Origin of the sequence: Bradyrhizobium sp. SPXBL-04 (genome assembly GCF_051853035.1) — a bacterium.
Lineage (GTDB): Bacteria > Pseudomonadota > Alphaproteobacteria > Rhizobiales > Xanthobacteraceae > Bradyrhizobium > Bradyrhizobium zhanjiangense.
Genome location: NZ_CP182472.1, coordinates 1,358,364 through 1,416,034, shown reverse-complemented (window position 1 = coordinate 1,416,034; position 57,671 = coordinate 1,358,364). Strand labels below are relative to the sequence as shown.

The window sequence follows — 57,671 nt, the reverse complement described above, 5'->3', positions numbered from 1 at the left end:
CGAAACAACCAGCCGCACCCAGCGAGCGCGTAGGAACCGTACCGGTCTCGGTGTCCGCGATCACGATGAAGTTGCTCTCCAAGACGGCGGAGGAGAGGTATCAGACAGCGGCGGGAGTTGAGAGCGATCTTCGGCGCTGCCTGTCCCAATGGGAGTCCCAGGGGTGGATCGATGACTTCACTCCTGGCGCTCACGACACCCCAGATCGCCTTTTGATCCCCGAGAAGCTGTACGGGAGGGACCGCGAGATTGATGCTCTGCTGACCGCCTTCGACCGCATCGTAGGCGGTGGCCGTATAGAACTGGTGCTGGTCTCCGGATATTCCGGCATCGGCAAATCCGCAGTCGTCAATGAGCTACACAAACCACTCGTGCCGCCACGCGGCTTGTTTGCATCAGGCAAGTCCGACCAGTACAAGCGCGACATTCCGCATGCCTCGTTGGCCCAGGCGTTTCAGAGCCTCGTCCGGCGGCTCCTCAGCCAGAACGAGGAAGACCTGCGCAAATGGCAGGACGCACTTCGTGAGGCGCTGGGTCCCAACGGACTGCTTCTCGTCGATCTGGTCCCGGAATTGAGGCATGTCATTGGCGAACAGCCGCCAGTGCCCGAATTGCCGCCGCAGGAAGCGCAGAGACGTTTTCAGATCGTATTTCGACGGTTCATCGGCGTATTTGCGCGACCCGAACACCCGCTCGCGCTCTTCCTCGATGACATGCAATGGCTAGATGTCGCCACACTCGACCTCCTCGAAGACCTGTTGACCCGCAACAATTTGCAGCACTTGCTGCTCATTGGTGCGTACCGGGACAACGAGGTCAATGCCACCCACCCGCTCGTGCGTAAGCTGGAAGCGATCCGTCAGGCCGGAGCGGCAGTGCAGGACATCGTTCTCACACCACTCAGTCGCGACGATCTAGGCAAACTGATTGTGGACTCACTTCACTGCCAACTGGAGCGCGGGGCCCCACTGGCAGACTTGATCCACGAAAAGACCTCGGGCAACCCGTTCTTCGCAATCCAGTTCATTTCTACTCTGGCGGACGATCGCCTACTGAAATTCGATTATCGCGAGCGCCGTTGGGTATGGGACCTGCTTCGCATTCGTGACAAAGGCTTCACGGACAATGTTGTAGAGCTGATGGTCGAGAAGTTGAAGCGCCTTCCGCCAGAAACCCAGAAGGTACTCCAGCAGCTCGCCTGCATGGGCAACAGTGCAGAGTTCGAGATGCTGCGGATTGGGTATCAGGGCTCAATCGAGCACATCCACGACCATCTCTGGGAAGCCGTGCGATCGGGCCTCATCTTCCGTGCGGACAATTCCTACCGTTTCCTGCACGACCGCGTGCAGGAAGCCGCCTACTCGCTAATTCCGGAGGAGCTGCGTGCCGAGGCTCACCTGCGCATCGGAATGCTCCTCGCCGAGCACACGCCCGCTGACAAACGTGAGGAGGCGATATTTGAGATCGTCAATCAACTCAACCGAGGCTCCCATCTCATCGCCTTAGTCGAGGATCGCGAGCGCGTCGCGGAACTTAATCTGATCGCCGGCCGGCGCGCGAAGCTCTCGACAGCATACGACTCGGCGCTCAAGTATCTCAGAGCCGGCAGAGCCATTCTTGAAGAAGAGACTTGGAAACGCAATCACCAGCTCATCTTCTCGATCGAGTATCTGACAGCCGAGTGCGAGTTGCTCACTGTCACGGTTTGCCTCGCCGCCGGGGATCCACTCGCCGAAGTGCAAAAGGAATGCGAGAACGGCCTGGCATCTGCTAGGCGGGCGCGCTTCGGCCTGGCCATCGAGCGCTGCGAAGCACAACTCGGTTTGATCCTCACCTTACGCGGGCTGACCGCAACTTTCGGATGCCTGGATCACGAGGGATACAGTGAAATCGATACCGAACGCCGCTTAGCCAAGAGCCCCGACTTGGTGCTCGCCGAATTCTATTACTGGACGCGAAAGCTGCAGGCGCACTTTTTCGCCGGAGACCTTGCGTCGGCGGTTGACGCCTCGCTACACGCCGAACCGCTGCTTTGGACGTCGGCGGCAATGTTCGAGTCAGCGGAGTATCGACTCTATGGCGCGCTGGCGCATGCGGCGGTCTTTGATCGCGCCACACCGGAGGAGAAGCCGAGGCATTTCGATTCTGTGCTGGACCACTACCGGGAGCTCCAAATGTGGACGGAGGCCAACCCCGAAACCTTCGAAGATCGCGCCACGTTGGTCGGCGCCGAAATCGCCCGCCTTGAGGGCCGGGTGCAGAACGCTCAGGAGCTGTACGACAAGGCCATCCACGAGGCTCACAAACACGGATTTGTGCACAACCAGGCAATTGCCAACGAGATTGCCGGGCGCTTCTACGCAGAGCGCGGTTACGAGAAGATCGCCGCGACCTATTTGCGGGCCGCGCGCACCTGCTATTTGGGCTGGGGAGCCGACGGAAAGGTGCGCCAACTTGAGGAGCTTTATCCGCACCTCAAGGTGGACAAGTCGATCCAGGATTCCGCGGCGACGATAGTGACACCTATCGAGCAGCTCGATTTGACCACCGTACTCAGAGTGTCGGAAGCAGTGTCAGGCGAGATCGTCTTCGAGAAGTTAATCAACACGCTGATGAGTTCGGCAATCGAACACGCGGGCGCCGATCGAGGTCTCTTGATACTTTCGCGAGACGACAAATATCAAATTGAAGCAGAAGCCACGACCAGCGGTGACAACGTGAACGTGGTCCTGAAACAGGCACGCGTCACGGCCGCTGATCTACCGGAGTCTGTGTTTCACTACGTCCTTCGGGCAAAAGAATGCGTCCTCCTGCACGATGCATCCAGTCGGAGCTCGTTTTCAGCGGATGCCTATATTCGCGACCATCGCTCGCGGTCAGTGCTCTGTCTTCCGATACTTAAGCAGACCAGGTTGATTGGAATGCTGTACTTGGAGAACAACTTTGCGACTGACGTGTTTACTCCTGCTCGAATGGTGGTCCTCACACTGCTCGCTTCCCAGGCGGCTATCTCAATAGAGAATGCCAGCCTGTACCGCGAGCTAGCCGAACGGGAGGCCAGGATCCGACGGCTAGTGGATGCCAACATCATCGGCATCTTCGTCTGGGATCGCGACGATCGGATCATCGATGCCAACGAAGCTTTTCTCCGCATCGTCGGATACGACCGCGACGATCTCGTCTCCGGTCGACTGCGCTGGCGGGATCTGACGCCTACCGAATGGCGCGATACCGACGACCGACGCGTGGCCGAGCTGGAGGCGACCGGAACCGTGCAACCCTATGAGAAGGAGTACTTCCTGAAAAACGGCAGCCGCGTGCCGGTGCTGGTCGGGGCAGCGACGTTCGGCGGGCGACACGACCAGGGCGTTGCCTTCGTGGTAGACTTAACGCAGCGCAAGCGGGCAGAGGAGGAAATTCGCGAAAGCGAGCGGCGCTACAGCGAGGTGCAGATGGAGCTCGTGCACGCGAATCGAGTCGCAACAATGGGGCAGCTCTCTGCTTCGATCGCTCATGAAGTCAACCAGCCGATCGGCGCGACGCTCAACAATGCCTCAGCGGCGTTGCACTGGCTAAGCAAAGAACCGGCAGATCTGGAGAAAGCTCGTCAGGCTCTCAACCGGATCTTTGCAAACGGCAATCGCGTCAGCGAGGTCGTCGGCCGGATGCGCGCGCTTTTCAAAAAAGCACCTCTCCGGAAAGAAGAAGTGGACATCAACGGAGCAATCCTCGAGGTCATCGCCCTGACCCGTGGCGAAGTCGAGAAGAATGGCATTGTGGTGCAGTCACACCTCGTGGACGGCTTGCCGCTCATTCAAGGAGATCGGGTCCAGGTGCAACAAGTGATTATGAACCTGATCATCAACGCGATCGAAGCCTTGAGCTCGATCTGTGAGGGGGCGCGAGAATTGGTGATTACCACCGATAAGAGCGAGCCGGATGGCGTTCTTGTCGAGGTGCGGGATTCAGGTCCAGGCCTGAGCTCAGCGGATCTTGAGCGCGTCTTTGACGCCTTCAATACGACAAAGCCCGGAGGCTTGGGGATGGGTCTGTCGATCTGCCGCACCATCATCGAAGCGCACGGGGGACGACTGTGGGCCACGGCCGCCGAACCTCGGGGAGCAACTTTTCGATTCACGTTGCCCGCGCAGTCAAATTGAGCCGCGTGAATCGAATATCCTACAGCCAGCCAACAGCGGAGCGAATGTCTATCGACGGTGCGAATCTTGGTGTCTTTCGGCTTTTGCGATTTCAAGCACGTGCCCGTCGCTCACGTGACAGAGCTGCACTAGTTATTGAATTCGCCCGTTGAGTCGCCTTGATGCAATGACAGATGGCGACCCCTGCATGGCAAGCGCGCTTTAGTTGCTAATCCAAAAAAGGCACCGACCAATCAACTAACCAAGGGCGACCTGTGTAATTATTCTCACTTGTAGGCCGCGGCTGACTTTTAAGCCAACTTACATTGATAGGTGATCGAGACCACGGAGCTGCCGGGCAGGCCAGAGACGAAGCGGAACTACTCACTCGATAAATCCGCAAGAATGAGAACGCTGCAACAAGAACCGAGCTTACCGTCACGCGCAATCTGCTCTATCTCTCGCGAGACATCAGGACAGCAGCGTCACGGATAACCAGGATGCGAACCATATTCCCTGCGCCAACTGCATTGCCCGCCGGGGCCGATGTGACCGTGAGGGGTACTAAACGCTGTGCCCATGACGTCGACATCCAAGGTCGCCGTCAGCACATCGAGATCGGATCGAGGCAATGCAAGGTTCATGATCCAAGGTTTTTGCCGGACCCTCGAATTGAGCTGATGTCATCGTCCGCGGCGTTAGCGGGAAAGAGCGTTGGCGAGAGAACTTTTCGCAAGGCGGATATCGATAACTCCGGGCAGATGCATAATTCCCATTTCGTCAGAAACTCCACGACCAATCCTTTTGCCATCGCCCCTGCTTCCCATGGCAACGAGCTGAAATGGTCCGGACCATGGCAAATCTCTCGGGTGTGAGCATGCATCTGCAGTTTCATCAGGTGCGATACTTCTTGGCCCTCGCAAGGACGCTCAATTTTACGCAAGCGGCAAAGCAATGCAATGTGACTCAGCCGGCACTGACAAAGGCGGTTCACAAGCTGGAGGAAGAGCTCGGCGGACCGTTGATTCACCGTGAACGTCGTTTCACCCAACTCACCGAGTTGGGCAAGATGGTTTTGCCCACGCTCGAGCAAGTATTTGCCGCCGCGGAGGCTGTACGGCTTCAGGCGCGAAGCTATCAAAAAAAGACAATCGCCAGGCTCAAAATAGGACTGTCGCCATCAATCTCGGCCGCACTCATTACGGAATTGCTCTGGGAGCTCACCACGACCATCCCTGACCTACGTTTCGATCTGCGCGAAGCCGATGCCAACGGGCTCGTTACGATGCTCTTGGATGGCGAAATCAATGCGGCACTCGTCGGCGACGCTGTGGAGCTGCCTGAGCGTATCGATCGCTGGCCGCTGTTCGAAGAGCGGTACATGCTCGTTCTCCCTCGGGAACATGTAATGGCGAGGAAATCCGTCATCCCGCTACACGACTTGCACGAGTTGATTTTTCTCGAAAGGGTGGGATGCGATGTCGCAAGTAGATTCGTGCAAGCTTGTCTTGTCGACCATCAAGGTCCAAAACTTGTGCACAGCAGCGATCAGGAAAAGCATCTTCAGCAAATGGCATCCGCCGGTTTTGGAGCCATCTTAGCTCCAGAGCACGCTCCCAGGCTGCCATCGCTCGTCGCTATTCCGATTGAGGGCGATCCCGTCCGGTGCGAGGTGCAGCTCTTGGCAGTGGCGGGGAGGCGGTATTCGCCAGCGCTTGACGCCTTCATCAAAATTGCCCGTGCTCGCGATTGGACGGGTGTGCTGGACACAATCCGCAACGCATCTGCACCTGCCTCAAACAACGACAACATTCGCAGGCCCGACGCACAAGCCGCAAGCTCCCTGTTTGAGTCAGGGCTCCGAGCCGATCGCTCACGAGATCCTCGGATAATTCGGAGCGAAGATCGGGAAGCACGGAAAGTCCCGCAACCTCACTCAGTCGAGCGGCGGTGACTACTCGCGAGAAACGAGCTAGCTGGACTGGTGTGTCCGCTCGGTACCGGAGGATCTTGACCAGCTTGCCGCTCTTACCTCGGAACACATAGAGATCGCCGCCGTGCGGATCTCGCCTGAAGGCTTCCTGCACCAGTAAGGCCAGCGATTTCATGCCGCAGCGCATGTCTGTATGGCGCCGGTGGCGATCTACATCCGTACGCGCGACGCAATGGAGATCACCGCGGCCGTCCATCTGCCAGTGCCCGCAGACCGTTTGCGTCTGAAAGCTGTAGACGCACCACCGCCGGAGAGAATGAAAACGATAACGATACTGCATTTCTAACGGCGCGCGGACAAGAATACTGTCCTCATGCACCTCATCGATACTTGGTGGCAGCACGGGTCGCCCAATCACAACGGCTGGTCTGGGGGCGCCGCCTCTACTCTCGATGTCCCAATAACTCGGTCGAGCCGCCCAGCATGCAGGAGTTTGCCTTATGCCCTTTTGCAACGTCACAAAGTCCACCCACAAATACCTAATCGACTATCCTGTAGCCATCGTCTTGATGGTCGCGCCGTTCCGGTTGAACTTTGGCAAGAACAGTCCTGTCGCGCTCTGGCTTTCCGCGGTGACCCGCGGCACGGCGCTGCTGCCGCCGGCTTTCGTGGACCACGCGACGGGGCTCGTCCGGATCATTCGTTCCTGGCTGCATCTGTGGGTGGATAGCGCATTGGACGCGATTTCCATCACTGCCCCGTCCGCCGTCCATTTTGGTGGGCCTCACGTCTTGTACTGCTGGATTCTCGCGGCTGCGATCTTGCTGACGACTTCAGTTCTCCGCGCGATCGAAGTCGGCACTGTATTGGTGGCCGACCTCGACACGCGGGCTATCAGGTGTCGACCGATTCGGTTCTAACGCGGCATCCCCTTGCAGATTTGCCCAAAATAGGTACGTTACGCCGATCGTTGCTGAATAGATCGCAGCCGTCGAGACTACAATCGATACGGTTTATATGTCCTCAATCAAAGAAGAAGGCGGCGTAGGTCGGCCGAGATGGCTAGCGCCTACATCCTGCGCGGCGGCGCCTTGCCCGACACCGAGCTGTTCGCTTCATCGGAACGTTGCTTACAACGCTTGCGCAGTTGGCGGTTGGCTGGTGATCAAGTAGTTGTCGATAGCGACTTTCTGGACTACCGGACTGATCAAGCGTTGAATTCCGTTCAGAACGGCTGGAGGACCGCCATTTGACTGGGCGGCATCCCATCAAGACTAATGTCGGTGGTTACCGACAGTATGTAAGTCGGAGCATGTTCTTGGATCCCCGATTGGCCGCGGTAGACTCCAGGGAAGTGAAGACGGATTTTCAGCTCTACAATCGCTCCTTCCAGATCGCAGCGCAGCCACTAAGGGCCGCAGCTGCACCCCGGACGGCTTGACGTAACACCATACCACATTTCATTTCTGCGATCGACAATGAGCGCACAGTAATCCGCGAGAGCCTGTCATGGCATTGGCTGGTTGACTTGCTCTGTCTAAGACCGTGCGCATTGATCGGTTCGCGCGGAAACTATTGGTCGCTTTCGACGAGACAATCTTCCGACTCCCACTATCAACATCCCGTTCCGGTTCGCGAATGTCGTTTCTCAATCCGTCGGCGCTATAAGCTCAGGGGCACGCGACCTCGGCCCGATCCGTTCGACCGACGCAAGAAAGCCGATCCGCCCAGCGCGGCCGAACGGCCCACGTGCTTTCACTTCATCGAAGAAGGCAGCCTGATCTGGGCAATGCCGGTCGGCTCGTGCATCGATAGGCGCGTGCCGTTCACGGACGAACGCGAATGATTTTCTTCCCGGTCATCCGCTCGGTCTGATTAAAGGCGGCCACGGCGTCGTGGAGCGGCGAGACGATACCGATGTTCGTCCGCAGCCGTCCGTCTCGCACCCGCTGGACGATCTCACTTAGTTGGGCGCGATCGGACTCGACAACGAAGTCGATTGTCAAGACGTTGGCGGGCCGTGTCTCGCTCGGCCCGACAATGGACACCAGCGTCCCTCCGGCTCTAACCAGCCGCGCGGACCGCTTTCCGATGTCGCCGCCAATAAGATCGAATACCAGATCGACGTCGCCGACGTCTTCCAAGGCGTCGTTCTCGAGGTCGACGAACTCTTGCGCGCCGAAGTCGAGCGCTTTCTGACGATCCGCGGCGCGTCCGGTTCCGATGACGTAGGCACCGGCCTCGCGTGCGAGCTGGGTCACCATCGAACCGACTGCGCCGGCGGCGCCGTGCGCGAGGACGCTCTGGCCCGCCCTGAGGCGACCGTGATCGAACAGCCCCTGCCATGCAGTCAGGCCCGAGATCGGCAAGCTCGCGCCAACCGTGAAGTCCACGTCGCCCGGCAGCGGCGCGAGATTGCGTGCCTCGACCGCGACGTACTCCGCCAAGGTACCATCGCGGTACCAGTCGGCGAGGCCGAACACTCGCTGCCCGAGCGACAGCCCTGTCGTGCCATAGCCGACGGCGGTGACCACTCCGGCCAACTCGTGCCCGGGGACCGACGGCGTCCGGTCGCGGTCGCTGCGATCAGTCCAGGTCGAGGGCCACGCCAGCTCAGTCCCAACGAATCCTGACGCATGAACCTCAACGATAACGTCGTTTATCGCGGCCTGCGGCTCGGACCGCTCTCCCAGCTTCATTCCGGTCGTTCCCGCGGCCTGGTCGGACACTATAATCGCTTTCATCGTCCACCTCTTCGGGTGTGGTATGTCATCATGATCAATATTTTCGCAGAGGATCGAACATACGATGTGAAACTCGGTGGTCCAATGACCTGTAGATATGGAATCGATGCCATCGATGCAGCGTGCGAGAAGTCAAAGGTGTGGTACGAGTAGAAACATCTGCTTCTTACGACGAAGCGAAATTGTGAGTGGTTAGGAAGATGATTTCCAGTCCGCATTGGCGTCTTCAGCCATGGGCCGGCACGCTGTGGAGGCCGGCGGGGCGTGGTGACGTCTGCCATAGATCGTCTGCAAGACGTGCACCGGCGCTGGTGTCGAGGACCGTGTCGGAGCAGCTCTTCCTTCTCGACGAGTAGCCCGAGCGGAACTCTCGATAATCGCCAAAAGTTGACGCGAGTATCGAAACATCGCTTTCCGGTGGACTCTTCATCAATAACGCGATCGCGGTGGGCGCGGTCGTCAGGGTGTGGTCGAGAGCGTACAGCTTAGGACAGCTAGAATTGCGAGTGCGTTCATGGCCGGGGCACTCGACATCGAGATCGATTACGCGGCGGCACTGAAGGAGCGCGATACGACATGTTTTCAGTGATTTTCGAGACGCTGCCCAATAGAGAGAACTGGAATGACTATCTCCACAACGTTAAGATACTGCGTCCCGAGCAGCCGTAAAGCTATGAACGGCTAGGCAGCAGTTGCAGCCGTTCACTTCAGAGACCGCGAGGCCGATGCCGTCCCGCGTCTTCAGGTCGAGCGCCTTGCTCAAGGCCCCGAGCAGGTAGCCCAGGCGTTAAACGCGATCGGGCTATGCGCGAAGGTCGCCATCATGTTTGGGGTGAACCCGATGGTCTTGGCAAACGCCTCGAGGGTCTGTTTGCAATCGGCAGGTACCTGTTCCGGCTTTAGAACTGCAGTTCTTGGCACTAGTCTCCGAAATTCATATCACACGAGTTCCAGCACGTCGCTCACCGGGCGGCGCGGCTTCTGCGGCCAATTTCCCGGGCGCTCCGGCCCGACGGACAACAGCATGACCGGTACTTCGTCCTTACTCAGCCCGAACTCGCGGTGCACTGCCTCAGCGTCGAAACCGATCATCGGCGTCGAACCTAGCCCAAGCGAACGGGCCGCATAGATCATCGCCGCCGCGCCGAAGGTGCCGGTGCGTACTGCTTCGTCGCGCTGGCGCTGCGGGTACTCCATGTACAGATCGCGTGCGGGGATCTCCCATTCTGGCACCATCTCCGCAGGCATGATGCCGGCTTTCACCAGAGGTGCCAGACGATCAGGTATTACGCCGGAGTCGGCCAGTTGGCCGCAGACGATGAACGTAACGGCCGCCTCGGTGATCGCCGGTTGACTCCAAGCGATCGGACTCAGTCGCGCTTTGGCTTCCGGCGTGCGCACAGCGATGAAGCGCCAATTCTGCAAATGGAAGGATGTCGGCGCAGTGGTGCCGATCCGCACCAGCTCACGGATTTCTTCGTCGCTCAAAGTGGCGGCGGGATCGTAATACTTGGCCGCGCTTCGGCTCAAGATACAGTCGATGACGGCGTTAGTCATTGGGATTCCATTGGTCATAGTCATTCCGGCAATGTTGCGGCGATGAGGCTGTTCGACATCTCATTTGGGGGCAATGTGAGTTTGTCAGCTTGCCCCCGGCGGGTCTGATAGGACGCGGTCGGCGGATCTGGTTGTCGCCGGCCCGCCGTTCCCCCGCCTGGTATGTCGGAACGATTGTCTTTATCCTCCACCCACTCATGTGTGCGGTGGGCCGTCATCTTCCGCATTCTTTGCATGCGAACGAAGCTATTGCGACGAAACTCGATGAACCAATGACCTTTTGTTATGGATTTGATGCCATCGACGCGGCGCGCAAGGATCAACTAGTGTCAATAATGTCCACTGCTTATGATGAAGGCGACTCTTAGTGCATAGGAGTGTTGATTTTCTCCGACCGATATCATTCGTCAGATGCGGAGGCAGCCCTCGGCGAGAATACGAACGAGCGCCCCACTTTCCAACTCGGCCTCCGCGCCGATGAGGCTTGAGGCGACGATCCCCAGCCCGGCCTTCGCTTCGACAACCTAGGAGTGACCTAACTCGACGAGGTTCCGATGCGAAACACTCCTCGCAGTTCTCCGGTGCCGCGAGCCTCGTGGTCGGTCTCTTCAAGCTCGGCCAGGATCGCCTCTACGCGCATTAAGTAGATTGCTCCAGCGTCGGCCAGCGTGATCGCCCGGGTGTTCGGCTAAAGAGAGAGTCGCCCCGACTTCGACCTCCAAGGTCGGCAATAAGGCGTGATGCGGAGGGCTGAGAGAAATCGAGTTCACGACCTGCCCCCGAGAAGCTCCCCACGCGAGCTGCGCGAGCGAACAGCTTCAGCGCTGTAAGTTGGTCGTGCATCTGTGAACGCAGTCGGTACCCACCTCTTCTTGATGAGATCGCGGGTCATCGAGTTAGTGAATGCTCCGTTCAGTGCCAAAGCAGTGAGCGGGAGTTTCTCGCTCAAAAGTTTGCTCGTCTCCAAGTGATCTTCGAATACGTCGGCGTCAAGATGACCGATCTGTCTCTAAGACTTCGTTAGATCGTGCGAATGCGGGAAGGTATTCACGCGCATCATGATGCCCAAAGTGTCACGCGCTCCTTGCCGTTCTCGTGCACCATCTGTGAACATCTCTCGGGGCTGACCGCACGAACTCGCAGCTTCAGTCGAGCATGCCGCGACGCCATTCAAGGCGGGTTTGCCAACTGAAGGCGGCTTATAATTCGCTGCAGAATAGAAGCGTCGGTCTTTCGTCCGATAAGGCTCGCATCTTTCCTGGCTACGGCATCATGTATGCGGCGCGCGGCAATAACGATCGTCTATCGACTTCATGGCGAGAGGTGATTTCCCTCGTCCACAATGCAAGGTCACTGTTGGACTCGCAAGGTCCCATCAATCTCAGGATCAGGCACTACGATGGCGCGCCGCCGGCTAGGGGCGTTGAACGATACAGATTGGCGCAGAGAGAGAGAGAGAGAGAGAGAAGACGCTGATGTCTCAAGAAGCCTTCGATATCGTCGTTGTTGGTGCAGGGGCGGCCGGATGCGTGGTCGCGAGTTATCTTGCCGAAGGCACCGATGTTTCGATCGCGCTCATCGAAGCAGGCGACACGGACCGCGATCCGTTCATCCATATTCCTGCCGGATTTGCCAAAATATTGGCCCAAGATCGGCATGTCTGGAAATACGAGACAGTGCCCCAGCACGGCACCAAGCGAGCATATCGCTCAGGCAAGGTCCTCGGCGGTGGTTCCTCGATCAACGCGATGGCCTATGTCCGAGGCCAGAAGCGCGACTTCGCCGCGTGGCAGGCCGCGGTCGACGATACCGGCAAATGGTCGTACGAAGATCTGCTTCCCGTCTTCATGGCGCAGGAACACAACGACACGTTCCACGACGAATATCACGGCATCAATGGTGGTCTGTCGATCCAGCAGCCCAAGGGCATCAACGAGCTGAACCAATACTGCCTCAAAGCCTTCCAGGAATATGGGCTTCCCTATAACCCCGACTATAACGGCGAGAGCCAGATCGGCGTCTCGCCGGTGCAGTCAACGGTCGGGCACCAGCGGCGGTGCAGCGCAGTCGACGCTTATCTCCGTCGGCACCTCGCTTCGGGCCGCGTCACTCTTCTGACCGGCAAGACCGTTGTTCGCGTCCTCGTCGAGATTAATCGAGTCGTCGGCGTCGAGCTCGTGGATGACGAGATGATCATGGCCGGCGAAGTTGTGCTGTCGGCCGGTTCGGTCCATAGCCCGAAGATCCTCATGCACTCGGGCATCGGGCCACCGGAGCAGCTTCGCCAGCACGGCGTCGCCGTTATCGTCGATTCTCCGGAGGTGGGCGAAAATCTCCAGGACCATGCGATCGTGCCGGTCCGCGCCTATGTAAAGGGCGATCTGGGTTACCAAGCGGCCGCACATGGCCTAGGTAGCAAGGCGGGCCTGCGCTATTTCGTCACCAAGGATGGCCCGGCGGCGGGCAATGGCATCGAGACGGTTTCCCACTGGAATCCGTCGGACTTTACTGCCGAACCTACGATCCAATGCTATCACGTGCCCATCGTCGCAACTGGCGGTGTCAGCCCGACGGGAGACCGTTCCGGCATCACTTTCGAACTCGTGGTGCTTCAGCCCAAGAGCCGTGGCTGGGTGCGGTTGGCCGACAGCCACCCGACGTCGATGCCCCTCATCAATCCGAACTTCATGGGCGAGGAGGAAGACCTGAGGGCCGCAGTGGAATCGGTACGCGCGATCCGCGAGGTTATGGCGCAGGAGTCGTTGGCGCCGGTGATCGAGGAGGAGATCGATCCCGGCCCGCACATCCAATCCGATGCAGAGATCGGCGAATGGGTGAAGGGTGCAGTGACGACGATGTTTCACCCGGTTGGCACGTGCCGGATGGGGCAGGATGCGCGAGCAGTGGTTGACGCGAGGCTCAGGGTCCGAGGGGTCGACGGCCTCCGGGTAATCGACGCCTCGATCATGCCGAACATCACTAGCGGCAATACCAACGCCCCAACCCAGGCACTCGCGCGCCATGCCGCGGCGATGCTGGTCGAGGATCTCAAACAGTCTTGAGGAACTCCGGCGCAGGCCGACGTAGGCAGACGTAGATAGTCATTGGGCGGAACCGACCACATCGGGCCAACGTCAAAGCGCCGTCTGCACTGGGCAGTCTCTACTCGCGAAGCTTTCTTATTCAGAGCCATCCCCGACGAACAACAACACAGCAGCACCTTGAAGGAGAGACCACAATGAGTTTAGAGGACACGAGAAAGCGCCGTGAGGCACCACTCCACACTCCGAGCAATCTCGGATCCAATGCCACCACAGATATTTCTGCCGCCCTCTCCGTGCTTCTGGCAGATGTGTTCGCGCTTTACGTCAAGACCAAGAACTTCCACTGGCACATTTCAGGTCCGCACTTCAGGGACTACCACCTTCTTCTTGATGAGCAGGCGGCGCAGATTTTCGCGATGACGGACGACATCGCAGAACGCGCCCGAAAGATCGGGGGCACAACAATTCGCTCGATCGGCCACATCGCCAGAGTGAAACATATCAAGGACAATGACGCCGATTTCGTCACACCTGACGGCATGCTAGCCGAGCTGAAAGAAGACAACCTCGCGCTCAGCCAGCGCCTGCGCCAGACACGTAATATCTGCGACGAACATGGCGATGCAGCTTCAGCTAGCCTGATCGAGAACTGGATCGACGAGGCGGAACGTCGTACATGGTTCCTGTTCGAGGTGACTAGAAGGGCTTGAGAGCAACGTCAGCTCGCGAAATTCGGGCGACCGGATCGACTGGACAAAGCAGAAGCCCTGTGGCCACACACGTTAGCCGTCGGACCGCGCTTGCCGGGCCTCTGTCTGCCCAATCGGGTAACGTAAGATCTGCTCGACGCCGATACTGAATCCAAAACGCGACGCCGCGAGTCCGAAGTAACAGCGCGTGCGGTAGAACTCAGGGCCATTCGGCTCCAGAGTAGCTGCCGTCTAACGGGACATTTGCTAACGCGCGTGCGATCAGCGCACGCATCTCGACCGGCCTCACAGAATGGACTGGATAGCTGGCTTGAATAATACAAATGGATTGCAGGGTCCACGAGACGGGTCGACGCCGGCGACCGACGCTTCAGAGCCTCCCCGCGACCCGGAATTCGACGTCGACCTGTTCGTCATCGGCGGCGGTTCAGGAGGCGTACGGGCCGCGCGCGTTGCAGCCGGGTATGGCGCGAAGGTGATGCTCGCCGAGGAGTACCGGCTGGGAGGGACGTGCGTTATCCGCGGCTGCGTGCCGAAGAAGCTGTTTGTCTACGCGGGCCGCTTCCGCAGCACATTCGACGAGGCTACACAATTCGGTTGGCACTTACCGGTTCCTCGCTTCGACTGGCCGTCGCTCGTGGCGGCGAAGGACCGCGAGATTGCACGTCTGGAAGGGCTGTATGGCGCCGGCCAAGAACGTGCAGGCGTCGGCGTCGTGAGGTCTCGCGCTGCGCTCGACGACGCGCATACGGTGCGCCTCCTCCAGGACGGCCGCCGCGTGCGGGCGCGCACGATTTTGATCGCAACAGGCGCACGCCCCGCACTGCCTCCCTTCGAGGGCATTGAGCTCGGTATCACCTCGGATGACGTCTTCGACATGAAGACATTCCCCAGGAAGCTTGTCGTTGGGGGCGCCGGATACATTGCAATGGAGTTCGCCGGTCTGTTCGCCGCGTTGGGAAGTGACGTCACCGTCGTCTGCCGCGGAAGCAATGTCCTGCGCGGCTTTGACGAGGATGTGCGCCAAGCGATAGCCGGGTCCTACACGAATCGTGGCATTAAGCTGATGTTTTGTGACAGCATCTGCCGCCTCAAGAGACGTGACGGGGACGTTGGCGGTGGCGACGACGCAGGAAGGATAGACGTTACGACCGAAAGGGGCGGGAGGCTGGTCGCCGACCAGGTACTGCTCGCCTTCGGGCGCGCTCCGAACACGAATTCGCTCGGACTCGACCGCGCCGGGGTCAAGACTGCGGCAGACGGCGGAATCATCGTAGACGCTAACTCGCGCACGAACATCGATAATATCTACGCTGTGGGCGATGTGTCGAACCAATTCAACTTAACGCCCGTCGCTATCCGCGAAGGCCAAGCGTTCGCCGACACGGTGTTCGGCAAAAAGGCTTGGCAGGTCGACTACTCCAATATACCAACCGCGGTCTTCTCCAGCCCGGAGATCGGCACTGTTGGTCTGACGGAGTTGGAAGCCAGAGCTCAGTACCTCGCAGTCGACGTCTACAAGGTCCGCTTCCGCCCGCTGAAGGCGGCCGTAACGGGGGATTGCGAGGCCTCTCTTCTGAAGGTCGTGGTGGATAGCGAGTCTGACCGGATCCTCGGGATCCATATCTTCGCTCACGAGGCCAGCGAGTTGATCCAGGTGCTCGCGATCGCCATAGGCAGCGGAGCAACCATGAAAGACTTCATGTCGGTCATGGCGGTGCATCCAACAGTTGGCGAGGAGATCGTCGGAATGTGTACGCCGACCGTGCGTTACGATCGGCGCGACGCCGCATCACTCGTCTCAAGCGCCGCTGTTTGATTCAGCCGCAGCTGGCTCGGAAGGACCCGCTCGGAGCGCCGCGGGACGTTGCGCTTCCTAAATGCTAAAAGCTTAGAGCGACCGCGAAACAATCGATAAGGTCGGGCCGCCTCCATAGCGTCGAGAGCGCTGCGGGCTTGTGCCGCTTGCCCAAACCAGCCACTCGTCGAGCCGGCTCGCTTGCTTACGTCCGAACATCTGAAATCTCCGATCCAGGTCCATAATTCCCTTTTGTTCGACCCGACACTCGATCCTGCCAAGGTAGTCCGCTCCTGAAGGAACGGATAAGCGCATCAGCTGGTACTTTTGACACGAGCAAAGGCGAGCAAGACCAATCGCCATTTCGCTGGCCCATGGCGAGGCGCGAGTGGAATGGAAACGATAACGATCCGTCATTTCTAATGTTTGGCGTTCCGGCATACCTTTCGGTGCGTCTAACCGGACTCGCGACCGTTGTGCACAGTGCCCGCCGCCATGGGGAGGTCCCATCGTCCTCTTGGATGGGGGCAATCTCCTCGTCGCAAGGGCCGGCCCCAGCAATCGCGCAGGAGTCACCGATGTCATTTCGCTTCATCACCAAGTCTTTCCACGCATATCTGATAGACTATCCCGTCGCGTTCGTCCTAGTCGCGGCGCCGTTCGTGCTGAAGCTGGGCCAGAGTGGACCGTTCGCAATGTGGCTTTCGGTTGTTGTCGGTGTCGCCGCGCTGCTCTTGGCCGCCATGACCGACCATCCCACCGGGTTGGTCCGCATCATTCCTTATTGGCTGCACCTTTGGGTCGATCGTGCAGTCGGCGTTGTATTTGCTATCGTGCCGTTTGCCTTTAAATTCGCTCAGCTAGATGCCCAGTACTACTGGCTCCTCGCCGCCGCTATCCTGCTCACGACTTCAGTTTTTAACGCGCCTGAGGAGTCAGTTGTGACGCCTTCGGTATTGTATCGGCGGCACAGCAGTTGAACTCCCCATCAAAGTCGAGGGGGGATCGCGGCATCTCCGTCGCAATGGGTCAGCACCTCGAAAATACAGGACCCGCCCCAGTTCGTTTTGTGGCAACGTTTAAGAGGAGCTATCTCACCGGAGGTCAATGACGCGGCAGGAGCTTGTCGTAGCGCATCTGGAGTTGCTGACGAGCGATGGTGCACTTCTGAAGACCAAAGACTCTCGTGGGGTTCCTAGATGGAGCAGCACGCAACGCTATCCCTCCGCTCATCCGTTTGCGGCGGGTGCCCGGATCTCGGTCAATAAAGCGTCCAACGAGCCTCCATGATTTCACTTGAGTTGCCGCGCGACTGAGGCGCGCGACATGCTGCACAGGTCTGCGAGATTGGGCAGCTACTATGCGCTGGCCGACAGATGTCGGTTAATCCGTTTCAAATTATTGACCCTTCTTCTGAGGCGCAGCTCCGCTGGCAGCCTTCAGTTGTAGACTTTGACAGCATTCCACGACCGGTTCATCGAGATGTTGCTTCGCGGGTGCACTACGCGGATTGGGAGACACGCGCAAGCTACCCTGATTAGACACATTAGATCGACTTCTGCTTTGACTTCGCACCGATTTTGGATCCCATAGCTGCGCTAAGTCCGGCCTGGGTGATCCGAAATCTCCCCCACCCACTCAGAACTATCCATCTGTGATCGCCGGCAAACCCAATTCCGCGCTCGGATTCGTAATCATTGAGACCTGCCTCTGTGAGCCACGACTGTGCCATAGCGTCTGTGATATCGATATCCGGTCCGCACCCATGGTCGATGAGAACCCGCATCACACGCAAAGCTTCTTGTTCTTCCATTCCCGTGCTCCTAATTCCCGTGCGGTCAGGTACCGCCGGGTCGTGCGCCTGCCTTGCCACTTCGGACAGCGTAGTCCTGCAAAAGGGACACAAATGCGCGTCTCGTCTACCAGCCCTAACGAATGTTGGAGAAACTGAAGGATACCTAACTCGTCTCGTCTCCGCATGCGAAGTTAATGACGGGTCCTCGAGGCCAATTGTGACGGATTCGCTTGAACAAGCAGATCGGCGAGTTGGGGGGCCAACTGCAACAAACCTTGGCAACCAGCCATTTCTGGCGTGGCATCGCAGATAACTATCGGTTCCCATGCACCAACGATTTGCTGTTCGGAGTGCCAATATTCAGTAGTTGCCGCTCGTACTCGCGCTCGATCAAGCTCCAGCAATGGCAGGAGATCTGCGCCAGCCGAAAAGCGTCGCGGACGACGAGGCAGCCACGCATCATTTCGATAAGCCCATCCCTCCTGAGTTGAAGAAGGCAGTCCGTAACGCCAGCACGACGCACTCCGAGAAGCTGAGCAAGCACTTGGTGTGTGAGAGGGATCTCGTCAGATCCCAAGGCATTGCGAGCGAGCAGGAGCCATCGCGCAAGGCGCTGCTGTAGTTGATGGGACGTATTACATGCCCCTGATTGGGCGATCTGAATAAGCACGGAAGCGATATAGGCATGCACCACGCTGCGGAAATTCGGCAGCCGAGCAATCGCCTCCTGAAATCGATCCACCGTGAGTCGATTAGCCTCGCCGGCGACCTGCACAATTCGACGGTGCATCGGCTGCGTTTTTGCCGTCAACGCGAGATGTATTCCCGCTAGCCCTTCTGAACCGATCAACCACACCTCAACGAACTCTTGCGGCCCCACCTTGGCACCGACCGACACAAGACCACTCTCAATGAAATAGACGTGTTGCATGCGAACGCCGTAGCGATGAAGAACTTGCCGCTTCGTAAGCGGCACCTCTTCAGAGAGCAACAGAACGTGCTCGAGTTCATCAGGTGGGAGCAGACGTAGTAATCTGTTGCGCACTTCATACATCAGATTCAACGTCCTAATACTTTCTGAGAAACGGAGCTATCCGACTGTACGTTTTCGTACCAAAAAAAATGAGACGGAAGGCGACGTAACGTTCGCGGATCAGCTGCTCGGACTTGGTGACGGACGGGGGACGTGGATTGTGCCGCTACCGGACCTGAGTGTGCGAGGATGGTGCACGACAAGTCGACCGTAGCAGCGGCGTCATGATCAAGATGGTCAAGGTCGATGCATCGGCACGCGCAACATCGAGTGGTCCACGGCGGCAACGGAGTCTCTGCAGTTGGCGTCAGTTGAGTTCTCGGCTATGGCACCTGCGGATCGCGGCGGCAATAACGATCGTTTATCGACTCTATAGCGGGACGTGATTTCCCTCGGCAGCGCTAAACGGTCATTCTCGTCGGTGGTGGACAGTCAGTATCAACACGAATAGGGGCCGCCATGAAGATTTAAGTGGGAAGCGTGGCAATTGCTATTCCTCTCGCACTGCCGCAGACCTCCGCTAAATCGTCTGCTGCACCGATTAACACCGGTTCGATCAAGGTGGCGGCACCGGCCGTGACAACGGACGTGCGCTATTGGGCGCATCGGGGTCATCCCGATGCTTCCTGCTGAGGCTATCTCGCCGATAGTTCGAGTTGGGCCAATCCATTCTATGATTCATATCATGGAGCAGAGCGCTACCGATATTACACTTCAAGCTTCCCGCACCACACCTCGGCGCTTTTGCGACGGCGTCCTGGACCGATACGCCGACGTGTCCGCCATATGGATAAACTTCCCTGCGTTCTCCTGAGGAGAGATGCTGAAATGAACAAAGCTGCAGAACCCCAGCCGGCCAATCGACGGGATATCGCATGGGCAATTTAGCGAACTGGCTTTATCTTATCGGGTCGCTGTGCTTTGTTCTTGGTACAGTGATCAACATGCTTCCGGTTTGAGGAAGGCGAACGCCTGTTTGAACAGTTTCAGCCTTCCGCGGTCATGCGCACTGGTTCTTGGGTCATTCTCGACGGACCCAGGCGGTCCGGCCTGCCAATTGCTGTCCACCGAAGCGACCTGACCCTTGCACGTAGGTGAAACGACGCGAAGGTCAAAACTCGAAATTAGCCCCAGTGCAAAGTCAATGGAGGCGTTGAGTGCCCTCATTGCTCACCTCGCTACCCCCCGCGATCTCGCACTGGCTCTCGATGAAGAGCACCGTCGATAGCAGCCGCCGGACCAATGCGGCTTTCCCATCACTGGGAGCGGCCCGGGTGGTCAATCGTATCCTTTGGTATGGTCGTTTCAGACGAATGCAGTGCGCAGATCGACCTCAGTGTAATGGTCCGGTCCAACTTTCCTGAATAGGGTTGGATAAGAGGGAACAGTCGTCTGGAACTCCCGTACGGGATGGGCCGAAAGGAAAGGAAAGAGTGATGGGCTGGATGTTCGACAACGTCGAACGTTTGATCGCCCGGCTGCAGAAGCCGGCCAATCGATGTGAGCCCCTCACCTCGGACGATGCAACGACTGCCCTACGCCACACTCTTCAACCCGGTGACGTCCTGCTGGTCGAGGGCAAAGGTCGTCTTTCCAGCAGCATCAAATATATCACTCAGTCGACATGGTCGCATTCGGCGTTGTACGTCGGACCGATATCGGGCGCCACAAATGGCGGCGAGCCGCACGTCCTGATTGAAGCCAATATCGACGAAGGTGTCGTTTCGGCCCCTCTGTCGAAGTATTTGCATTGCCAAACCCGCATATGCCGGCCAGTCGGCCTAAGCGATGCGGACCGCGAACAGGTCTGCCGTTACGCATTCGAACGGATAGGTCTCGGCTACGATTTCAAAAACGTCATCGACCTCATGCGCTATCTATTCCCTTGTCCATTCACGCAACGTTGGCGTCAACGAACCATCGCGCTCGGCTCCGGCGATTCGCGTCGGATCATCTGTTCGTCTCTGATTGCGCAGGCATTCGACTCCGTGCGTTACCCGATCCTGCCCAACATCACGCACCTGGAGAACAAGTCCGGGCGGTGCGAGATCGCCGAGATCCGTCATTCGTCTCTATATGCGCCGCGCGACTTCGATCTATCGCCCTACTTCATGGTGGTGAAGCCCACACTACCCGCCGGCTTCAACTACAAAAACATGCGCTGGGCAGATCTCCAAGTTGACGCCGCACAGGCTACACTTGCGCCCGACATAAAATGCGGGATCGCGGCAATGATTCAGCCCGACATTACGTAAGGTGAGGGCCAGACTATTGACTTCGGAATCGGTTGTGCTGTTGTCATTAGTCGCCATCGTGCTCTTTCAATAGGCTTGGACTCCGACTACCAATCATCGGCAAATTCTTCGCTGCTCTCAAAGCTTCAAAGCAAGCACGACCGGTTCGGAATAGCGCGCCATGACCAGTGGCTACTGACGCGTCCGCAGCTCTTAACCCTGCGCCCGGAGAGAACTGGGGTCTTTTCCGCTCCAAGGATTGGGGCGGCTTCAGCCGTTTCGCCACCGTGCGTAGGCCGCACGCCGTACGTTTCGGCCGCCCTAGCCCTGATCGCCTCGTCGGGCTAAACACCGGGAGGCGTGAAGCTCACCGCCTTGTGAGGCTCGCCACTCATTCGGTTTTCGCATAAGTTGGAACCGGGACCAAGCTCGAACACGACCAATCTCTGCGCAAAGACGAGATGACTGATCGCCTCCTTGCTCTAACACTCTTCGTCCGTGTCGCACATACCGGTAGCTTCTCGCGTGCCGGCAAGGATCTCGGACTTTCGCAACCTTCGGCGTCCCGACACATCGCGTCGCTCGAACGCGAGGTAGGCGCGGCCCTCTTCGCGAGATCGACAAGGGCCGTTGTGCTCACCGAAGCCGGGGCGGACTACCTCGCGAAGGTCGAGCCCGCGCTTGCCATTCTGGAAGAAGCAACACAAGCCATTCACGGCAAGGGCGTACTTCGCGGCGTGCTCCGGATAGGGTTGTCGCCTAGCATGGCGATCCGGGAGGTCATACCGCGACTTCCCGCCTTCATTTCGAAGCACCCTGCGCTGCGGATCGATTTGGCGATGGACGACGGTCGCCAAGACCTTATCAGGAGCGCGATCGACGTCGCGATCCGGTCCGGAAAGTTGGAGGATTCCTCCGCGACTCTAAGACGGGTAGGATCAAATCCTCTGCTCATCGCCGCCTCGCCGGCCTACCTGAAACGGGCTGGCTACCCGAAAACGCCGAACGATCTGTCAGGACATCCCGTGTTGATTGGTGTCCCGGGCTCGAATGGCGTCTGTTGCTTCGAGAAGAACGGGAGAACCGTTTCCATAAAGGTAGAAGCTCCTCTGTCGGGGAACATCAACGAAGCGGCAGTGGCTGGCGGCGTCGCCGGAATCGGGATCGTGGCCTGCAGTCTCTGGGGCTGTCGCGCCGAACTCAAGTCGGGTGCGTTAGTGCAGATCCTCAAGGATTGGAACATGGGCGCCGCCGACGTAAACGCCATATTCCCGGCCGGACGCGGAGCGAAACTCGCGGCGCGCGCGTTCGTTGAACATTTTGCGAAGAGCCTAAAGACCAATCCGTGAGTCCCGCCGTGCGTCGGCCTGTCGTCGTTCGCATAGCTCGAAATCGTGGAATGCGTCCAGCATCCGACGAGAGAACCTGGCGCATACGTTCACTGTGACTCCTCAAAAGCCACCTAAGTGCGTTGCGCAGCTCAGCGGCGCCGTTTGCGTCGTGCCAACGGGCGTGCGCGAAGATAATGCGCTCGGGCTCGCATGACAGCATCGTCTGGACCTCCACCTCCAGTTCATGCCGGTGCTGCCACGTGAAATTAGCCGCAGATCACGCGACACGCCGCTGTACGGCGGTGCGATACCGCCGATCGGCGAGCGCGTGCAATCAATCATCTGGCGCGGTCGGGAGCGGCCGGCGTCCGGGCCCGCGCAGGCGCTCGATCGCGAACGCCGCGCGTCCCGGTCCACGCCACTAGGGGAACGCCAGGCCGAAAGCGGCCGGATCCGGCTTCTCGCCGTCCCGGGGGACCAAGAAGCGCTCCAGCCCACCCGGCACGAAGCTGACCAGCAGGATCGCCTGATCGCCGACCACCTCGACCGTATGCGGCACATCGCGGGGAAGAGCCGCGTAGGCGCCCGGCCCCACCTCGACGCGGGCATCGCCGACCCGCGCGATTAGCTTCCCCTGCACCACGTAGAGCAGCTCGTCCTCGCGCGTGTGGGTGTGCAGCGGCGGCTCCTCACCGGCCCGCAGCGTCCACAGGACAGTGCCATATTCGCCTCCGGACTGGCTGCTCTCCACTTTCACCTCGATGCTCGAACCCGCACTGAACTTCACCGTCTTGCCGCCCCCGGGCGGCGTGAGAACCGGCTGCTTTACTGGCATTTATGGCCTCCTGATTGTGGACCTTCTTCGAGTCGGAGTGGCGGCGTGAGCAATGGCGCGCCTCTGCGAACAAGTTTGAGGGTGTCGCCGCCGCTGGATAAAGGGAAATGCCCTGTGATTATCTATCCGATAACCATTTATCATCGATCTCAATTCAGATGTGATCGCATCGCGGCGGTTTTGCCTGCTGCGGCTGCTGTTGCCACCTCGCGCATCTTCAATCAGAGTTCTGTCCATCACGCCCAGATTCTCCCGCGACCTGTCCATGCACTTGACGAAAGGCGCGGAGAGAAAGCTGCTGCAGCTCCCATAATCGACGGCGCGATCTACTTAACTGAAAATATTCTCACAGCGAGCATGTCGGCCGCACGCTTCATCCATTTGACGGAGCGCGGACTGCCAATCATCCGCCCCCATCACTCCCCGAAACCATACAGATAGCGCTGGTGAGTTCGCTGTTTACCCTGTGGTTCAACTCACATCACCGCCGCAGCGGTAATTCCGGCCTGGGTGATCCGAAACCTCTCCCACCTACTCAATGTATTCTGGCGAGCCCTTCCGAGCCGATCAACCACACCTCGACGAACTCTTGCGGCCCCACCTTCGCACCGACCGACACTGGGCTAGTCTCTATCAAATAGACGTGCTGCATGCGAACGCCGTAGCGATGAAGAACTTGGCGTTTTGCCAGCGGCACCTCCTTAGCTAGCAAAAGAACGCTCTTGAGTACATCAGGTGGAAGCAGACGCAGTACTCTGTTGCGGACCTCATACATCAGATTGGACGTCCCGATACCTTCCGAATAATCGGACATCCAAGTGTACGTTTTCGTACTAAAAAAGATGAGAGAGGTTTTCGCATTTGATTCACCGCCTGACGACAACTTTCTCCTGATGATGTTAGATCAACTGGCTCGGTGTTTCGTCCCATCAACCGCGGGCACCTTCCAGGCTCACATGAATGAACGCAGATCACATCTTAATGGCTTCCAGCTCCAGCAAGATCGCGGTGTTCATTGACGGTTCCAATCTTCACTCAACCGCAAAAGCGCTTGACTTCGATATCGACTACAAGTGCCTGCTTAAGGAATTCGAAAGCTGGGGGACGCTTGAGCGCGTGTGCTATTACACCGCGATCATTGAGAGCCAGGAATACTCGTCGGTGCGCCCGCTGCTCGACTGGCTGAACTACAACGGATTTACCGTGGTGACGAAGGCCACGAAGGAATTCGTAGACGCGAGCGGCCGTCGCAAGGTCAAAAGCAACATCGACCTTGAAATTGCGGTTGACGCGATGGAGCTCGCAGATCGCATCGACGAAATGGTGTTATGCTCGGGAAACGGTGACTTTCGTCCGCTGGTAGAGGCGGTGCAGCGTCACGGCGTCCGTGTTACCGTCGTATCCAGTCTCGCTACTCAACCGTCAATGATCGCCGATGAGTTGCGACGGCAGGCCGACGTCTTTTGCGATATAAGGGAACTGCAGTCAAGGATCGGTCGCGATCGTTCCGAACGAGCGCCATCTCGTATTACGCGGGATCAAGCGCCACGGTTGATGCAGCGCGCGATCGCGCGGTCGAGTGATGATGACGAGGAATAGCGAACGCGCGGAATCGGGTGAAGTACAGAGAAGATCTGTTTCGGACCATCCATGGCTGGAGAAAAAGGAACAACAAGGCCGACGGGTCATTTTCGAGTACCCGCTACCGGTAAACATGATGGCTATCGACGGCACCTGGCGTCGCAGGTAGCCTTAAAGATCTTTCACAGCGCGATGCGAGACTCCAAATTCAACGTCGTTGAAGGCCTCACACTGAGTGAATTCTTTCTTCCGCTTTCGTCTACCGGGTTCGCCTATCGGCGATGTCAACTCGTCCGTGTGAACGGCGAAGAGCTGGAGGTCAGCTTCATACGGAACAAGAACAAGACGAAGGGGAGAAGGGACCTTCCGACCTGAAAAGACAATGTCGCGAGCACCCGCAGGGAACGGCGCGCGCAACACGCACGCGAAGAGCGGAGCATCCCTCGCGGGCGAGCACGACATACCAAGGGAGAGCCAAAAAGGGCGAGCGGCGCTCGGCAACAGACGGTCGCAATCCCGGTGAGCTCGAGCACCTCGCTAGATCCACCCGATCATCGACAGTGGGAGCGCCCCGCGCGATCCCACATTGCGCTGGGCAGCAAAGCCGATCATCTCGCGCAGCAGCTCCGCATCAGGGATCTTCTCCACGAGCGTGCGGGGGTTCATCATCTCATCGGTCATCGGTTCCTCGAATCAGGTTTGTGTCAGCAACCTGACCCTACCGGCGAACTGCCGGTGACCACCGGAAAGCCACCCCCCGCTAGGCTCCATGGGAGGGCGCGCGTGCGGACGGCTTTGCTCTACCGAGCTACACCATCACCGGGGACACGCCCTTCTTCGTGGGTATGGAAGCTTCAAAAGTTACGCCTCGTCGCGCATTAGGGAATGCGCGCAACATTCCCCCGTGCGCTTCCACGATTGAACGGCAAATTGACAGACCCATTCCCATGCCCGATGTTTTTGTCGTGTAGAACGGCTCAAAGATCCGCTCAATGTCCGCTTGGGTGACACCGGGGCCCGTATCGCTCACAGAAACGGTAACACTTTCATCGTCGCGCCGACTGGTACTAATGACCAAATCCCTCGGACCGTCATAATTTTCGCTCATCGCCTCGATTGCATTGAATACGAGGTTTAGCACGACCTGTTGCAGTTGAACCTGATCTCCTTCAACGAGGGGTAGCGTCTCGCAGAGTTGCGTCTGCATAATAACGCCCTTGCGACTCGCTTCCGCCCGAGAAAGGGCGACGACATCGTGAATTGCCGTATTAATATCAAGTGTCTCCTTTTGCTGCGGTGCTTTTTTGACCAGACTGCGAATGCGATCAAGGACATCGTTCGCCCGAATTCCGCCCTGTCGGATACGGGAGAATACCTGACGTGCCTCGTCGACTTTCGGATCGGCGCCACCCAAAAAGCGCTGCCCCGCGTCCGCAAGTGTGATAGTCGCGGCGAGAGGCTGCTTCACCTCGTGACTGATCATCGCCAGGAGTTGCCCCATGGTCGTCAGCCGGTTTGCATGGGCAAGCGCCGATTGCACTTCCCGGTATCGCGACTCGCTTTCGCTGGCTTCAGCTTCAGCGCGCTTTTGCTCAGTCAGGTCCAGCACGAAGGCAACACCTTCGTCCATACTCCCTTCGAAGTTGGCGATGCCCAGCAATACCGGGACACGGCGGCCGTCTTTGCGAAAAAGCTCCTTCTCGAATGGAGGTAACGTTCCGTCGCGTTTCAGCTTGGAATCCCAAATCTGCTCGTCACGTTCGGCCCAATCCGGAGGAGTCAGATCTGTCCACCGCACTTCGCCGAACTGAAAGTCATCGCGGTCGCATCCGACGATCTGAAGAAATGCGTCATTGGCTTCAGTGATGGTGCCTTGGCTTCCGTAAATGAAAATTCCGATGATATTGGCGTCCACGAGACGCCGGATCCTGCTTTCGCGTTCGAACAAATCGCGGTACAACCGGGCGTTCTCCAGCGTGATCGCCGCCTGCGATGCAAGCAGCTTAAGCACGGGAATCCGGCTAAATGCGAAGATTCCCGGGCCCAGGTGATTTTCGAGGTATATGGCTCCGATCAGATTGGCTTGGTTGACCAGCGGAAGGCACAACACCGAGAGTGCTTGGTGCGCGTTAATATAAGGGTCGGCGGAAAACGAAACGTCCGACACAGCATCGTCGAGTAAAACATTGCGCCTTGTGCGCGCAACGTAGTTGAGAACCGATTCGGGCAAGGTCGTATCGTTTATGGGCTCATCACAGAGCCTCACCGTGACCGAGTCGCTCGAGGTGACGGCTTCGGCCTGGACATTTAAACCCGTCTTTCGCCAAAGCATCAGCAGACCACGTGCAGCACCGGTATGCTCCATCGCCATTCGCATGATCGTGTCGATCAATTTCTCAAAGTCCATTTCGACTGATAGCGCTTTTGACATCTTAAGCACAGTGCCGAGATCCAGACTTTCGACAGTCGCGCCGAAAGTAGTGTCGAGTGAGGTGATGGTTTCGTGTGCAACTAGATGCGGATGCGACTCCTCGAGCTGCCGGACCTTGATGTTGGCACCCCAACGAAGGTAGCAGCAGCGGGCGTTGCGCAGATAGGCGTGTGAGACAATCTCCACGCCGCGGTCAGTGTAAAAGCGCGCAGCGAGTTCGCTGGCAAGGCCCTCGTTGTGCGGAAAGCCGTTCAACTGCGCGGCGCGAATCGCCTTTTCGAAAAGGCGTTCCGCGTCGAGGTCTCGTCCCTCGAGGCGCGCTATCTCCGCACCGACGAGCGCGGCCCGATCCTCGAAGTTTTCCGATCCATTCCGCGCCCAGATCTCGAGCTGATGATGATGAGCAGCAATTGTTTCGCACAGCTGCTGCCGTTCTTCGATCGGCTTACCGGTCAGGGACGCGCAGAGCGCAAGCGCCGCATAAAAATGAAAGTCCGCTTCCTCGAGAAAAAGCGGGGATGTCCATAGCAGCGTGCGTGCTTTTGATAGCGCATCGATCGCGGCCGTATAATCCCCGATGAGATAACGCAGCTGCAATTTGCGAATCCAGTACCAGCACTGAGCGATAGCCAAGGCAGGGCTGTTCGAAAGGTATTGCTCGACCTGGTGCTCGTCCATGTCCTCATAGCCGAGGGAAGCAGGTTGTTTACCTGACCTGCGTAACGCCTTGATCAATGCAAGTTGAGTCGCGATGATGTGTTCGACCAGCCCAAAGCGGGCGTTTCGCACGAAATGGAGTCCCCACTCGGCTTCGCGCTCGGCATGGTCCAATGGGTCGCCGGCAAAGAGAAGATGCGAATTCAGGTTGTTCCGAGCGTACGAGGCATACAGCAGGTCTCCAATATTGTTTGCATCCGTGAAACCGCGGTGGATCAAGGCATTACTCGACCGAACGTGCTTGATCCAGCGGAGGCCGGTGAACACAAACACCAAAATCGTCGACGCACGGAATCGCCTGTTTTCCTGCCGTTCGATGAGGTCGAATCCCACTTGACCAAGCCGGAAGCCCGCGTCGTAATGGCCGTAACGTGGGCCGGCAACGCGCGCGAACATTACATAGGCAAAACACGACGTATCGCTATTGCCATGCGCGAGACTGATGCTTACTGCCCTGCAGACTGCTAGTGACGCGAGGTTCAGGTCCGTGAACATGGCAGGCGTCTGCGCCTTGATTAATACTTCCATGACAGCCAGCGATGTTGGATCCTCCATGGATGGGGCTCTGAGGATCTCATCAATAGGCCGGCTGTTCAGAATATGCAGGATCTGGTCGTACTCCCGGCGCACCTCCTCGTCCGCAGGATGGGCAGACCAGTGAATGCCTTCGTGCGCCAGGAAGTCCAGCGCGATAGCAATCGCACAATCGCTCTGGCCATTTGCGGTGCAAATATCCATCCTCAGGCAGGTGACGGCGGCGCGCTCTTTTGTACCGACGGCAAGGATGTTCAACCTCTCGAGGCGCGCGTCCGCGGCCAGTAGTTCACCCGTCAGAAATTCGCATTCTGCACGCTCGAATTCGAGTGCGTATATCAAATCGCGTAGACGAAGCTGACTATTCTCCTCTAATAGAGCGGCCCCCGCGATGAGGTATTTAAGTGCAGAAGTGTGAGCTGACGATGCTTTGGCACGCCGGGCGGCGATCAGATTAAGGTTAGCCAGTCGCTCGCGTTCCTCGCCCGTCACGATATGACTGGCCCGATTGAGTTGCCCAACTATGTCGAAGATCGCTTTCTCGAGATGCGCCGCGGGAGTATGTGCAACGAGAAGTCTTCCTATTTGCAGGTGCTTCTGTGCGCGTGTTTGCTCGGGTATGAGCGAGTACGCGGCCTCCTGTATCCGATCGTGGACGAACTGGTACTTATCCGGAAAGCGTTCTATAAGTTCCAGCTGGCATGCTTCCCATAGATCCGCATCCACATCTTTTTCAGTTGACTGTCGAATTCTGGAAATGACCAGAACATCTCCCGTGTTGCCCAGACATGCAAGCTCCTGTAGCGCCTCCTTGCACGAGTCCGGAAGACGCTTGATTTTATCGGCCAGCAGTTCAATGACGTTCTCCGTGTGCCGCGACGCCTGAATCTTTTCGACATCCCAATGCCAACATCCCGAAGCGCGATCGGGAACAATCGCGTTGCGATCGACCAGAGCATTCAAGAACTGACCCACGAAGAATGGATTACCATTAGTCTTCGTATGCACTAGGCGCGCAAGCGATGCGGCGCGTTCGAGACCGCAGTGCAGCGCATCCGCTATTAACTGCGCTAGATGATGGTGCTCAAGGGCATCGACACGAATCTCAGTGACTGCCGTTCCTGCATCGCTCATTGATTTCAGCGTCCGTGAAAGCGGATGAAGCGCGTCGACCTCATTTTCGCGGAAGGCACCGATTAAAAGCATATGACGCGGGTCTAGCCGCGTTGTCATATCCTCAATGAGGTCCAGCGTTGCAGCATCGAGCCATTGCAGATCGTCGAGAAAAAGCACTAGCGGATGTTCCGGTCTCGCAAAAACCGCGACGAACCGACGAAATACAAGCTGAAAACGACCTTTTTCCTGTTGAGGAGGGAGTTCTGGTACTACCGGTTGCTCACCGATAATGTGCTCGAGTTCAGGCACGAGATCGGTAATGAGCCTGCCGTTTGGTCCGATTGATTCCAGAAAAGCGTTGCGCCATCCTCGTAACTCGTTCTCGGTTTTCCCGAGCAATTGGCGTACAAGCCCCTGGAAGGCCTGTGCCAATGTCGAGTACGGAATATCTCGCCTCCGCTCGTCGAACTTTCCTGATGCAAATTGTGCATGCGTTGACATCACGACCTTACGTAGTTCTCCAACAATCGCAGACTTGCCTATACCGGAGCCCCCGGATACTACTACTAGCTCGGGAGCGCCGCTCCGGACGACGCGATGAAAAGCCGTCGTAAGCGTTCCGATTTGCTCCTCTCTGCCATATAACTTCTCAGGGATGAGCAGACGGTCTGGTAAATCTAGCTCTGCTAGCGGAAACGAAACGACCTGGTAATTCGTTTCAAATTCCACAAGACAGCGCCGTAGGTCATGTTCGAGACCGACTGCCGTCTGGTATCGATGCTCCGCGGGTTTCGCGAGCAGCTTCATGATGACATTCGAAACTTGGGCCGGAATGTCAGCTAGTCCCTGTTCTGGAGGTACTGGCGTTCGCGCTATATGGCAGTGAATCCACTCGCCAGGTTCTGACGCGGTAAATGGGAGCGTACCCATTAGCATGCGATAGAGGATCACACCGAGCGAGTACAAGTCGCTACGCGCATCAACGGAACGATTCATGCGGCCAGTTTGTTCCGGCGCCATGTAGGCAAGAGTGCCCGCGACATATTCGGGCAGTTCGGACATACGCCGCATGCGCTGTAGCTGTGTCGTGATTCCGAATCCGGTCAACCGGACATGCTCCTCGCCGAGCGCAATGAAAATATGCACGGGCTTCAGGTCTCTATGGACAAGCCCCTGTTGATGAACACCAGCGAGCGCCTCAGTCAACTTGATGGCGAGCCGCAAGAAGCGGCCAAGCTCAAATGGTGTCCCGAGCAGAGCCTCGAGAGGTTCCTCGCCATTGTCCTCGAGGAGCAATGCAATGCGCCCACTTCGATTGACGAGCGAGAGAGGGCAAAGCGCCCATGCGGCGTCAAGCCGATCTCTTAATTCATATTCATGAGAGAGACGGGCCAGGCTGTCAGCGGATGGGATCGCGGCCAAGTTGCTAACGGTGAAAACGCTGGTTTGCTCGCCATTGCTGTTTGTTCGCCATTCTCGACAGAATATGCGTTCGCCGTCTCTCCATAGGACATCTATTCCATTGTTTCTCACTGTCGATCTCGTTCGTTCAAGAGATTAACTCATCATCGGTCCACGGCCATCGGAGGCGTTGCCGTAGAGGCCAAGCCAGAGCTGTACCGTGTAGGAGACGGCCAGGGCGCCCGCAAAGCGCAGCGCAACTCCGAAGATCATCGATCCCGCAAACGCCAGCTCGGCCAGAAAACCAATGGGCCCACAGATCGTCATGTGAGGCCGCACGGCATCCTTCAGGAACCTACGATGAAACTCGAATGCCACATTGGTTGATTCCTGCTCGATCCAGTATTGCAGACCATCGGACGCCGGCAGCGGCAGCTTCCATAACATGCCCTGAAACCACATGCAGCGATGAGACCCTGAGGGCCCAGACACCCAGATGACGGCCGGTGCGTTGCGTCGGATCGTTCTGTCAATTTCGCACGGCCATCCCGAAGGTCGGCAATCGTGAGCACCGAGAACAGCGCCAAGATCACGTAGCGCCAGCCCCCTTGATGCAAATAATCGTTGGTGTTTCCGGTCAGGAAACACCTGAGATCAACGAAGGGATTGGCGGGCATGCGCGGGCTCTCAGCTGATGGAGTAGTTTCTCTATGTATCGCTTAATCGAATCGTTACTCCGCACATCGGTTGACAGGCAACGCATACCGCCAAAGGGACCAGGTGCGCCCAAAACCCGGACAATCAATCACTCAAAGGACGACCAGTGTTCACTGCGCGTCCAGCCAGTCTTCGGGTCCCGTGAGTTTGCCAACCCATCGGTCAAGGTAAGCCGGAACGATTTCCCATCGACATCCGCGGACTGCAACTTCCCATTGGTTATGGAATCGATGACAGTATGTTCGCATCACCAGGCCGGTTGTTGGCTGACCACCCGAACCTCCTGCGTTATTCTCTAAACCGATCCAGTTGCAGGAACGCCTGATATCCATCTGGGTCGATCTCGTAGCTTGCGAACCCCAGTCTTTCCGTCACATTTTGAGGCCGTTTGCGCACCATCCACAGCCGGCGCCATGACAAGCGGCTACGCAAGCGGCGGCTTTCTCCTACTTTTGAAAGCCGGGATTCCCCGAGCTAGTCGCTGGAACAATTAAGGGGGCTCGTAGCGCGTCTACGCCGCAATCCGAATATGTGAGCGGGAATTCGTACTCCGCCAGTGCACGGAAGTCGGGAAACGGGCCGCATGACGAGCAGTCGTATCGAAACGATAGCGACGAGGCTATAGCGCTAGAGGCCGTGCGTCGCTCTACCCTAAGCGGTGATGCGGACGACTTCCGGGTCACGTTGACATCGGGACATGGCGGTGAACCGACCTGTGTTTGGCGCGATCCGCGCCTGCGCCTTTGTCAGCAGCGTCTGCCAATCGAATTGCCTGCAAATCTTTATGAAAGCGTCGAGCGCAGGCGAATATTGACGTCCCCCGACAACAAAGAGCTCAACAGTGTGTTTGAAGTCGAAGTCCGCGATAGGACGGACGACAGCATCCGGCAGTGCTGGCGCGTGCTCCGGGGTTAGCATAACGCCAAGGTTTGCGCTAACTAGGTGCTGCAGGTGCTGCAGCCCTTGCGCGCGGTGCCCGGGCTGTGCGACCTGCCCCTCGCACAGCTGCTCGCGGAACGCACGGTAGATCTCGCAGTCAATCGCTTCAAGCCATTTTGCGGACCGCAGATCCTTCAGGCTAACGGTGGCCTCCTCTGCCATCCGGCTCCCCTCGGCGCATGCGACAAAGACTCTCTCGCGGAATAAGCTGAAACGCTCGATGCGTTCGGGCGTTGGCCCAATGCAGCTGCTACCCAGAGCGGCGCTGACGTCGCCGCTCAGTAAGCCTTCGAAGACGTTAGAGGAGTCAGCATCGACCAGATCGACTTGGAGGCCCGGTAGCTGGGTCGTGAGCGCGGCGATCGGTTGCGCCAGGATCGACGCCGAGATCATCGGTGTCAGGGCCACCCGGAGTGTGGCGACCTTCTTCCGCTTGAATTTCTTAGCATTGGCGCGAGCCTCCTCGACGGCGAGCAGCGTCCGCTCCAGCGTGGGCAACATTAGCTTTCCAAGGTCTGTTAACTGGCTGAGGTGCCTTTCACGGAAAACCAGTGCGCCACCAAGTTCGTACTCCAGCTTCTGAATTGACTTGGTCAGCGCAGGTTGGGAGACGTTGCACTGTTCGGCCGCCCGAGTAAAGTTCATGCACTTGGCAAGGGCTACGAAATACCGAATTTGGTGGAATTCCATGGCGGCTCCTTATTTCGTCAGCTAGCCCGTCAAGTGGGCTCTCGTCAGGGGACTTCGTTCGCCAACGAGATCCGGCTGGACGTCCGTCATGCCGCAACACTGCGTTGAACGATGTCGAGCAGCGATTGCGCCTCGATTGGCTTTCTGAAAAACCCGACTGCTCCGGAGTACATCGCGCGTTCGCGCCACGACTCTTCAGGGCGCCCGGTAATGAGAATGACTTTAGGTGGATCCGACATCTCGACGACGCGCTCGACCAGATCGATACCGGACAGCCCCGGCATATCGATGTCCGCGACCACGCAGTCACAGCGCTCGCTCTCCTCGGAATCGAGGAAGGACTCCGCGCTCCCGAAGCAGGCTACTTCGTGGCCAGCAGCACGCAGCAGGTAATTCAACGACTCCCGGAGGAGGGCATCGTCATCGACGACGCAGATGAGAACTTTCTTGTTCATGAAGCGAAACTGCGCCTATTCGACGCGCTCGCCTACTCTCCCACGGCTGAGGTTAGTCCTGTCCTTTTGGACAGGTTTCGATGAGCACCTACTCCTCGCCTTCTAGAAGTGCCGCCATCCGGGTCAATTCCGCGAGGCTGCTGGCCATCATCTTCGTCATGACCGCGCTCCGATGAAATTTCACGGTCGTCTCCTGGATCTCTAATGCGCCCGCGATTTGCTTATTCATTTGGCCCGCACACACTAGCGCCATGACCTCGCGTTCACGTGCGGTCAGGCTTTCGTATCGTTTGCGCAATTCCGACAGCCGGTCCGGCGCCGGCGATGGCGGCTTCCAAGTTCGGATCGCGTTGGCAACTGCCTCCAACATCTCCTGGTCCCGAAAAGGCTTTTCGATGAAGTCAACAGCGCCTGCCTTCATCGCCTGAACTGACATGCGGATATCGCCATAGCCGCTCATCAGGATAACTGGCAAACGGTTATTACGCCGGGCGAGCGACGCCTGCAGTTCGAGCCCGCTGGGCCCCGGCATCCTGACGTCGATGATCACGCAGCCAGGCACATCAGCTAGATCGGCAGCAAGAAAATCCTCTGCACGACCGTAGAGCTTCACGGTGTAACCGACTGTTCGCAGAAGATCGTCGATCGCATGCCTCATGAGCTCGTCGTCGTCGACAACATGGACGATAGCGTCGCCCAACATAGCTATTTCGTCTTCAGAGCAAGCGGTTGCCCTTCGGTCTCGTTCACCGCTCATGGTCCCCAAGCTTCGGCTTCCGGTCGATCCGACGCGCTCGTCCCCTCTATCATTTTGTTGGGAGACATTGGTAGGCATAGAGTCAATTCCCAATGGGAATGGATGTAGTGCCGCGCCTGAAACGCGGACGGAACGCAATTTTCCATCACCCCGCATCTCAATATCCCGGTGGCGCCGCCACAGGAAGTCCGGTTAGAGGATAGCGTTCCTAGGTCATCTCCGACAGCCATAGATGCCCAAGAGAGTCACGTCCGAAGAGCTCGCGGGCCTGTTGATGACCATCACAAGCAACTGAGATCAACGTTGAAGATCACAGGGCTTACCTCATACGCATCTGACTTCACCGAGGCGAGCATCTTCACCGTCATTATCGCCGCGCTCGCGTGCGCCTTTAACCTATCGCTATTGTATTTCGAGGATACCGCGCTCGTCCGGCGTCTAATCGGGCGCGGCTGTTCCTTTAAGGTCGATGTGATTGTAAGGATCCCTTCTAGTGTCGAAGTCGGATCCGCGCCTCGCGAGGGGCCGCGATAACGCAGGGATATAGAACTTATGGCGACCGATGTCTCCAAATCGGTCCAAAGTCGTTCTCGTCGGGTGTCGCATGTCGGCGCTGTGACGAGAACTTGAGGGAGGCGCGAATGTCGGTCGTGAGCTTGCGAGAAACGTTGAAGTCAGCATTGGGGGCTATTCTTTCGCTACCAGATGCGGCCCCTGTTCCTATCGGAGACGGAGCGTTCGCAATAGATCTCTCCGCCGTGACAGAGGCGACATCTAAAAATGTCCGTAATGGGCGGGCGGAGATCCCTTTGCAAGGAGCAGATGGAGAGATCTCGGGCGTCCTGTGCAAAATCATTTCCATCGATAATCCGGTCTGCGGGCCCGCGGACATCGATCGAGACACCACGAAGATCTTCGTCCATGACATCGCAAATCTCTTGGCAGTTATCGATGGAGGCCTGCGGCTACTTGATGTAAAGACTGACGCGCAAGATCGCGCTGTGATCGTTGAAAGGCTCCGCCGCGCAATCCAGCGCGGCGCGTCGCTCAGCCGCAAACTGCTGGACAGCGATCGTCCGTATTGCAGCACAGCTCGGCCCGTCTCCCATGACCATATCGTGGACATCGGTGATCTGGTCGACCAGACGCTGCGCGCTGACGTTGTTGTCGACACGCACATCGACCCGGGTCTCGGGCAGTTCCAAGCTGATCCGGAGGAGCTCCATCTTGCACTCCTCAATCTCTGCAAGAATGCAAGCGACGCGATGCCCGAAGGTGGGACGATCAGTATTAGCGCGCGGAACGTCTGCGTGCAGATAGACGCTCCCTGGGTCGAGATATCGGTTTCCGACGATGGGACCGGCATGAGCCCGGACGTGCTCGAACGAGCCTTCGAGCCCTACTTCACGACGAAGGAAATCGACACAGGTACAGGGTTGGGTCTCACCCAAGTCAAACGCCTCGTCGAACGCTGCAATGGAACGATTAATATCCAGAGCGCGGAGAACAAGGGAACGACCGTGCGTATGCGATTTCCGTGCACGTAGAATGGCATCAACGCGGCCGATCCGCAGGGCAAGTGGAGGACGGTCACATGTGCAAACAAGATCAATATCGAAAGTTACCTCTCAAAAAGAGAGACGCGCCATCAGGATCGTGCGCGCCGCCAAGGGCCCTTCCGGCTACCCTCCACGGATACTCCTTTCCAGGCGCTCGTTGGGGCCGTCCTCTGCCAGGCATATCCGAATCGGCCGGTGCGACCGCTTAATCGCTGCTGGCGACGGCCTCCGGGTAATCGACGCCTCGATCATGCCCAACATAACCCGCGGCAACACCAACGCCCCGACCCAGGCGGTTGCGCGCCACGCCACGGCGATGCTGGTCGACGATCTGAAGCGGACCTAAGGAGCTCTGGCACAAGCCGAAGTGGCCCGAGTAGATAGTGATCGAGGGCGGAACCGACTATGCCGCGGGATCAATGGGATCGATTCCTTTCATACTTGCAGTTTATTTCAAAAATTGCTTGTTCAGAGCCCCGGCGTGCAACAAGGCTGCATTAGTCCTGAAGGAGGGATGAAAATGAGTGTAGAGGACGCGAGAAAGCGCCGCGAGGCTCCGCTCGACACGCCGAGCAATCTCGGCTCCAATGCACTAAAATATTCCGGCCCCCTCACTGTGCTTCTGGCAGACGTGTTCGCGCTTTACGTCAAGACCAAGAACTTCCATGCACATATCAGGGCCGCATTTCCGGGATTATCACCTCCTTGTTGATGAGCAGGCCGCGCAGATTTTCGCGATGATGGAAGACATCGCGGAAAGAGCCCGTAAGATCGGCGGCACAACGATCCGCCCGATCGCCCGCATCGCGAGAGCGACACATGTCGAGGAAATTGATGCGGATTTCGTCACGCCCGAAGATGTGTTGGCCGAACTGAAGGAAGATAACCCAGCGCTCACCCAGCGCATGCAGCAGACCCGCAATGTCTGCGACGAGCATGGCGATGTGGCCACGGCTAGCCTGGTCGTAATCGGGATCGACGAGGCGGAACGTCGCACATGGTTCCTTTTTCGAGACAACGAGGAAAGCTTAACCACGAGCGCACGCCACCCGCGAACTTTTTGACGACGCCAACTGACTCCATTTGCGGCCAAACCGACGAGGAGATCGCTAAGCTCGACGAGGTCGAGCGTCCAGCCGTGCGCGAGGGAAAACTGCGCCACTGTATCTTGCGATTGACTGATTTGCGCGGCAAGGGCCGAGAGCGCGTCTGCCAGACGCATCACAGTGGATTAGCTGGATCTTGCATGATCGACCGCGCTCCGTCGGTAGATGTCTCTAGAATCCTGCGAGGCCCTGGGTGCTGTTGTAGGGAATCGGGTTTCGACCAATCTCCGTCAGTCTGCCGCTCGTCTTGTCGAGGCCGTAGCTGACAAGCACCTGGGCATTTCCAAAGACCTGGTAGAAGTACTGGTCGTCGGGAGTCAGCCAGCTGTCGCTGGGTCCGCTGCTGACGAGCCCGTTCACAGCGCGGAAGGTACCGTCGCCCGGTATCGCTTTGTTGGCCGGGTCCTGGAGAAGGCTCAATCGGCCGTCTACAAGCCGGTAGGTCGAGACCGTTCCGTATCCGAAGTTGGTCGCGAGCACCAGCGAGTTGTCAGATGTCACCTGCAGCCAGCAGAGCTCAGATGGCTTCCCGAGCGCGGTATCGATCGGGGCCAAAGGACCGTCGGTCACCCGACCCTCGCCATCAATGCGGCTCACTAGCACGCCGTCTCCTACCGCGAAACCGTTCAAGAAAGTATCGCGGCTCCGGTTGAGGAAGGCGATGTAGAATGGTCCCGCGCCGCCGGCATTGGCGAAGGAGGCCTCGCCGAGTGCGCCGTTGTCGCGCACCGGGAATATCACGAGCCCGTCTGGATCGGGGGCGTTCGCCACGACCAGATTTGGCGACCCGTCCGGATTGACGGCTGGACGAGCGTCGAAAAGAATATCGACCAGCAGGAACCGGCCGTCGGGCGACAGGACAGCTTGTGTCGACACCCGATCGGTCTTTGTCGCGGTATTTACCGAAGCCCGCTCCGGGCGCAGCTTCAGCTTGCCGTCCCCGGCAACCGTGTATGACCGGAGGTGGTTGGGGCCGAAGGCATGGAGCACGTATAGAGTTCGACTTTGGGAGCGGTAGGCGAGCGACTTCGCCGTTCCGCTGCGCCCTATTACGGGCTCGCCAGTCGGTTGTCGATCGATCAGTGTCAGCTTGCCGTCTGGACTCACCCGGAAGCTCGTCACGCTGTTGTCGCCGCCGTTCGTCGTGAACAGCAGAGTGTTGGATTCGGCCAGGATCACGCTGCCAGCGCCCTCGAATGCGTTGGGCGCACTCTTTTGGCCGCTGATCGGCTTGAATACGCCAGACCCAGCGCCCCCGGTAGGGATGCTCTCGAGTAGCTTTAGTTGCCCATCCGCGTTGCGACCGAAGTGCATGATGCGGTTCTGGGCTTCATTGGTCTGCACGTAGACATGACCTATAAGCTCAGAAGCGCGTGCTTCTATTCCGAGAGTCCCGAACAGAAGCAGCACGAGAGGTATAAGGAAGAGCTTCGACGATGGCGGACGGGTCATATAGTTAATCTCCTTAGGCCCGAGTTCTGACCGACAACTTCCACTGGGGCCGGACGAAATGGCAGGTGTAGCCGTTCGGATGCCGTTCCAGGTAGTCCTGGTGCTCGGGCTCGGCCTCCCAGAAATCGCCGGCGGGTGAAATCTCGGTCACAACCTTGCCCGGCCACAGCCGTGACGCCTCGACGTCGGCGATAGTATCCTCGGCGACGCGGCGCTGCTCCTCGGTAGTGTAGAAAATCGCCGACCTGTAGCTTGTGCCTCGGTCGTTTCCCTGCCGGTTGAGCGTCGTCGGGTCGTGGATCTGGAAGAAGAACTCGAGCAACTCTCGGAAGCTCGTCTGACTCGGGTCGAATACGATCTCGAGCGCTTCGGCGTGCGTTCCATGGTCGCGATACGTAGCGTTCTTGACGTCGCCGCCCGAGTAGCCGACCCGCGTCGAGACGACACCGGGCAGGCGCCTGAGCAGCTGCTGCATTCCCCAGAAGCAACCTCCTGCCAGGACCGCGCGCTCTGTAGTCGCTGCCATCGTCAGGCCTCCTGCTTTGAGAACAGCGTTGAGTACTTGCCGTATCCCTCGCTTTCTAGTTGGTCGCGGTGGATAAACCTCAACGAGGCCGAATTTATACAGTACCTCAACCCGCCCTTGTCGCGCGGCCCATCTGGGAAGATGTGGCCAAGATGGCTGTCGCCGTGCTTGGAGCGAACCTCGGTCCGCGTCATGCCGTGCGAGCTGTCAACGTTCTCGGTGACATTTGCGGCCTCTAGGGGCCGCGTGAAACTCGGCCATCCCGTTCCGCTGTCGAACTTGTCGAAGGACGCAAAGAGCGGCTCGCCGGAAACTACATCGACGTAGAGACCAGGCTCCTTGTTATCCCAATATTCATTGGCGAAGGGACGCTCGGTCCCGTCAGTCTGCGTGACGCGGTACTGTTCGGGAGTCAACTTCGAGACCGCTTCGGGGTTTTTCCTGTAGGTCGGCATTCGCCGTGCTCCTTTTTGTTCTGCAAAGACCCAATCATAGAAATCTGCGACAATCGTATTTCGCAGACTCGAATCGGGTCATTGACTTCGGAAACTCCCGTCCATGCTGTGACGAGCCGCGGCAAACTGCCAATTCCCTTCTGGAATACGTTCGATAATTCCTCGGCTACGCCGTCGTGAACGGTAGATGAGGCGACGGCGGCGCCTTATTAGAGTCTCGCCAGTTTTGCGGGAAAACTTTGTGCTTGGATGCCGCCTGTTCCGCGGCGAAGCGCTGATCGATCGCGCGCAAGCTAGAGCAGAGTCAGAAAAGGCGGATTGGATGCGCGCCGTTAAAGCGCAGCGATAAGCTACGTCGGGACGCAAACCAGCAAAAATGACAGCTCGTTATCGTTTCCATTCCATCCGTTTGGCGCTAGGGAGTTCAGTCGGGAAGCTGGCGTCTTGAAACGGAGGAATCGTAGCCGACTCGCGGCTTTCCACACAGCCAGGACCAGAAGGCGACCATCGGCACTCCCCTCCCCTTCGTCTGCTTCACACCAGGGGCAGACCTTGAGGCTCACGGAACTTAGCGCCTACTTTGTGACTGATAAGCTTTTGGTGAGACTGATAAGGTTTGCAGCCAATCCTTATCAGTTAGCCTACTAGTCCGAGTTGTGAGCAATTCGGCTCAGCCGACCTTAGCCACCAGCTGGTCCAAAAAGTACAGTCCTATAAATATTAATCGCTTCACAATTCGAGAACGCCCGACCGCTGGGAGACGGCAGCAAGAAGAATTTGGCCTCTCGATCGCCAATCTTGATCCGGTCAAACGGCTGGATCCCGTCGATAGTACGATCATTGCGCAGACGTTCACGGTAGACGCGGAGGCGAGCTGACTGCCCCATTGCCATAAGCGACCATTCAAACGCTCTATGGCTCGTGAAGGCCAAAGCCTCTATTGACGGGTGCTGCACCAAGACCTCAGCAAAATTTACGCACTCGCCAAGTAAAGGTGTGATGATGTCGTCGTCGGCCGAACTGCACTCCCGGCCGGTTTTCCTCCGGTAGCTTTGCAGGACGTCCTTCATCCACAGACGATTACGTCTAAGAAATTCCCGTGCCGCTTCGCCATATTCTTGTGCGCTCGCTTCGTCATTCGGCAGCGCCCTCCCCTGGTCCGCGGCAATTTTGTTTAGCCAGAGCCACATGCTGTTATGGCCAGAGCCATAGAAAAAACTGAAATCGAGTTTGTGTGCTCGGACGCCCTCGCATTGGGGATTGGAGAACCGGGGCGGCGGCGCCGTGCCGACAATTAGCAACCGGACGTTAGCAGGCAAGGGTTCTGAGTTGTAGGGGTGCCTTTCCGTGAAGGACATTCTGGCCATCTTCCGTTGAACGAGCAGGCGTCGCTAGCGGCAAACACCTATAGCAAATAGCCGATCAGAAAATGCTCGAATCTTGTAGCGCAATCCGACATTACCAAAACGCTGCGCCTGCCGCGACTTCGCATTGAGCTTCTTGCAATGTCCCTCGGATCCGCGGCACCTTCCAAACTTGACTCGCTGCCACTGACCTATCGCCAGTCACGGCTATCTGAGCCGTAGAATGCCGGACGGCTCCGCCGCTTGAAATCCGCTCGCGACTCACGCCAAATCTCAGTCTAGGGGGATTTCATTACATGCATCAGCGCTTGCACGACCTTCCGCTCGAAGGATTCGCGATTATCGTGGACGGACACGCTAAAACGATTTTTCTCACCAGAGAAGGCGCGCGCAAGGCGGCTGTCGAGCTAAAGGATCGATTTCCATCGATTCAGATTAAGATCTATGACGCTGCAACCAAACATGCCGAACTTGCTCGTTGAGAAAAGTCACATGCGTGAGTGCCGCCATGCGGCTCGGCAGTTTCCTTATCGGTCACCTAGCTGACAGCGCTTCGTACGAAAGCTTATCACTCGCGAGCTGACTCCATTTGGTAGTTTTCTTATCATTACGCGACTAAGCCTGCATTCGTGGCACTTCGCCGCTGACCGCTGCCAGTTTCAGCCGTCCTGTCCGGCCGCCGAGAGACATCACGCGCTTACGGAACGTCTGCAGGGGAAACGAGCTCGCCGATGCCGTAGCTCTTGCCGTTGACAAGAGACCGGAGCTTGCCTCCCTCCACCCTGAGCTTGGCACGGGTCTCGGCGTAGGCGCCCTCGCGGAAACCCGTCAATCGTTCGAACCAATCCACTGCCTCATCGCATCCGCAATATGTCGTTCGCCAACTGGAAGTCCTCGGGCTTGCCCTTGGCGATGATCTTTACCCCGGCCTCTTCCAGCTGCAGCCGCTTTCTCTTGATCCGGCCGTCCTTCTCGTCCTGGCCGAAATCGTAGACCAGGAGATAAACGTTGCGGTGGATTGACAGTTTTAACTTCCTGTCTCCCACCTGCCTGACGAGGTCATCGACCTGCCGCGCCGGGCTTTGGTCGCTGATGTCCGCCAGATTTTTGCAGACCCTGACATAGGCATCGATCAAGCTTTGCTCGTTCTCCTTAGCCTGAATGAACTGCTCATACTTCCTGATCTGGGCAATCACGGCAGTGGAACGCTCTTGTGGAGGCAGGCTTTTTGTTCCCTTGGGAAGCTTTTCCAGGCCCCACAATTCAGGATTGTCTGCGCATTTCGCCTCGCAGAAGACCAGCTCTGCTCCACCCGATTCCGTCGGTACCAATACGGCGATGTCCATCCGTGGCGCAGATAGATCGCCGTTCTCTCCCGCCCTCGTGAAGGCAACCTCGAGATCGACGACCCTCGGCTCCTTCCTGGCGATCTTGTGCACGCCGCTTTTCTCGGGCCCCGCAAATCGAGCAGCCGTCTTGATGAGTTGCGGCAAGGTAAGCTTTGACTCGTACTCGGTGTTGATGATGTCTTCGGGCTCGATATTAAACTTCGATCCATTGAACGACACATACGGATCCTTTTTCTCAAGGTCCGGCTTCACTAGGTACTTGTAATGGATCGCAAGGCGGGGCTCGCTGCCGCTGCTGCCTTTCCCGAAGGCAATCTTGAAGACGCTCTGACCTTTGACATAGGCACTCAAGTATCCGTTTCGGACTGCAAGCAAGAGATCCTTGCTCTCCAGAACCTCCTTCCACCAGTTGTCATCCGTCTTATCTGCGAGCCCTTTCAAACCTGCGATTTGCGAATTGGACAGGCCGCGCTTGAGGAAGTTCAGTTCAGACGTCAATCCATTCGCCATCGTTCGCCAATTCCACGTTGTTAAAGAGATCCGAAAACCGTAGCCGTTCAAATGTATGGATGGGGATCAGGCGCTTCGCCGCGACGGCGGCGGCAAGACGCTTCAGGTCGGTCGGGCTGGCGTGTCCCGAGGTGTGTACCGTTTCGAACGGAATACCGCGGCGTTCGCAGTCAGCCTTCAAGGCCGCTCCGGACTGGCCGTCGGCCAGATAGCCCTCCCATTGCGACCAGAACACCCGCGCGCCCTTGAGCGCGCCTGCCCGATCGAGATCCGACATCATCCAACCCCGAAACAGCATGACCGAACGTGGCGCAGTTTCGGCGAGCTGCCCGGGCCAAACCCGAAGGCCTCGATAGCTGTTGACCAGGGGCGCGATCCCCTTGGCCTTCAACTGAACGCGCTGCCGCTGCGGGATGTAGACGGAGAGATTCGACCATCCCGGTGCAGGTTGGGGAATGCTATCCTGCCCCGTCGCCTTCAGCACCTCGGCGGCGTAGGCATCGATGAGAAGGTTGCGGCCGGTTCGCTTCGCCGCACGATAGATCGTGACCACCCGGTCGATGTTCTGGGCCGAGCAGGCGACCAGAGCGATGCCTGCGGTCGCCTCGAAGCGCGTGACGAAAGTCTCCTCAAGATCCTGCTCGGACGGAAAAGTCGCATCGTCGGTCAGACGACCGAGGCTCGAGCCTTCCATCAGCATGAGGTCGATTTCGCGCGGCGGATCACTGATCAGTGCGTCGAACAGCTTGTGCTTACGGCCGTGAGCGCGAAGATCACCGGAGTAGAACAGGCGCTTGCCGCCGGAGGCGATTTCCATGGCATAGGCATCGAAGCCCGAATGGTCCACGAGGCGGGGCGTGACGGTGAAGGGGCCAAGCTGGATCGGCTTGCGGTGCTCGAGGTGGTGACTTGCCTTCAAGGCCACGGCATCAGGAACGAAATCGGCGGCCGCGCGGATGATGCTCTCGGTCGCCTGTCCCATGATGAGCGGAATCGCAGGATTTACCTTCGGCACCAGCCCCCAATGGTCACGATGACCGTGAGACAGCACGATACCGAGTAGGATGGCGCTGGGGGCCAAAAGCCCATCGACGTTGGGCAGAGGCGTTGACGCAAGGTCCTTGGCCTTCAAGGGCAGGCCGAGATCGAGCAGGATCCGGGAACCCTCGCTCTCCAGCTCGATACAGGTGCCGCCAATCTCCCGCGTCCCCCGATGGATTCGCAATCTCACGACGCGACCTCGCCCCCGCTCATTCCAATCTTCCTATATTCAAACGAGGCCCCGAGAAATTTACATATTATGGAATATTCGCAAAAAATATTTGCGTGGCGAAGCTCCCCTGTTGATGTCACTAGATTGATTTGCAACAGGCGGTCAATATGAACGAACGCATAACCTTCGCGATTGGAGACATCCACGGATGCTTCCACGAGAAGGGCTCTGCTCGACGCCTGCCGAAAGAGCGCCGGCGCCATCGAGCACGACTTCCTCTTCCTGGGCGACTATGTCGACAGAGGACCGGCCTCCGATCAGGTGATTGCCTATCTTATGCGTGAACAGGCCAGCGCCCCGTCACGATTCCGCTGCATCATGGGAAATCACGACCATCTGCTTTGCTGCGCCGCAGATCCTAACCGCTCCGATGCCGAGCTCATTCAGTGGTGGGCCAACGGCGCCGAGCAGACACTGGATTCCTACGGAATGGACGATCCCTCCGATCTCCCGGCGGCGCACCTCGCGTGGATGCGCGCGTTACCTCTTCAGGTTCGCGACGAGCACAGGTTGTTCGTTCATGCCGGAGTAAGACCCGGTGTTGCCTTGGAAGCCCAGTCCAAGGACGACATGTTGTGGATACGTGAGCCGTTCCTGTCCTCAAGGCTGTGGCACGGCGCTCTCGTGGTGCATGGCCATTCGCCAACGGCAACGTGCGCTCCCGACGTTCAAGCCAATCGCGTCAACCTCGATACGGGAGCCTGCTTTGGTGGGCCTCTAACGGCAGCGGCCTTTAGTTCGGTCCAGTCAGCCCCCCTGTTCTTTGTCAATAGCGACGGATTGACGTTCGAACTGAAGCCCGCGCCTGCAACGCGGCAAAATCCCAAGAGCTTCCCCTAGTTTGCGAGCTCGAGAAATCTCCCAGTCACGCTGACGAATAATCTCCGGGTACACTTCGGAAAACCCTCGCTCGTTCCTTTCTAGGAGACGAAACTTCCCAGGACATTCGCTCGCTCCAGCGTTGTCCTGAACGCCTCGTCTGATACGTGCGAGAGAGACATCGCGGCAGCCGCTTTCGCCGCGGCAGCTCGAGCCGCCGCCGAGAGGTCTTTGGCAGGGGCTTCGGCGGAGACGGTAGCTCCTTCCTCCAAACTGAAAGGCCACGCCTAACTCGCGGTTTTTATGTTGCTCCACGATCTCCCCATGCCAAAGCTTTCAGTCCGGCAGTAGACTCAGTCCAAAGCAGGAGGCAGGCCGCATCCAACGCTCCGCTTTGAATCGAGACGCGCCTATGCGGCGCGGATGGCCGCTGCTGGCCCACTCCGAGCAGCTCACCTAGATTTCGGCATAAGATCGGCGGGAACGGGCCAAAGAGCCGAGGTCCCCGGAGGTGCGCAGCCTTTGTAGACGCCTTGCCATCAGCCGGCTGGCTCAAGCCGGAGCCGGACCTGGAAGATTCGCGGAGAAGCGGACAGAGCATGCCTACTGCATCTAGGCCATCGGCTCGCACCTTGGCACGCCGGCAGCACCGCTGCTTTCCTGAACTCCAAACGCCTTGCCGAAAAATATTAACATGCCTGAATCCCCAGGCCGGAAAATTCGGTTTAGGATGAGGCTTTGCTTCTTGGGGGCGTTTTATGTTCGATACCGCAACCACCGAGCTTTTGCGCGCGGTTCTTGACGAAGTATGCGAGAGCGTCTCGCGCAGCGAGACCGGAGCACGTGCGCATGTGGCCTCAAAGATCCTTGAGGCAGCCACAAGGGGCGAAGTGTCTCCCGAAGGTCTCAGGCAGGTCGGCCGTGACGCTCTGTCTCACGCGCCCACCATGTGGCGCTGACCCGGAGCGGGCCAGTGAACTTCCAGGTGACGGTTCTCAAGATCCTGGTGAGCTATCCTGACGGCTTTGCCGTGATGGAGGACCTGAAGCGGGACATGGCCATCCTGGCGACCAGCGGACGGGACTGGGCGGACTGGACGAGGCAGCTCGCGGCGCGGGTGCCAAACCTCGACATCTTCTCACAAAGACTGGTCGAGCGCATCAGCGGGGGATGGATTTCACTTGATTCCAGACAAACCCGGTATTGCGCCAAGTCAACTCAAAGAAACACGAAGGAGCACCGTGCTTGCGGTTGCAGGGCGACACGTCGCTCCTCATCTCGACAAATATCTTGAGTGGCGCTTGTCCTGACTTGCCCTCGACTACGCGTTTATCAAACACTGTCTGATCTAGCTCCTTTTTCCAAGGCGAACCGTCCGGCTGCTCCGAATAGACGTAGAAGTCGCAACCACCTGTCGAACAGGCTCCGTTTCCTTTGAACGTGCAAATTTTGTTCGGATCAAAGATGGCTAGCCGCTTCCCGTCGCCTCGTTCGTAGACTGAGATCGTCTTGTCCAGATCGCCGCCAGTGTTGTCTACATCCGCCCCTTTGCACTCTGCAGCTACATCATTCGCGATCCTGCTGACTTCGGACGGCAAGTCGCTGACCTTGACTTTCGCAGCCGCTTGCTTGGAGTCCGATGTGTCTTCGCAGGGAAATTTGTCCTTAAATGCCAACATGAGGGCGTCGGCAGCAGGCACGTCACGCGCTTCTTTGTGCGCCATCATGTAGTCAAAGAATATCACGCTCATTTCTTTGACCGGTAAGCCGGTCGGGCAGAAAGTTCGCGTTCCTTGCATGAACGCGATGCGCGCGTCATCCCATCCATTGATGTACGCGTTGCAAAACTTCGCGTAGTCGTCTGCCTTTCTGTCTTTTTTGAGTCCCGGGACATTGCCCGCACAAGCGAGTGCGAGCGCGGCTCCGGGCATATCGCTCGCACCTGCGGGAGCGATGATCGTAGCGAGCGCAATTATAAGCGCAAACCGCATCCATGAGCGCGAAAGTCTCAAAAGCTGGTGCATGTTCATTCAATGATGGGGCCGTGCGCCGTCAGGGGCGCGCGGCCTTGCGACCACCTTCTATTGGTGTGTACCGTACCGGTTGCCGGTGCTGAAATTTCGATATTGACCACCCCGGTGGGATGATCCTGAGCCACCAACATAGGACCCGCCATGGCTGGAGGTATGATGACCGCCTCCGTATGAGACGCGGAAGCCGCCATGGCCACCTCTGGCTTGAGCAAACGCGGTAGAGCACAGCAGTGCGACCGCTGCGGCGATTACCTTCTTCATTCCTACCCCCACCTGTGTGTCGCGAGACTGGCGACGAGTAACTCCATCTCCCAAGACTGAGGCCAGCCTCAAGCTGGAACTCGTTTGGGCGCACACAACTATTGTCTAAACCCCCAACCGACATTGCCGCGACAGTTAGTGTTGATCTCGACTGGTGGTTGCGGTCATATGCCATGGGTCTGGGGAGTTAGTCATGCGCAGATTGAGCGCAGTGTTTTTGTGCATCGCATTAGGCGGCTGCGTTACGAATGCTGAGACGGTGCAGTTTCGTCCGTCGAACCCTCAACAGCAAGCTCTCATGCGAGATGGGCAGCCAGCGCTTGTATCGCGACAGAAGAGTTCGCTTGTCCTAGTCCGTCCTGCATCGCGGCAGGTGCACGCGAACGGACGGCCGGTGTTTGTCGTCGCGATCAACAATATCAGTAAGAACCCCGTAGATTTCCGGGTATCCCAAGTAGAAGCGACGCAGCATGCGGCTGGGTCCGACTACGGGATGCAAGTCGTGACTTATGAGATGCTGGTCCAGGAGGAAAAGAACCGGCAGGTGGCTGCGGCTGTGTTCACGGGCTTAGCGGCCGCAGGAAACGCCTACAGTGCGTCTCAGGCCGGTTACGGCCACTACACGACCCCGAGTGGCCGGACCGGCACATTCTATAGCCCTACCGCTGCCGCTATCGCGCAGAGCAATGCAAGCGCGCAGAATGAAGCGATGATCGCCTCCACGGTCGAGGCTGGGCAGCGCAACATGGCGGCCCTTGAGCAGTCCGTGATAAAAGACAACACGCTCATGCCCGGTGAGTGGTACGGCGGGCAATTGCACATCGCGCCGCCGGTTGCCAGCGAGAGCGGTGGACCGAAGACTTACACCCTCGTTATTACTGTGGGCGCCGATCGACACGTCATCGATATCTCGCAGGGACCGGCGGGAGCTTAGCCTACAGCCACCATTCCGTGCCGGGGGGTATTCATGGAATACGTCCGCTTTGCGGTGAAATTTACCGCATTCGTTCTGATCGCGCTATTCATCGGCGGATACTGCTATCTGATCTACACCGGAGACATTCCTAAGCCTGATATTGACGGGGTCGTTAAGCAGGTGGCGCCATCAATGGCAGCCAGCGGATCGGCGGTTGTGGTAATTGCCTTTGGGGTCTGTGCGTTGCTGACCGCGATCGCTCCTTTCATTTACGCCGCACGCTCAGGTGATGCGTTTACAATCATTGTCAGCATCGTCGCGCTGATAGTCTGTTTTGCGATGCTCGTCTCCAGTAGGACGGTCGTCGATATGGTTTTAGCCGCCATTGTGTACTTCACGAGCGCGCTGATCTCAGTTGTCATGTACTCGACTAGCCGGATAGTTGCCGCCGTCGAACGAAGAGAATGACTGCCGAAGACCTGAGATGATGAAGGTGTTTCATCGAGGCTGCGCGATGTTGGCGGCGTGCATTGCATTGTGGTTCGCTGCCGAGACAGCAGTCGCTGGGACCCTGGAGATGGGCGCGCATACGGCCGAATGCAAAGCAATTACGGCACGGCTGGTCGAAGCGACAAATGCTCAATTCGACCACTACTCGCCGTCAGGAAACAATGTCTTCTTCAAGAAGCCTGAGATGGTCTTGAGCTGCATGACGCATCGACTAACCAGCGTTTCTCTTGCGTGGGACCTCAGCGGCTTTCCGCCCAACCAGTGGTTTTCTCTTCTCGCGGCAGCGGGAAAAGCTGTAACCGGCGTCGATGTGAAATCGCTGGAAGTTGGTTTGCGGAAATGTCACCGCGCGGCCCTGAAAGATCCATCGGAGCTATCTGATCTGGAAGTTCGAGCTGCGAAGATTGAGTGCCAAGCGTTCACACGTGATGGCGGCGGGGTCAACATACATATCTGGATGAATGACCACGAGGCTCGTAAGGGCATTGAGGAGCACTAGAGCACCTAAAGAAGTCCGATTTGCCATTGGTAGTAGTTGCGCACGTTGTCAGCCTATTTTTGGGTTTTGGTCATGCGGGGTGGAGCAGTCATAATTGTGGTAGGGCTTGCGGCCCTGATTGCCTATGCGACGGGACGCCACGATGCTCCTCCGGCCGCCGTCCCCGCTCCAGGAGCGCACGCGGCCAAGCCCATCGCTCTCGTCGAGCCGCCGAAGGAGGCTCCGACAACTAAACCCGCTCCGGCGCCGGCAGCTTCACCCCAGCCGACAGCGAAGCCTAGCCAGTCGGAACCAGCATCGCCAAAATCGGACGCGAAGCGCAAAGTGGAGGCCGCCCTCACAGCCGCTGCCATTGCCGCAATCATCGTGAAGGCGAGCCGCGACAGATACTACGCGACAGGACATCCGTGCGCATGTCCGGATGATCTTCTGCGAAATGGTCGCTCATGTGGCGCGCGAAGCGCCTACTCGCGACCGGGCGGCGCTGCACCACTTTGTTATCCGAGTGACGTAACAGCGGCGATGATCGACGATTATCGCAAAACTATTTCGCGGTGAGCGCCGTCAAGGTGCAGGAGAAAAGTGTAATGAGAGCGTTCTTGATTGCGTTTGCGATGATTGCCAGCGTTGGCATCGCCAGTGCTGAGGAAAAGCCAGCAACAACCATCGACACAATCACCAAATCGGCAAAGGATCTGATGCCTTCGATTCCTTCGCTTCCATCTGTGTCGCTGCCCTCCGTTCCTGATCTCAGTATTCCGGACTTCTCAGATACCTCAGGCAAAATGGTAGCTGAGTTCAACTCCTTTACTCAGCAGGTCGGAGCTGCCCTCCCGATTTTGGAGCAGATGGGTTATGAGGTCAGCACCTTTAAGGTGACATGGGGGTTGCCTCCGAAGGCGCGGTTACGATTGAAATCCACCGGAGCCACGCCGATGCAAAAGATTGAAGAGATCGCCGCAAAAGGGACCGCCAGCAGCGGGGTGTTGGTGTCGGCGTTGATCAATAGTGCTGCTGCTGCGAAGCGTATTCAAAATACGATGAAGCTAGGTTCCGCTTACCTCGATGTAGATTTCGCCTTGCCTCCGCGCGTGAATATGAGGTTTGTGAACACGAAGGTTGCAGAAAAGGACGAGAGCCGCGACTTGGACGATTTGGAGATTGCCTGCAAGTAAGGTTATTCCTTCCGCCATTTGGAAGCCGATTGACGAAGATAGCAGTACGGAGAAAGTGTTGGAGGCGGCAAAGAAGGCCGGCGTGCACCCAGCGATCGCGGCCGGCCGCTGTTGATTTGGGCACTCAGACTATCGCCGTTTTCCAAGCTGATCGGTCGGGGCGAAGTGAAGAGTGTTTTCATGTCCCCAACGCGTCAGTAGTTTGAAATGAGCAAGTCCGCCGCGCTAACCGATCCAGTTATCGACTGATAAGTATTTGTTAGAAACCTTATCAGTTTAAGAACTGACTCCAGTTGCGACCAAACCTTATCAGTTAGCCAACTGACCCCGTTCTCCATTTTTATCGAAAGCTATCAGTCGGCCCAATTGGCTTTGTTTCGAAACCAACGGCTTCCGTCCGCGGGATCGTATGAGCTGCCCGGGTGCAGGCGGGACTGTTCGCCCTACCGGACGATACACGATCGAAAGCATGCAAAGGCGTTGGATGAAACGACGGCGCGCTACGAGCGCGACATCATCTGCTATGGGTCGCCCAATCGCTCACGTGCCTGGAAGATGCGGCGCGAGAACCTCTCGTCGCGCTATACGACCTGCTTGGACGAAATACTAACCGCGAATTAGCTCGAGCGAAGCAGCCCACCAACGAGGCTGAGCATCGGCTTGCGACGGATGAGCACACAGAGGGCACGGTTATTCCACCAGCTATGCCATTCAAAGGAGGTGTACCCACCATCGCACAGAAGATTTTCGTTGCCGTCGCAGATGCGGTTCATGTCCCGAGCGGCCACCCACGGGTGCCCAGTCCGCAACGTGAGAGGCGGATCGACATTCGGGAAGCGTCGGAGGAACTCCGGCGACCCGACAGATCTCCAGATCGCAAGGACCGGGTTGCCGTTCTCGTCGACCGCCTTGCTACTGTAGTATTGCAGGAGCGCGATGGCTGCGTCCTGCTCTTCCACGAAGCGCCAGGCCGTGGCTTGGCGGGAGGCGCCATGGTCGTTTGCGAGCTTGAATATGGCGTTGAAGTTCGGAGTGTAATCTCGCGCACGCGTGCGGAAGCTCGCGCCTTGAAAAATCGTATCTGAGCTAAAGAAGTTCGCCTCGTGCTCAAACAGGCCCTTGGCGTTCGGTCCGAGCGACTCGTTGTCGTCAAGGTAAGCCGGGTCGACGCTGTGCCACGGAATAACGTTGTGCCCCAGTTCGTGTCCCTTCGCGAAGCGTTCGCGGCCCTTATTGTTGGGATCGGGTGGAACATAGGAGGCGCGTTCGCGGATGTCGGCGATGCCGCGAAGCTTCTGTTTTGCGCTGATGAAGAAGCCGCGAACTTTTTCCGAGAGCGTCTTGAGGAACGCATCCTCGTCCGGCAGTTCGGCGATGTTCTTGACCTTGGCGACCTCGAAGAGCCGGTCCAGCGGCGTGGGCAGCACACCTTCGGCATCTGCCTCCCGCAACAGTTTTCGCACCAAAGTGGAAAGCTTCGGTTCCGATTCTGGCCTTACCGCGATTTTCTGTTTCGGCAGGGCCAATCGGAATCCTCACTTCTTGTTCTGGAAGCGAAGGAACTGGATGTATTTGACGACGGCGTCTTCCTCTTCGGGAGTGAGGTTGGCGCTCATCAGGGCCGCGTGCACGGCGCCCGTCTGGTCCCGCTCGCTGCCTGGGGATTTGACGTCCTTTTCCAAGTAGCCGGCAGAACGCAGGAGATCGGTGTAGGGAACTTCATAAAACGTCGCAAGCGCCTGGAGTTTGTCGGGCGCCGGTCTTTGGGCATCGCCACGTTCCAGCTGCGAGAGATAGGCATTCGAAATGCCCGTAGCCTCCTCGACGGCTCGAAGGCTTTTGCCGCGCAATGCGCGAATCCTCTGAAGTTCTTTGCCTAAGCTCACGGAATCCTCGGTTGAAGGCTGAATTTGGGCAGTTTGCCTGATATTTCAAGCGCCGCCAACTAGAATTTGACTCATCGGGCACTGCCTGTTATATCAGGCAAACGATGCTTGATATTTCAAGCATCGATAATTCTATAACGCAACTGACCATAAAGGAGCTAGAACATGTCGGAAATTGTCTGCCACCACCCGTCCGAAGAGGTCCTCGCGCAACTGCACAAGGCCCAGCACGACCTTGAGAAGGCGCGTGAAAAGGAGCGTGAGGCCCAGAAGGAGATTGGCGAAGCCGAGGCCGAGATCAAGAAGGCGACCGAGGAGATCGAGCACCCGCGCGTGTTCGACGTGCTCGTCCTCTATGACGGCGTGAAGAAGATGTTCAAGGTCCGCATCGAGGAGACGGTCAAGCAGCTCCTCGACAAAGCACTGCAGGCGTTCGGGCCGCTGCCCAATCCGCACATCTTGTCGCTCTACAAGGACGGCAAGGAACTGCCTGACGCGCAGACGATCAAGGAAGCGGGCATCAAGCCCTGCGAGGTGCTGCTGTTGCGTCCCAGCACCGTGAAAGGTGGTGCCTAATGCGGTACCACCTGCCTAAGGAGATCCTCGAAGCAACCTTCGAGCATTTCCGCCAGTGCGGGCGCGGGCGCGAAGAGTGCCAGGCCCTCTGGGTCAGTTCGTGGGACGCGCCGGAGGCGCTCTCGCGCGTGGTCCATCCCAAGCACGCCGCCCATTTCGGCGGCTTCGTGCTCGATGATGCCTGGCTCAATGCGTTCTGGCTTGACCTTGGCAACACCAACAGCGGCGTGCGCGTGCAGGTTCACACCCATCCCCGCGAAGCCTTTCATTCGAAAACCGACGATGACTTCCCGATCATCCAAAAGCCGGGGTTCTTGTCGCTCGTCATCCCGAACTTCGCCCTCGGCCCGGTCGGCTTCAAGGACGCCTTCCTCACGGAGATCCAGCCCAATGGGCAATGGCAGCAGGTCGCCATTGATTCCCGGTTGGTGCTCATATGACGTTGTTGGATGCGCTGGACCGCACCGTATTGTTGATGCGCGATGAGGTCTCGATGTTGGTGCCGGACGACACATTGTTGTCGGCACTCACGGGCACCCATATTGCGCTGATCGCGGACGCGGTAAGCTTGCGGACCCATTCGGCGCAGTCCGCCTTCGTCACGGCGGCCCTCTCGATGGCGCGGTCCGGGCACCGCGTGTATCTCATGGCTCCCGACGTACCGATGGCCGGGTATCAAATCCCCCTCAAGCGCGGCACACTCGTCACCGAGTTGCTGGCCGTTGGGACCGATCTCTTGCCCGGCGTCGAATTCAGCACATCGCTTCCTGATCATCCCCTTGATCTGGCGGTGGCGCTCGGCGACACGAAGATCGAAGTCGCCGCGGAGCGCTTCATTCGGCTGAATGCGACCAACTGGAGTGGCTCGATCGAGCGATCTGCCATGCCTTGGCGCGGCGACGAATGGCCGCTGGGCGGCATGGCCGCCGGCGCGCTTGCTTCTGTTGAGGCGTTCAAATGTGCGATGCAGAAGCTCCAGCATGGAGCGAATAGTCCCGAGCGGTTGCAAACGGTGTTCGCACCCACGGATGAAATCTCGTACAGGCTCGCCCCCGAAGAGACCCCGACGGTCAAAGAACTGGGCGCCTTCGACTGCATCAGCGGCGGCGCCATCATCCAGGCGGCGCTCTACGCCCTCTCGCGCGTGCCGAACGTCACCGGGCACGCGCGGGTGATCGAACCGGACACCGCCGACCTCAGCAACCTCAACCGCTATGCAATCCTGCGCCGTCAGGACAAAGACCAAGCGAAAGGCAATCAACTGGCCGGCGCCCTCGCCCCAACCGGCCTCGTGATCGATCCCGTGGATGTACGTTACGATGGCGCCATTCGCGAGACGTTGCGGCTCGCACCGGCCGTGCTCGTTGGCGTCGATGATATTCCGACCCGCTGGGAGGTGCAGCGCGCAAACCCTGATTGGCTGGCAGTTGGCGCGACCACGCACTGGAGCGCCATGGCGTCGTTTCACGAAGCCGGTCTCGGTTGTGCGGAGTGCGCCCATCCCTACGACGATCCGAATGGCGGTCGCATTCCTACCGTCGCGTTCGTTTCGTTCTGGGCCGGATTACTGACCGCCAGCTATTTGCTGCGGCACTTGTCTAGGGCAGATGCGCCTGATCGCGAACAGCAAACGTTCGTAACGCCTCTCCGCGCCGAGAACGCGGTTCATTCGATCGTGCCGGCGAGACCGCGCTGCTCTTCTTGCTCCAAGCTCGCAATTCCGCGGGGCGCGAGAACGCACTTAGCGGTCGCGTAAAACAGCGCAGCACTCTTTTGTGCCCAGTGGGTTCAGCTGATCGAGGCCGTGCGCGGCCGGCCTTGTGTGTTGCTCGATGAGCTCGGCTTCCGTTTTCTCGACCTTTGTGACTTGATAATTTTCCCCTGTCCGACATTGATAGCGGGTCGGGTCCCGCTGTCTGTACGCGAAGCCGCCAAGCACCAGCGCCCGGCACGCGGCCCCCACCACTTGCAGCCGACGGGAAATGTGGCTTCGGTCAGCTTTCCGCGCCACCTTGACAGGTACGACGCGCGTCAGCTCTTATCACCAGTTGTGGGGGAGAAGAAATGCCATTTGAAACGCCGATTCCGATCCGTCAGGCCATACAAAACATCCTTGATGGAAAATACGTACTTCCGGCCATTCAGCGCGAATTCATCTGGGAGCCCGAGCAAATTGAGCTTCTTTTCGATTCATTGTTGCGCGGCTACCCGATTAGCAGCTTCCTCTTTTGGGAAGTGCCTCGTAGTCAGGTGAACGACTGGCAGTTCTATAGATTTCTGACGCACTATCACGAATACAATGCTCGACATAACGCGCCGGCGCAATTGACGGGTGATCGCGATGTTACCGCTGTGCTGGACGGTCAGCAGCGACTGACGGCGCTCGTCATCGCCCTAACCGGCACCTATGCGAGCCGCACCAAGAACAAGCAACGTTCAAATCTAGCCGCATATCCAGTCAAGAAGCTCTATATCGATCTTCTTTGGCCGGCCGACGATACCGACGAGCAAAAATTTTACGCCATCCGTTTTCTCACGACGGAAGAAGCCGCGGCCGATACCGCACGCTTCTGGGTGCCGTTTCCCGAGCTGTTTTCGAAAATCAAGAATGTGAGCCATGTCTTGATGTTCATGGCAATGGAACGGATCAGCTCTGCCCCTCAAGAAAGGCGGGATTTTGCGGCACGGACGCTCGGCATGATCTGCGAGACATTTAATACGCTTGGGAATGTCAACTTCTTCCTAGAGCGCGAAGCCGATCTCAACAAGGTCTTACAGATATTCATCCGAATAAACAGCGGCGGCACAAAGCTGAGCTATTCGGACCTGCTGCTTTCGATCGCGACGGCTTCATGGAAAGGCACCGATGCCCGTCAAGCCATCCACGCGTTTGTCGACGAATTGAACAGCGTGAGCGACGAATTGACTTTCGACCAGGATTTTGTCCTCAAATCCGCGCTGGTGCTTTCGGATATATCCGACGTGAAGTTCAAGATCGAGAACTTCAATTCACAGAACATGGCCACCATCGAAAAGGCGTGGCCGTCGATCAAGACCGCCCTGTCGCTGACCGTCCACCTAGCCAAGTCCTTTGGACTAACCGATCGATCGCTGCTCTCGGCAAACGCCTTGATTCCTATTGCGTACTACCTGCGAAAAAAGGGCGCCACCGACGCCTATTTGCATTCCTCAACCACCTCAGCGGACCGGGCCGCGATCCGTAGTTGGCTCACGAAGGTTCTTCTCCGGGGAACCTTCGGGTCCATGGGCGACACGATCCTCGCCGCCCTTCGCGGGGAGTTGCAGAGCGCTTCCGTCGACGCGTTTCCGGAATTCCTGATCAATGATCGGCTCACGCAGCTTAACCGAGCCATCAAATTTTCGCCGGATGAGATCCAGAATCTTTTGGGACTACAATACAAAAACCGACAGACTTTCCTCGTTTTGAGCATGCTTTATCCGAACTTCGACTTCTCAAATGGCTTCCATATCGATCATGTCTATCCCAGAAGTAAGATGACGGAACGCCGGCTCCTGGCGAAAGATGTGAGCGCGCCAGATGCGCGCGAGTGGCCAAGCCTCAGGGACAACCTCGCCAATCTGCAATTGCTGCAGGGCGGCCCCAACCAGGCCAAATCGGATACCGACTTCGACGACTGGCTTAACCACGAACTAGGGGACAGCACAAAGAAGGGTTATTTTCTGGCCATGCACCACTTTCCAATCTGGTCATCGTTCCCCTATGCAAAATTCGGCGAATTCCTTTCGGAGCGAGAGGCGATCCTCGCGAAACACCTTGAAAAGGTTCTGACCTAGACCAGATTGGGTTGTCCAATGTGGTGCGATGAGCGAACGGGACGATAGTGGACCGCTAAGCGAGCCTTCATTGAACGGTGAACTGCATAGCCGAACGACTAATGACGTGGAAGGCGCACAACGGTGCTTGAGCTCGCGAACACATTTCATCGTAGCCTAAATCGGCTTACCAACGCCGAGCAAACGGCCACCAAGACCATAATCGTCGACTATATGTCGGATCCATCGCGGCCCGGCTTGTCGATGCACCGCGTAGACAAGGCACGGGAAAAGAATTTCTGGACAATCAGGGTCAACCGCGACCTACGCATCGTCGTATATAAGCACAGTCAAAAGTCGGTCTTCTGTTATGTCGCCCATCACGACGATGCCTATGCCTGGGCGGAACGGAGACGGTTCGAGATTCATCCCGTCACCGGCGCCGCGCAAATAGTCGAACTCGTTGAAGTCGTTCGCGAGGAAATTAGGACCATTACTCGTGCACCAGAAAGACGCGGCATATTTGCGAGCGAAGATCGAGATTACCTCCTTTCGCTCGGGGTACCCGCAGCCTATCTCGGGTTGTTGCTCCAGGTCGACGAAGACGGATTCCTCGAATTGCTCCCACGACTACCGGAAGAAGCACAGGAAGCTTTGGTGGCAATTGCGACCGGCGAGCGACCCGAACCTCGTCCGGTCATGCAAATCGACAGGGAAGCCGACCCCTTCACCCACCCCGATGCTCAAAGGCGGTTCTGGGTTGCCAGCGACGAACAGATGGTTACTCAGGCGCTTGAGAAGCCGTGGGCGGAATGGCTCGTTTTTCTCCACCCGTCTCAGCGAGCCGCCGTAGAAAGGAGCGCCAACGGGCCGGCGCGGATTTCCGGATCGGCCGGAACGGGGAAGAGCGTCGTTGCCATGCATCGCGCCGCTCATCTCGCACGCCAACCCCACTCCGGCAGAATCTTGCTGACGACATTCTCGAAGATCTTGTCCGAGAGACTATCCGAAGGAATGGATACCCTCTTGGGATCTTCATCTGAAGCGCGCCAAAGAGTCGAGGTCATCCACCTTCATGCGTACGCCCACAGTCACGCCTCGAGACTCAAGCCGCTG

48 protein-coding genes and 5 pseudogenes (2 of these 53 cut by a window edge) are annotated in these 57,671 nt (G+C 57.9%); 29 read left to right on the top strand and 24 right to left on the bottom strand.

Going from position 1 to position 57,671, the window contains the following annotated elements:
* Positions 1-4,160 carry the 3' portion of a trifunctional serine/threonine-protein kinase/ATP-binding protein/sensor histidine kinase gene (locus tag ACNJX8_RS06670; RefSeq protein WP_439359986.1) on the top strand. 520 nt of this gene lie to the left of the window's left edge, so 4,160 of the gene's 4,680 nt are visible here — the last part of the coding sequence; its start codon lies beyond the left edge, outside the window; its stop codon occupies positions 4,158-4,160.
* 820 nt (positions 4,161-4,980) lie between these two features.
* The gene (locus ACNJX8_RS06665; RefSeq protein ID WP_439359985.1) at positions 4,981-6,093 is read left to right on the top strand and encodes a LysR family transcriptional regulator; all 1,113 of its coding nucleotides are present in this window, start codon (positions 4,981-4,983) and stop codon (positions 6,091-6,093) included.
* Between the two features lie 52 nt (positions 6,094-6,145).
* Here ACNJX8_RS06665 and tnpB read toward each other — a convergent pair.
* Positions 6,146-6,328: pseudogene (gene tnpB / locus ACNJX8_RS06660) on the bottom strand (IS66 family insertion sequence element accessory protein TnpB); the annotation flags it as partial.
* A 244-nt stretch (positions 6,329-6,572) separates the two neighbouring features.
* Here tnpB and ACNJX8_RS06655 point away from each other — a divergent pair.
* Positions 6,573-6,992, top strand: a complete 420-nt coding sequence (locus tag ACNJX8_RS06655; RefSeq protein WP_439359984.1) for a hypothetical protein — start codon at positions 6,573-6,575, stop codon at positions 6,990-6,992.
* A 138-nt stretch (positions 6,993-7,130) separates the two neighbouring features.
* The gene (locus ACNJX8_RS06650; protein WP_439359983.1) at positions 7,131-7,325 is read left to right on the top strand and encodes a hypothetical protein; all 195 of its coding nucleotides are present in this window, start codon (positions 7,131-7,133) and stop codon (positions 7,323-7,325) included.
* Positions 7,326-7,898: 573 nt separating this feature from the next.
* Here ACNJX8_RS06650 and ACNJX8_RS06645 read toward each other — a convergent pair.
* The 4 genes and pseudogenes from ACNJX8_RS06645 to ACNJX8_RS06630 form a co-directional block, all read right to left on the bottom strand.
* The gene (locus tag ACNJX8_RS06645; protein WP_439359982.1) at positions 7,899-8,816 is read right to left on the bottom strand and encodes an NADP-dependent oxidoreductase; all 918 of its coding nucleotides are present in this window, start codon (positions 8,814-8,816) and stop codon (positions 7,899-7,901) included.
* 661 nt (positions 8,817-9,477) lie between these two features.
* Positions 9,478-9,737, bottom strand: a pseudogene (locus tag ACNJX8_RS06640) (carboxymuconolactone decarboxylase family protein); the annotation flags it as partial.
* Between the two features lie 18 nt (positions 9,738-9,755).
* Positions 9,756-10,373 (bottom strand): nitroreductase family protein, encoded by a 618-nt coding sequence (locus ACNJX8_RS06635; protein ID WP_208758068.1) that lies wholly within the window; start codon positions 10,371-10,373, stop codon positions 9,756-9,758.
* Between the two features lie 639 nt (positions 10,374-11,012).
* Positions 11,013-11,216, bottom strand: a complete 204-nt coding sequence (locus ACNJX8_RS06630) for a helix-turn-helix domain-containing protein (RefSeq protein WP_439359981.1) — start codon at positions 11,214-11,216, stop codon at positions 11,013-11,015.
* A gap of 632 nt (positions 11,217-11,848) precedes the next feature.
* Here ACNJX8_RS06630 and ACNJX8_RS06625 point away from each other — a divergent pair.
* From ACNJX8_RS06625 to ACNJX8_RS06610, 4 genes are all read left to right on the top strand, one after another.
* Complete coding sequence (locus ACNJX8_RS06625) at positions 11,849-13,435, top strand: GMC family oxidoreductase (RefSeq protein ID WP_439359980.1); 1,587 nt, start codon at positions 11,849-11,851, stop codon at positions 13,433-13,435.
* A 176-nt stretch (positions 13,436-13,611) separates the two neighbouring features.
* Complete coding sequence (locus tag ACNJX8_RS06620) at positions 13,612-14,127, top strand: Dps family protein (protein WP_128935427.1); 516 nt, start codon at positions 13,612-13,614, stop codon at positions 14,125-14,127.
* 406 nt (positions 14,128-14,533) lie between these two features.
* On the top strand, positions 14,534-15,946 hold the full coding sequence (gene gorA, locus ACNJX8_RS06615; RefSeq protein WP_439361823.1) for a glutathione-disulfide reductase: 1,413 nt from the start codon (positions 14,534-14,536) through the stop codon (positions 15,944-15,946).
* A 557-nt stretch (positions 15,947-16,503) separates the two neighbouring features.
* A complete protein-coding gene (locus tag ACNJX8_RS06610; RefSeq protein ID WP_439359979.1) occupies positions 16,504-16,905 on the top strand; it encodes an SPW repeat domain-containing protein in 402 nt (133 codons plus the stop codon).
* Between the two features lie 566 nt (positions 16,906-17,471).
* Here ACNJX8_RS06610 and ACNJX8_RS06605 read toward each other — a convergent pair.
* Complete coding sequence (locus ACNJX8_RS06605; protein ID WP_439359978.1) at positions 17,472-17,738, bottom strand: hypothetical protein; 267 nt, start codon at positions 17,736-17,738, stop codon at positions 17,472-17,474.
* 295 nt (positions 17,739-18,033) lie between these two features.
* Positions 18,034-18,774, bottom strand: coding sequence for a Crp/Fnr family transcriptional regulator (locus tag ACNJX8_RS06600; RefSeq protein WP_439359977.1), 741 nt, complete (start codon positions 18,772-18,774; stop codon positions 18,034-18,036).
* A gap of 1,415 nt (positions 18,775-20,189) precedes the next feature.
* Here ACNJX8_RS06600 and ACNJX8_RS06595 point away from each other — a divergent pair.
* Together ACNJX8_RS06595 and ACNJX8_RS06590 are read left to right on the top strand one after the other, a co-directional pair.
* Positions 20,190-21,008, top strand: coding sequence for a YiiX/YebB-like N1pC/P60 family cysteine hydrolase (locus ACNJX8_RS06595; protein WP_439359976.1), 819 nt, complete (start codon positions 20,190-20,192; stop codon positions 21,006-21,008).
* Between the two features lie 440 nt (positions 21,009-21,448).
* Entirely contained in the window at positions 21,449-22,336 is an 888-nt protein-coding gene (locus ACNJX8_RS06590) for a LysR family transcriptional regulator (protein ID WP_283040514.1), read from the top strand.
* A 403-nt stretch (positions 22,337-22,739) separates the two neighbouring features.
* Here ACNJX8_RS06590 and ACNJX8_RS06585 read toward each other — a convergent pair whose 3' ends face one another.
* Both ACNJX8_RS06585 and ACNJX8_RS06580 read right to left on the bottom strand, forming a co-directional pair.
* On the bottom strand, positions 22,740-23,153 hold the full coding sequence (locus ACNJX8_RS06585; protein WP_439359975.1) for a cupin domain-containing protein: 414 nt from the start codon (positions 23,151-23,153) through the stop codon (positions 22,740-22,742).
* A 535-nt stretch (positions 23,154-23,688) separates the two neighbouring features.
* Positions 23,689-23,967 carry a hypothetical protein gene (locus ACNJX8_RS06580; protein WP_439359974.1) on the bottom strand — a complete coding sequence of 93 codons (279 nt, stop codon included), beginning with the start codon at positions 23,965-23,967 and terminating at the stop codon, positions 23,689-23,691.
* A gap of 167 nt (positions 23,968-24,134) precedes the next feature.
* On the opposite strand from ACNJX8_RS06580, the gene ACNJX8_RS06575 reads away from it, so the two are divergent.
* Positions 24,135-24,752, top strand: coding sequence for a LabA-like NYN domain-containing protein (locus ACNJX8_RS06575; protein WP_439361822.1), 618 nt, complete (start codon positions 24,135-24,137; stop codon positions 24,750-24,752).
* Between the two features lie 115 nt (positions 24,753-24,867).
* Positions 24,868-25,109 (top strand): annotated as a pseudogene (locus tag ACNJX8_RS06570) (PilZ domain-containing protein).
* 162 nt (positions 25,110-25,271) lie between these two features.
* Here ACNJX8_RS06570 and ACNJX8_RS06565 read toward each other — a convergent pair.
* From ACNJX8_RS06565 to ACNJX8_RS06540, 6 genes are all read right to left on the bottom strand, one after another.
* Entirely contained in the window at positions 25,272-25,415 is a 144-nt protein-coding gene (locus ACNJX8_RS06565; RefSeq protein WP_164940669.1) for a hypothetical protein, read from the bottom strand.
* 127 nt (positions 25,416-25,542) lie between these two features.
* A complete protein-coding gene (locus ACNJX8_RS06560; RefSeq protein ID WP_439359973.1) occupies positions 25,543-30,954 on the bottom strand; it encodes a trifunctional serine/threonine-protein kinase/ATP-binding protein/sensor histidine kinase in 5,412 nt (1,803 codons plus the stop codon).
* A 135-nt stretch (positions 30,955-31,089) separates the two neighbouring features.
* The gene (locus ACNJX8_RS06555; RefSeq protein WP_439359972.1) at positions 31,090-31,380 is read right to left on the bottom strand and encodes a hypothetical protein; all 291 of its coding nucleotides are present in this window, start codon (positions 31,378-31,380) and stop codon (positions 31,090-31,092) included.
* A 921-nt stretch (positions 31,381-32,301) separates the two neighbouring features.
* On the bottom strand, positions 32,302-33,279 hold the full coding sequence (locus tag ACNJX8_RS06550) for a LysR family transcriptional regulator (protein ID WP_439359971.1): 978 nt from the start codon (positions 33,277-33,279) through the stop codon (positions 32,302-32,304).
* Between the two features lie 86 nt (positions 33,280-33,365).
* Positions 33,366-33,734 (bottom strand): response regulator transcription factor, encoded by a 369-nt coding sequence (locus ACNJX8_RS06545; RefSeq protein ID WP_439359970.1) that lies wholly within the window; start codon positions 33,732-33,734, stop codon positions 33,366-33,368.
* A gap of 88 nt (positions 33,735-33,822) precedes the next feature.
* Complete coding sequence (locus ACNJX8_RS06540; protein ID WP_439359969.1) at positions 33,823-34,437, bottom strand: response regulator transcription factor; 615 nt, start codon at positions 34,435-34,437, stop codon at positions 33,823-33,825.
* A 695-nt stretch (positions 34,438-35,132) separates the two neighbouring features.
* On the opposite strand from ACNJX8_RS06540, the gene ACNJX8_RS06535 reads away from it, so the two are divergent.
* The 3 genes and pseudogenes from ACNJX8_RS06535 to ACNJX8_RS06525 all read left to right on the top strand — a co-directional run bounded on the left by ACNJX8_RS06535 (position 35,133) and on the right by ACNJX8_RS06525 (position 37,114).
* Entirely contained in the window at positions 35,133-36,038 is a 906-nt protein-coding gene (locus ACNJX8_RS06535) for a sensor histidine kinase (protein ID WP_439359968.1), read from the top strand.
* Positions 35,968-36,396, top strand: coding sequence for a GMC oxidoreductase (locus ACNJX8_RS06530; protein WP_439359967.1), 429 nt, complete (start codon positions 35,968-35,970; stop codon positions 36,394-36,396). Before ACNJX8_RS06535 ends, ACNJX8_RS06530 begins: the two co-directional genes overlap by 71 nt.
* Before the next feature lie 174 nt (positions 36,397-36,570).
* Positions 36,571-37,114: pseudogene (locus ACNJX8_RS06525) on the top strand (Dps family protein).
* 213 nt (positions 37,115-37,327) lie between these two features.
* Here ACNJX8_RS06525 and ACNJX8_RS06520 read toward each other — a convergent pair.
* From ACNJX8_RS06520 to ACNJX8_RS06505, 4 genes are all read right to left on the bottom strand, one after another.
* Positions 37,328-38,608, bottom strand: coding sequence for a lactonase family protein (locus tag ACNJX8_RS06520; protein WP_439359966.1), 1,281 nt, complete (start codon positions 38,606-38,608; stop codon positions 37,328-37,330).
* 13 nt (positions 38,609-38,621) lie between these two features.
* On the bottom strand, positions 38,622-39,134 hold the full coding sequence (msrA, locus tag ACNJX8_RS06515; RefSeq protein WP_439359965.1) for a peptide-methionine (S)-S-oxide reductase MsrA: 513 nt from the start codon (positions 39,132-39,134) through the stop codon (positions 38,622-38,624).
* 2 nt (positions 39,135-39,136) lie between these two features.
* Positions 39,137-39,589, bottom strand: a complete 453-nt coding sequence (gene msrB, locus ACNJX8_RS06510; RefSeq protein ID WP_439359964.1) for a peptide-methionine (R)-S-oxide reductase MsrB — start codon at positions 39,587-39,589, stop codon at positions 39,137-39,139.
* Between the two features lie 680 nt (positions 39,590-40,269).
* On the bottom strand, positions 40,270-40,947 hold the full coding sequence (locus ACNJX8_RS06505; RefSeq protein ID WP_439359963.1) for a hypothetical protein: 678 nt from the start codon (positions 40,945-40,947) through the stop codon (positions 40,270-40,272).
* Positions 40,948-41,249: 302 nt separating this feature from the next.
* Between ACNJX8_RS06505 and ACNJX8_RS06500 the strand changes: the two genes are divergently transcribed.
* Entirely contained in the window at positions 41,250-41,435 is a 186-nt protein-coding gene (locus ACNJX8_RS06500) for a hypothetical protein (RefSeq protein WP_172787591.1), read from the top strand.
* A 372-nt stretch (positions 41,436-41,807) separates the two neighbouring features.
* Here ACNJX8_RS06500 and ACNJX8_RS06495 read toward each other — a convergent pair whose 3' ends face one another.
* Together ACNJX8_RS06495 and ACNJX8_RS06490 are read right to left on the bottom strand one after the other, a co-directional pair.
* The gene (locus ACNJX8_RS06495) at positions 41,808-42,800 is read right to left on the bottom strand and encodes a hypothetical protein (RefSeq protein ID WP_439359962.1); all 993 of its coding nucleotides are present in this window, start codon (positions 42,798-42,800) and stop codon (positions 41,808-41,810) included.
* The gene (locus tag ACNJX8_RS06490; protein WP_439359961.1) at positions 42,790-43,944 is read right to left on the bottom strand and encodes an MBL fold metallo-hydrolase; all 1,155 of its coding nucleotides are present in this window, start codon (positions 43,942-43,944) and stop codon (positions 42,790-42,792) included. Before ACNJX8_RS06490 ends, ACNJX8_RS06495 begins: the two co-directional genes overlap by 11 nt.
* A gap of 273 nt (positions 43,945-44,217) precedes the next feature.
* Here ACNJX8_RS06490 and ACNJX8_RS06485 point away from each other — a divergent pair, with 273 nt between their 5' ends.
* From ACNJX8_RS06485 to ACNJX8_RS06475, 3 genes and pseudogenes are all read left to right on the top strand, one after another.
* Positions 44,218-44,925 carry a metallophosphoesterase family protein gene (locus ACNJX8_RS06485; protein WP_439359960.1) on the top strand — a complete coding sequence of 236 codons (708 nt, stop codon included), beginning with the start codon at positions 44,218-44,220 and terminating at the stop codon, positions 44,923-44,925.
* A gap of 737 nt (positions 44,926-45,662) precedes the next feature.
* Positions 45,663-45,863: a hypothetical protein gene (locus ACNJX8_RS06480; RefSeq protein ID WP_439359959.1), complete on the top strand. Its 201-nt coding sequence runs from the start codon at positions 45,663-45,665 to the stop codon at positions 45,861-45,863.
* 14 nt (positions 45,864-45,877) lie between these two features.
* Positions 45,878-46,078, top strand: a pseudogene (locus tag ACNJX8_RS06475) (hypothetical protein); the annotation flags it as partial.
* Here ACNJX8_RS06475 and ACNJX8_RS06470 read toward each other — a convergent pair.
* Entirely contained in the window at positions 46,065-46,835 is a 771-nt protein-coding gene (locus tag ACNJX8_RS06470) for a Rap1a/Tai family immunity protein (protein WP_439361821.1), read from the bottom strand. The pseudogene ACNJX8_RS06475 and the gene ACNJX8_RS06470 overlap by 14 nt on opposite strands.
* Positions 46,836-47,592: 757 nt before the next feature.
* Between ACNJX8_RS06470 and ACNJX8_RS06465 the strand changes: the two genes are divergently transcribed.
* The 5 genes from ACNJX8_RS06465 (at position 47,593) to ACNJX8_RS06445 (ending at position 50,919) form a co-directional block, all read left to right on the top strand.
* Positions 47,593-48,132 carry a hypothetical protein gene (locus ACNJX8_RS06465; RefSeq protein ID WP_439359958.1) on the top strand — a complete coding sequence of 180 codons (540 nt, stop codon included), beginning with the start codon at positions 47,593-47,595 and terminating at the stop codon, positions 48,130-48,132.
* Between the two features lie 33 nt (positions 48,133-48,165).
* A complete protein-coding gene (locus tag ACNJX8_RS06460; RefSeq protein ID WP_439359957.1) occupies positions 48,166-48,582 on the top strand; it encodes a hypothetical protein in 417 nt (138 codons plus the stop codon).
* Between the two features lie 16 nt (positions 48,583-48,598).
* The gene (locus ACNJX8_RS06455) at positions 48,599-49,123 is read left to right on the top strand and encodes a hypothetical protein (RefSeq protein WP_439359956.1); all 525 of its coding nucleotides are present in this window, start codon (positions 48,599-48,601) and stop codon (positions 49,121-49,123) included.
* Positions 49,124-49,710: 587 nt separating this feature from the next.
* On the top strand, positions 49,711-50,298 hold the full coding sequence (locus ACNJX8_RS06450) for a hypothetical protein (RefSeq protein WP_439359955.1): 588 nt from the start codon (positions 49,711-49,713) through the stop codon (positions 50,296-50,298).
* 366 nt (positions 50,299-50,664) lie between these two features.
* Complete coding sequence (locus ACNJX8_RS06445) at positions 50,665-50,919, top strand: DUF4113 domain-containing protein (protein ID WP_439359954.1); 255 nt, start codon at positions 50,665-50,667, stop codon at positions 50,917-50,919.
* Here ACNJX8_RS06445 and ACNJX8_RS06440 read toward each other — a convergent pair.
* Both ACNJX8_RS06440 and ACNJX8_RS06435 read right to left on the bottom strand, forming a co-directional pair.
* Positions 50,916-51,824: an ImmA/IrrE family metallo-endopeptidase gene (locus ACNJX8_RS06440; protein WP_439359953.1), complete on the bottom strand. Its 909-nt coding sequence runs from the start codon at positions 51,822-51,824 to the stop codon at positions 50,916-50,918. The genes ACNJX8_RS06445 and ACNJX8_RS06440 overlap by 4 nt on opposite strands.
* A gap of 9 nt (positions 51,825-51,833) precedes the next feature.
* Positions 51,834-52,184 carry a helix-turn-helix domain-containing protein gene (locus ACNJX8_RS06435; RefSeq protein WP_439359952.1) on the bottom strand — a complete coding sequence of 117 codons (351 nt, stop codon included), beginning with the start codon at positions 52,182-52,184 and terminating at the stop codon, positions 51,834-51,836.
* Between the two features lie 165 nt (positions 52,185-52,349).
* On the opposite strand from ACNJX8_RS06435, the gene ACNJX8_RS06430 reads away from it, so the two are divergent.
* The 5 genes from ACNJX8_RS06430 to ACNJX8_RS06410 form a co-directional block, all read left to right on the top strand.
* The gene (locus ACNJX8_RS06430; protein WP_439359951.1) at positions 52,350-52,760 is read left to right on the top strand and encodes a coiled-coil domain-containing protein; all 411 of its coding nucleotides are present in this window, start codon (positions 52,350-52,352) and stop codon (positions 52,758-52,760) included.
* Positions 52,760-53,200 carry a hypothetical protein gene (locus ACNJX8_RS06425; RefSeq protein WP_439359950.1) on the top strand — a complete coding sequence of 147 codons (441 nt, stop codon included), beginning with the start codon at positions 52,760-52,762 and terminating at the stop codon, positions 53,198-53,200. Before ACNJX8_RS06430 ends, ACNJX8_RS06425 begins: the two co-directional genes overlap by 1 nt.
* On the top strand, positions 53,197-54,516 hold the full coding sequence (locus ACNJX8_RS06420) for a hypothetical protein (protein ID WP_439359949.1): 1,320 nt from the start codon (positions 53,197-53,199) through the stop codon (positions 54,514-54,516). Before ACNJX8_RS06425 ends, ACNJX8_RS06420 begins: the two co-directional genes overlap by 4 nt.
* Before the next feature lie 308 nt (positions 54,517-54,824).
* Positions 54,825-56,576 carry a DUF262 domain-containing protein gene (locus tag ACNJX8_RS06415; protein WP_439359948.1) on the top strand — a complete coding sequence of 584 codons (1,752 nt, stop codon included), beginning with the start codon at positions 54,825-54,827 and terminating at the stop codon, positions 56,574-56,576.
* Between the two features lie 123 nt (positions 56,577-56,699).
* Positions 56,700-57,671: the start of a UvrD-helicase domain-containing protein gene (locus ACNJX8_RS06410; protein ID WP_439359947.1), read on the top strand. It continues 1,080 nt past the right edge of the window; only the first 972 of its 2,052 coding nucleotides appear in the window; the start codon lies at positions 56,700-56,702; the stop codon falls past the right edge of the window.

Coding starts and splice junctions, on each gene's coding strand:
- ACNJX8_RS06665 (WP_439359985.1), top strand. CDS start 4,981: ATGGTCCGGACCATGGCAAATCTCTCGGGTGTGAGCATGCATCTGCAG.
- ACNJX8_RS06655 (WP_439359984.1), top strand. CDS start 6,573: ATGCCCTTTTGCAACGTCACAAAGTCCACCCACAAATACCTAATCGAC.
- ACNJX8_RS06650 (WP_439359983.1), top strand. CDS start 7,131: ATGGCTAGCGCCTACATCCTGCGCGGCGGCGCCTTGCCCGACACCGAG.
- ACNJX8_RS06645 (WP_439359982.1), bottom strand. CDS start 8,816: ATGAAAGCGATTATAGTGTCCGACCAGGCCGCGGGAACGACCGGAATG.
- ACNJX8_RS06635 (WP_208758068.1), bottom strand. CDS start 10,373: ATGACTAACGCCGTCATCGACTGTATCTTGAGCCGAAGCGCGGCCAAG.
- ACNJX8_RS06630 (WP_439359981.1), bottom strand. CDS start 11,216: ATGCACGACCAACTTACAGCGCTGAAGCTGTTCGCTCGCGCAGCTCGC.
- ACNJX8_RS06625 (WP_439359980.1), top strand. CDS start 11,849: ATGTCTCAAGAAGCCTTCGATATCGTCGTTGTTGGTGCAGGGGCGGCC.
- ACNJX8_RS06620 (WP_128935427.1), top strand. CDS start 13,612: ATGAGTTTAGAGGACACGAGAAAGCGCCGTGAGGCACCACTCCACACT.
- ACNJX8_RS06610 (WP_439359979.1), top strand. CDS start 16,504: ATGTCATTTCGCTTCATCACCAAGTCTTTCCACGCATATCTGATAGAC.
- ACNJX8_RS06605 (WP_439359978.1), bottom strand. CDS start 17,738: ATGGAAGAACAAGAAGCTTTGCGTGTGATGCGGGTTCTCATCGACCAT.
- ACNJX8_RS06600 (WP_439359977.1), bottom strand. CDS start 18,774: ATGTATGAAGTGCGCAACAGATTACTACGTCTGCTCCCACCTGATGAA.
- ACNJX8_RS06595 (WP_439359976.1), top strand. CDS start 20,190: ATGGGCTGGATGTTCGACAACGTCGAACGTTTGATCGCCCGGCTGCAG.
- ACNJX8_RS06590 (WP_283040514.1), top strand. CDS start 21,449: ATGACTGATCGCCTCCTTGCTCTAACACTCTTCGTCCGTGTCGCACAT.
- ACNJX8_RS06585 (WP_439359975.1), bottom strand. CDS start 23,153: ATGCCAGTAAAGCAGCCGGTTCTCACGCCGCCCGGGGGCGGCAAGACG.
- ACNJX8_RS06580 (WP_439359974.1), bottom strand. CDS start 23,967: ATGTCCGATTATTCGGAAGGTATCGGGACGTCCAATCTGATGTATGAG.
- ACNJX8_RS06575 (WP_439361822.1), top strand. CDS start 24,135: ATGGCTTCCAGCTCCAGCAAGATCGCGGTGTTCATTGACGGTTCCAAT.
- ACNJX8_RS06565 (WP_164940669.1), bottom strand. CDS start 25,415: ATGACCGATGAGATGATGAACCCCCGCACGCTCGTGGAGAAGATCCCT.
- ACNJX8_RS06555 (WP_439359972.1), bottom strand. CDS start 31,380: ATGTTATGGAAGCTGCCGCTGCCGGCGTCCGATGGTCTGCAATACTGG.
- ACNJX8_RS06550 (WP_439359971.1), bottom strand. CDS start 33,279: ATGGAATTCCACCAAATTCGGTATTTCGTAGCCCTTGCCAAGTGCATG.
- ACNJX8_RS06545 (WP_439359970.1), bottom strand. CDS start 33,734: ATGAACAAGAAAGTTCTCATCTGCGTCGTCGATGACGATGCCCTCCTC.
- ACNJX8_RS06540 (WP_439359969.1), bottom strand. CDS start 34,437: ATGTTGGGCGACGCTATCGTCCATGTTGTCGACGACGACGAGCTCATG.
- ACNJX8_RS06535 (WP_439359968.1), top strand. CDS start 35,133: ATGTCGGTCGTGAGCTTGCGAGAAACGTTGAAGTCAGCATTGGGGGCT.
- ACNJX8_RS06530 (WP_439359967.1), top strand. CDS start 35,968: ATGGAACGATTAATATCCAGAGCGCGGAGAACAAGGGAACGACCGTGC.
- ACNJX8_RS06520 (WP_439359966.1), bottom strand. CDS start 38,608: ATGACCCGTCCGCCATCGTCGAAGCTCTTCCTTATACCTCTCGTGCTG.
- msrA (WP_439359965.1), bottom strand. CDS start 39,134: ATGGCAGCGACTACAGAGCGCGCGGTCCTGGCAGGAGGTTGCTTCTGG.
- msrB (WP_439359964.1), bottom strand. CDS start 39,589: ATGCCGACCTACAGGAAAAACCCCGAAGCGGTCTCGAAGTTGACTCCC.
- ACNJX8_RS06505 (WP_439359963.1), bottom strand. CDS start 40,947: ATGTCCTTCACGGAAAGGCACCCCTACAACTCAGAACCCTTGCCTGCT.
- ACNJX8_RS06500 (WP_172787591.1), top strand. CDS start 41,250: ATGCATCAGCGCTTGCACGACCTTCCGCTCGAAGGATTCGCGATTATC.
- ACNJX8_RS06480 (WP_439359959.1), top strand. CDS start 45,663: ATGTTCGATACCGCAACCACCGAGCTTTTGCGCGCGGTTCTTGACGAA.
- ACNJX8_RS06470 (WP_439361821.1), bottom strand. CDS start 46,835: ATGCCCGGAGCCGCGCTCGCACTCGCTTGTGCGGGCAATGTCCCGGGA.
- ACNJX8_RS06460 (WP_439359957.1), top strand. CDS start 48,166: ATGGAATACGTCCGCTTTGCGGTGAAATTTACCGCATTCGTTCTGATC.
- ACNJX8_RS06455 (WP_439359956.1), top strand. CDS start 48,599: ATGATGAAGGTGTTTCATCGAGGCTGCGCGATGTTGGCGGCGTGCATT.
- ACNJX8_RS06450 (WP_439359955.1), top strand. CDS start 49,711: ATGAGAGCGTTCTTGATTGCGTTTGCGATGATTGCCAGCGTTGGCATC.
- ACNJX8_RS06430 (WP_439359951.1), top strand. CDS start 52,350: ATGTCGGAAATTGTCTGCCACCACCCGTCCGAAGAGGTCCTCGCGCAA.
- ACNJX8_RS06425 (WP_439359950.1), top strand. CDS start 52,760: ATGCGGTACCACCTGCCTAAGGAGATCCTCGAAGCAACCTTCGAGCAT.
- ACNJX8_RS06420 (WP_439359949.1), top strand. CDS start 53,197: ATGACGTTGTTGGATGCGCTGGACCGCACCGTATTGTTGATGCGCGAT.
- ACNJX8_RS06415 (WP_439359948.1), top strand. CDS start 54,825: ATGCCATTTGAAACGCCGATTCCGATCCGTCAGGCCATACAAAACATC.